Origin of the sequence: Thiopseudomonas acetoxidans (assembly GCF_030362935.1) — a bacterium.
In the GTDB taxonomy this organism is placed as follows: Bacteria; Pseudomonadota; Gammaproteobacteria; order Pseudomonadales; family Pseudomonadaceae; genus Thiopseudomonas; species Thiopseudomonas acetoxidans.
On record NZ_JAUCDY010000001.1, the window covers coordinates 1 to 57,394 of the forward strand.

General features: G+C 48.7%; 54 protein-coding genes (1 of these 54 cut by a window edge). 21 read left to right on the forward strand and 33 right to left on the reverse strand.

What is annotated here, in order from left to right; all coding sequences use genetic code 11:
* Positions 1 to 198 (reverse strand): IS110 family transposase (locus QEZ41_RS00005; RefSeq protein ID WP_289409219.1); only part of this gene is annotated, 198 nt, incomplete at its 3' end.
* Between the two features lie 412 nt (positions 199 to 610).
* Between QEZ41_RS00005 and prlC the strand changes: the two genes are divergently transcribed.
* Genes prlC through QEZ41_RS00020 form a run of 3 tightly spaced genes read left to right on the forward strand, consistent with a single transcriptional unit; the run spans position 611 to position 3,344 of the window.
* Positions 611 to 2,653, forward strand: a complete 2,043-nt coding sequence (gene prlC / locus QEZ41_RS00010) for an oligopeptidase A (protein ID WP_289409698.1) — start codon at positions 611 to 613, stop codon at positions 2,651 to 2,653.
* A 17-nt stretch (positions 2,654 to 2,670) separates the two neighbouring features.
* The gene (locus QEZ41_RS00015; protein ID WP_289409220.1) at positions 2,671 to 2,955 is read left to right on the forward strand and encodes a YheV family putative zinc ribbon protein; all 285 of its coding nucleotides are present in this window, start codon (positions 2,671 to 2,673) and stop codon (positions 2,953 to 2,955) included.
* Between the two features lie 29 nt (positions 2,956 to 2,984).
* The gene (locus QEZ41_RS00020; RefSeq protein ID WP_289409699.1) at positions 2,985 to 3,344 is read left to right on the forward strand and encodes a flagellar basal body-associated FliL family protein; all 360 of its coding nucleotides are present in this window, start codon (positions 2,985 to 2,987) and stop codon (positions 3,342 to 3,344) included.
* A 264-nt stretch (positions 3,345 to 3,608) separates the two neighbouring features.
* On the opposite strand, the gene QEZ41_RS00025 is transcribed toward QEZ41_RS00020, so the two are convergent.
* The 15 genes from QEZ41_RS00025 to gshB form a co-directional block, all read right to left on the reverse strand.
* Positions 3,609 to 4,187, reverse strand: a complete 579-nt coding sequence (locus QEZ41_RS00025; RefSeq protein ID WP_289409222.1) for a hypothetical protein — start codon at positions 4,185 to 4,187, stop codon at positions 3,609 to 3,611.
* Positions 4,187 to 5,323, reverse strand: a complete 1,137-nt coding sequence (locus QEZ41_RS00030) for a transglycosylase SLT domain-containing protein (protein ID WP_289409223.1) — start codon at positions 5,321 to 5,323, stop codon at positions 4,187 to 4,189. The genes QEZ41_RS00025 and QEZ41_RS00030 overlap by 1 nt, the downstream gene beginning before the upstream one ends.
* The gene (locus QEZ41_RS00035) at positions 5,286 to 6,002 is read right to left on the reverse strand and encodes a hypothetical protein (protein WP_289409225.1); all 717 of its coding nucleotides are present in this window, start codon (positions 6,000 to 6,002) and stop codon (positions 5,286 to 5,288) included. Before QEZ41_RS00035 ends, QEZ41_RS00030 begins: the two co-directional genes overlap by 38 nt.
* The gene (locus QEZ41_RS00040; protein WP_289409227.1) at positions 6,002 to 7,291 is read right to left on the reverse strand and encodes a hypothetical protein; all 1,290 of its coding nucleotides are present in this window, start codon (positions 7,289 to 7,291) and stop codon (positions 6,002 to 6,004) included. Before QEZ41_RS00040 ends, QEZ41_RS00035 begins: the two co-directional genes overlap by 1 nt.
* A gap of 21 nt (positions 7,292 to 7,312) precedes the next feature.
* A complete protein-coding gene (locus QEZ41_RS00045) occupies positions 7,313 to 8,695 on the reverse strand; it encodes a hypothetical protein (protein WP_289409229.1) in 1,383 nt (460 codons plus the stop codon).
* Positions 8,692 to 9,822, reverse strand: a complete 1,131-nt coding sequence (locus QEZ41_RS00050) for a hypothetical protein (RefSeq protein ID WP_289409231.1) — start codon at positions 9,820 to 9,822, stop codon at positions 8,692 to 8,694. Before QEZ41_RS00050 ends, QEZ41_RS00045 begins: the two co-directional genes overlap by 4 nt.
* Positions 9,823 to 9,831: 9 nt before the next feature.
* Entirely contained in the window at positions 9,832 to 10,824 is a 993-nt protein-coding gene (locus tag QEZ41_RS00055) for an LPP20 family lipoprotein (protein WP_289409232.1), read from the reverse strand.
* Between the two features lie 38 nt (positions 10,825 to 10,862).
* A complete protein-coding gene (locus QEZ41_RS00060) occupies positions 10,863 to 11,579 on the reverse strand; it encodes a hypothetical protein (RefSeq protein WP_289409233.1) in 717 nt (238 codons plus the stop codon).
* Positions 11,580 to 11,913: 334 nt separating this feature from the next.
* Entirely contained in the window at positions 11,914 to 13,188 is a 1,275-nt protein-coding gene (locus tag QEZ41_RS00065) for a dihydroorotase (protein ID WP_289409234.1), read from the reverse strand.
* Positions 13,188 to 14,195 carry an aspartate carbamoyltransferase catalytic subunit gene (locus QEZ41_RS00070; RefSeq protein ID WP_289409235.1) on the reverse strand — a complete coding sequence of 336 codons (1,008 nt, stop codon included), beginning with the start codon at positions 14,193 to 14,195 and terminating at the stop codon, positions 13,188 to 13,190. The genes QEZ41_RS00065 and QEZ41_RS00070 overlap by 1 nt, the downstream gene beginning before the upstream one ends.
* A gap of 25 nt (positions 14,196 to 14,220) precedes the next feature.
* The gene (gene pyrR / locus QEZ41_RS00075) at positions 14,221 to 14,730 is read right to left on the reverse strand and encodes a bifunctional pyr operon transcriptional regulator/uracil phosphoribosyltransferase PyrR (RefSeq protein WP_289409236.1); all 510 of its coding nucleotides are present in this window, start codon (positions 14,728 to 14,730) and stop codon (positions 14,221 to 14,223) included.
* 60 nt (positions 14,731 to 14,790) lie between these two features.
* Complete coding sequence (gene ruvX / locus QEZ41_RS00080; protein ID WP_289409238.1) at positions 14,791 to 15,231, reverse strand: Holliday junction resolvase RuvX; 441 nt, start codon at positions 15,229 to 15,231, stop codon at positions 14,791 to 14,793.
* Entirely contained in the window at positions 15,215 to 15,778 is a 564-nt protein-coding gene (locus tag QEZ41_RS00085) for a YqgE/AlgH family protein (protein ID WP_289409240.1), read from the reverse strand. Before QEZ41_RS00085 ends, ruvX begins: the two co-directional genes overlap by 17 nt.
* A gap of 123 nt (positions 15,779 to 15,901) precedes the next feature.
* Complete coding sequence (locus QEZ41_RS00090) at positions 15,902 to 16,792, reverse strand: energy transducer TonB (RefSeq protein ID WP_289409242.1); 891 nt, start codon at positions 16,790 to 16,792, stop codon at positions 15,902 to 15,904.
* Positions 16,793 to 16,989: 197 nt separating this feature from the next.
* Positions 16,990 to 17,943, reverse strand: a complete 954-nt coding sequence (gshB, locus tag QEZ41_RS00095; protein WP_289409243.1) for a glutathione synthase — start codon at positions 17,941 to 17,943, stop codon at positions 16,990 to 16,992.
* Positions 17,944 to 18,198: 255 nt separating this feature from the next.
* On the opposite strand from gshB, the gene pilG reads away from it, so the two are divergent.
* The 8 genes from pilG to QEZ41_RS00135 all read left to right on the forward strand — a co-directional run bounded on the left by pilG (position 18,199) and on the right by QEZ41_RS00135 (position 31,183).
* Entirely contained in the window at positions 18,199 to 18,600 is a 402-nt protein-coding gene (pilG, locus tag QEZ41_RS00100; RefSeq protein ID WP_289409245.1) for a twitching motility response regulator PilG, read from the forward strand.
* 40 nt (positions 18,601 to 18,640) lie between these two features.
* On the forward strand, positions 18,641 to 19,006 hold the full coding sequence (gene pilH, locus QEZ41_RS00105; RefSeq protein WP_289409246.1) for a twitching motility response regulator PilH: 366 nt from the start codon (positions 18,641 to 18,643) through the stop codon (positions 19,004 to 19,006).
* Between the two features lie 20 nt (positions 19,007 to 19,026).
* Entirely contained in the window at positions 19,027 to 19,563 is a 537-nt protein-coding gene (locus tag QEZ41_RS00110) for a chemotaxis protein CheW (protein ID WP_289409247.1), read from the forward strand.
* 97 nt (positions 19,564 to 19,660) lie between these two features.
* Entirely contained in the window at positions 19,661 to 21,712 is a 2,052-nt protein-coding gene (locus QEZ41_RS00115) for a methyl-accepting chemotaxis protein (protein WP_289409248.1), read from the forward strand.
* A gap of 66 nt (positions 21,713 to 21,778) precedes the next feature.
* Entirely contained in the window at positions 21,779 to 22,642 is an 864-nt protein-coding gene (locus QEZ41_RS00120) for a CheR family methyltransferase (RefSeq protein WP_289409250.1), read from the forward strand.
* Between the two features lie 23 nt (positions 22,643 to 22,665).
* Positions 22,666 to 29,676 (forward strand): Hpt domain-containing protein, encoded by a 7,011-nt coding sequence (locus tag QEZ41_RS00125; protein ID WP_289409252.1) that lies wholly within the window; start codon positions 22,666 to 22,668, stop codon positions 29,674 to 29,676.
* A 17-nt stretch (positions 29,677 to 29,693) separates the two neighbouring features.
* Positions 29,694 to 30,719 carry a chemotaxis protein CheB gene (locus QEZ41_RS00130; RefSeq protein WP_289409254.1) on the forward strand — a complete coding sequence of 342 codons (1,026 nt, stop codon included), beginning with the start codon at positions 29,694 to 29,696 and terminating at the stop codon, positions 30,717 to 30,719.
* Positions 30,719 to 31,183: a chemotaxis protein CheW gene (locus QEZ41_RS00135; protein ID WP_289409255.1), complete on the forward strand. Its 465-nt coding sequence runs from the start codon at positions 30,719 to 30,721 to the stop codon at positions 31,181 to 31,183. The genes QEZ41_RS00130 and QEZ41_RS00135 overlap by 1 nt, the downstream gene beginning before the upstream one ends.
* A gap of 19 nt (positions 31,184 to 31,202) precedes the next feature.
* On the opposite strand, the gene QEZ41_RS00140 is transcribed toward QEZ41_RS00135, so the two are convergent.
* The 7 genes from QEZ41_RS00140 to QEZ41_RS00170 form a co-directional block, all read right to left on the reverse strand.
* Complete coding sequence (locus QEZ41_RS00140) at positions 31,203 to 32,912, reverse strand: GGDEF domain-containing protein (RefSeq protein ID WP_289409257.1); 1,710 nt, start codon at positions 32,910 to 32,912, stop codon at positions 31,203 to 31,205.
* A gap of 22 nt (positions 32,913 to 32,934) precedes the next feature.
* Positions 32,935 to 33,762: an endonuclease/exonuclease/phosphatase family protein gene (locus tag QEZ41_RS00145; protein WP_289409258.1), complete on the reverse strand. Its 828-nt coding sequence runs from the start codon at positions 33,760 to 33,762 to the stop codon at positions 32,935 to 32,937.
* Between the two features lie 20 nt (positions 33,763 to 33,782).
* Positions 33,783 to 34,409, reverse strand: coding sequence for a thiol:disulfide interchange protein DsbA/DsbL (locus QEZ41_RS00150; RefSeq protein ID WP_289409259.1), 627 nt, complete (start codon positions 34,407 to 34,409; stop codon positions 33,783 to 33,785).
* Positions 34,410 to 34,474: 65 nt separating this feature from the next.
* Positions 34,475 to 34,828, reverse strand: a complete 354-nt coding sequence (locus QEZ41_RS00155) for an NADH:ubiquinone oxidoreductase (protein WP_289409261.1) — start codon at positions 34,826 to 34,828, stop codon at positions 34,475 to 34,477.
* Positions 34,829 to 34,899: 71 nt separating this feature from the next.
* Positions 34,900 to 36,285 (reverse strand): aminoacyl-tRNA deacylase and HDOD domain-containing protein, encoded by a 1,386-nt coding sequence (locus tag QEZ41_RS00160; RefSeq protein WP_289409263.1) that lies wholly within the window; start codon positions 36,283 to 36,285, stop codon positions 34,900 to 34,902.
* Between the two features lie 79 nt (positions 36,286 to 36,364).
* On the reverse strand, positions 36,365 to 38,440 hold the full coding sequence (gene recG, locus QEZ41_RS00165; protein WP_289409264.1) for an ATP-dependent DNA helicase RecG: 2,076 nt from the start codon (positions 38,438 to 38,440) through the stop codon (positions 36,365 to 36,367).
* A gap of 4 nt (positions 38,441 to 38,444) precedes the next feature.
* Positions 38,445 to 39,365, reverse strand: coding sequence for a hydrogen peroxide-inducible genes activator (locus QEZ41_RS00170; RefSeq protein WP_289409266.1), 921 nt, complete (start codon positions 39,363 to 39,365; stop codon positions 38,445 to 38,447).
* A 194-nt stretch (positions 39,366 to 39,559) separates the two neighbouring features.
* Between QEZ41_RS00170 and QEZ41_RS00175 the strand changes: the two genes are divergently transcribed.
* Positions 39,560 to 40,342, forward strand: coding sequence for a Rossmann-fold NAD(P)-binding domain-containing protein (locus tag QEZ41_RS00175; RefSeq protein ID WP_289409268.1), 783 nt, complete (start codon positions 39,560 to 39,562; stop codon positions 40,340 to 40,342).
* Here QEZ41_RS00175 and QEZ41_RS00180 read toward each other — a convergent pair.
* From QEZ41_RS00180 to rpoZ, 3 genes are read right to left on the reverse strand one after another with little or no spacing between them, the layout of a single operon-like run.
* On the reverse strand, positions 40,339 to 40,728 hold the full coding sequence (locus tag QEZ41_RS00180) for a RidA family protein (protein ID WP_289409270.1): 390 nt from the start codon (positions 40,726 to 40,728) through the stop codon (positions 40,339 to 40,341). The two genes, QEZ41_RS00175 and QEZ41_RS00180, sit on opposite strands and share 4 nt — an antisense overlap.
* A gap of 16 nt (positions 40,729 to 40,744) precedes the next feature.
* Complete coding sequence (gene spoT, locus QEZ41_RS00185; protein ID WP_289409271.1) at positions 40,745 to 42,853, reverse strand: bifunctional GTP diphosphokinase/guanosine-3',5'-bis pyrophosphate 3'-pyrophosphohydrolase; 2,109 nt, start codon at positions 42,851 to 42,853, stop codon at positions 40,745 to 40,747.
* Between the two features lie 17 nt (positions 42,854 to 42,870).
* On the reverse strand, positions 42,871 to 43,131 hold the full coding sequence (gene rpoZ / locus QEZ41_RS00190) for a DNA-directed RNA polymerase subunit omega (RefSeq protein ID WP_289409272.1): 261 nt from the start codon (positions 43,129 to 43,131) through the stop codon (positions 42,871 to 42,873).
* Positions 43,132 to 43,354: 223 nt separating this feature from the next.
* Here rpoZ and QEZ41_RS00195 point away from each other — a divergent pair, with 223 nt between their 5' ends.
* The 9 genes from QEZ41_RS00195 to QEZ41_RS00235 all read left to right on the forward strand — a co-directional run bounded on the left by QEZ41_RS00195 (position 43,355) and on the right by QEZ41_RS00235 (position 52,888).
* Positions 43,355 to 44,608 (forward strand): D-amino acid dehydrogenase, encoded by a 1,254-nt coding sequence (locus tag QEZ41_RS00195; RefSeq protein ID WP_289409274.1) that lies wholly within the window; start codon positions 43,355 to 43,357, stop codon positions 44,606 to 44,608.
* Positions 44,609 to 44,633: 25 nt separating this feature from the next.
* Positions 44,634 to 45,722, forward strand: coding sequence for an alanine racemase (gene alr / locus QEZ41_RS00200; protein ID WP_289409275.1), 1,089 nt, complete (start codon positions 44,634 to 44,636; stop codon positions 45,720 to 45,722).
* 90 nt (positions 45,723 to 45,812) lie between these two features.
* Positions 45,813 to 46,313 (forward strand): c-type cytochrome, encoded by a 501-nt coding sequence (locus tag QEZ41_RS00205; RefSeq protein ID WP_289409276.1) that lies wholly within the window; start codon positions 45,813 to 45,815, stop codon positions 46,311 to 46,313.
* 208 nt (positions 46,314 to 46,521) lie between these two features.
* Positions 46,522 to 47,103, forward strand: coding sequence for a superoxide dismutase [Fe] (gene sodB, locus QEZ41_RS00210; protein WP_289409277.1), 582 nt, complete (start codon positions 46,522 to 46,524; stop codon positions 47,101 to 47,103).
* 335 nt (positions 47,104 to 47,438) lie between these two features.
* Positions 47,439 to 49,430, forward strand: a complete 1,992-nt coding sequence (locus tag QEZ41_RS00215; protein ID WP_289409278.1) for a putative bifunctional diguanylate cyclase/phosphodiesterase — start codon at positions 47,439 to 47,441, stop codon at positions 49,428 to 49,430.
* An 82-nt stretch (positions 49,431 to 49,512) separates the two neighbouring features.
* Positions 49,513 to 49,713: a sulfur carrier protein ThiS gene (gene thiS, locus QEZ41_RS00220; protein WP_289409279.1), complete on the forward strand. Its 201-nt coding sequence runs from the start codon at positions 49,513 to 49,515 to the stop codon at positions 49,711 to 49,713.
* A gap of 55 nt (positions 49,714 to 49,768) precedes the next feature.
* Positions 49,769 to 50,560 (forward strand): thiazole synthase, encoded by a 792-nt coding sequence (locus tag QEZ41_RS00225; RefSeq protein WP_289409280.1) that lies wholly within the window; start codon positions 49,769 to 49,771, stop codon positions 50,558 to 50,560.
* A gap of 5 nt (positions 50,561 to 50,565) precedes the next feature.
* Entirely contained in the window at positions 50,566 to 51,264 is a 699-nt protein-coding gene (gene trmB, locus QEZ41_RS00230) for a tRNA (guanosine(46)-N7)-methyltransferase TrmB (protein WP_289409281.1), read from the forward strand.
* A gap of 61 nt (positions 51,265 to 51,325) precedes the next feature.
* Positions 51,326 to 52,888, forward strand: a complete 1,563-nt coding sequence (locus tag QEZ41_RS00235; protein WP_289409282.1) for a sensor domain-containing diguanylate cyclase — start codon at positions 51,326 to 51,328, stop codon at positions 52,886 to 52,888.
* Positions 52,889 to 52,892: 4 nt separating this feature from the next.
* Here the strand turns inward: QEZ41_RS00235 and QEZ41_RS00240 are convergent, their stop codons facing one another.
* The 7 genes from QEZ41_RS00240 to QEZ41_RS00270 form a co-directional block, all read right to left on the reverse strand.
* A complete protein-coding gene (locus tag QEZ41_RS00240) occupies positions 52,893 to 53,216 on the reverse strand; it encodes a DUF3392 domain-containing protein (RefSeq protein WP_289409284.1) in 324 nt (107 codons plus the stop codon).
* A 9-nt stretch (positions 53,217 to 53,225) separates the two neighbouring features.
* Positions 53,226 to 54,407 carry a radical SAM family heme chaperone HemW gene (gene hemW, locus QEZ41_RS00245; RefSeq protein ID WP_289409287.1) on the reverse strand — a complete coding sequence of 394 codons (1,182 nt, stop codon included), beginning with the start codon at positions 54,405 to 54,407 and terminating at the stop codon, positions 53,226 to 53,228.
* Positions 54,404 to 54,988, reverse strand: coding sequence for an RdgB/HAM1 family non-canonical purine NTP pyrophosphatase (gene rdgB, locus QEZ41_RS00250; protein ID WP_289409288.1), 585 nt, complete (start codon positions 54,986 to 54,988; stop codon positions 54,404 to 54,406). Before rdgB ends, hemW begins: the two co-directional genes overlap by 4 nt.
* On the reverse strand, positions 54,985 to 55,404 hold the full coding sequence (locus tag QEZ41_RS00255) for a DUF4426 domain-containing protein (protein ID WP_289409290.1): 420 nt from the start codon (positions 55,402 to 55,404) through the stop codon (positions 54,985 to 54,987). Before QEZ41_RS00255 ends, rdgB begins: the two co-directional genes overlap by 4 nt.
* A gap of 14 nt (positions 55,405 to 55,418) precedes the next feature.
* Complete coding sequence (gene metW / locus QEZ41_RS00260; protein WP_289409292.1) at positions 55,419 to 56,027, reverse strand: methionine biosynthesis protein MetW; 609 nt, start codon at positions 56,025 to 56,027, stop codon at positions 55,419 to 55,421.
* 7 nt (positions 56,028 to 56,034) lie between these two features.
* The gene (gene metX, locus QEZ41_RS00265) at positions 56,035 to 57,174 is read right to left on the reverse strand and encodes a homoserine O-succinyltransferase MetX (RefSeq protein ID WP_289409294.1); all 1,140 of its coding nucleotides are present in this window, start codon (positions 57,172 to 57,174) and stop codon (positions 56,035 to 56,037) included.
* An 86-nt stretch (positions 57,175 to 57,260) separates the two neighbouring features.
* Positions 57,261 to 57,394 carry the end of a DUF167 family protein gene (locus tag QEZ41_RS00270; RefSeq protein ID WP_289409295.1) on the reverse strand. It continues 154 nt past the right edge of the window, so the window shows 134 of its 288 coding nt (coding positions 155–288); its start codon lies off the right edge, out of view; the stop codon is at positions 57,261 to 57,263.

A 57,394-nucleotide genomic window follows, 5' to 3' on the forward strand; every position in this document is an offset into this window, starting at 1 on the left:
GTAGATACCGGTTGCCTCCATCAACACGGTAATCTCATCAGGCTCAGCCTTTGTCTGTGCTTTTAGCCATGTATTCAACGCGTTACAGTCTGTGGCACTGTTCTTAAATACTTTGGTTTTGAACTTATTTTTTTCTACATCACGTAGCCAGCAACAATCGAGCTTCGCTTTACTGACATCAATACCGATATAATGCATCTCTCACTCCCCTTGTACATACAGCATCACTGAAAACAGGTGCTTGGATACCATTCAATGTATGAGAATAAAAGAGTCTGGGCGTTCATCTACAGGACAGCATCAAGTGCTAAGGTCGGAATCAACATCACCAGACTCACCGGAACAGAGGTAGCTAACCTCAGCTCCAAGAGAGATACAAGGTCTGCCTTCAGGCTGACATGTCGCCCTGAAGGGCGACCCTTACAGAAGAAGCTGACACAATGCCGGCAACCCTAACATGTCGCCCTAAAGTGGAACCTACAGGAGCATGTCTTGTGGGTTGGCTCAGCTAAGGCTGTAGCGGTTAAGCAATTGCATCAACACAGAACCTTCAATCTGTACTAAAATGGTCAACATTAAAGCCAGTTAAACCATAGGTGTTGCCGTGTCAGTGAGCCAAAACCCGTTGTTGCAAGATTTTGATTTACCACCTTTTTCAGAAATTAAACCCGAGCATGTTGAGCCAGCGATTGACCAGCTGCTGGCAGACAGCCGTGCGCGAATTGCTGAGTTACTGGCGCAGCAAGACAGGCTCAACTGGGACAACTTAATTTTACCCATGGATGAAATATCAGCACGCTTAAGCAAGGCGTGGGGTCCGGTAAGTCATTTAAACTCAGTGTGTAATAGTCCTGAACTTCGCCTCGCTTACGAAGCCTGCTTGCCCAAGCTGTCCGAGTTCTGGACAGAGCTGGGGCAAAATAAACAGCTTTTTACCGCCTATCAAAAAATCGCTAACAACGCTCAAGCACAGCAATTGAGTGATGCCCAGCGTAAAGTGCTAGAAAATGAGTTAAGAGACTTCCGTTTGTCGGGGATTGATTTACCTGTCGATAAACAGCAACGTTACGCCGAGATTCAAAAGCAGCTGTCTGAATTATCCAGTAAGTTTTCCAATAATCTGCTCGACGCTACGCAGGCTTGGACCAAGCACATTACCGATGCGCAGGATCTGGCTGGTGTGCCTGAATCAGCCATGGCGCAATTGGCACAGGCCGCGCAAGAAAAAAATCTACCCGGCTGGCTGGTTAATCTAGAGTTTCCCAGCTATTACGCCATCATGACCTATGCTGATCAGCGCGAGCTGCGCGAAGAGGTCTATACCGCTTACAGCACGCGCGCTTCTGAGCAAGGCCCCAATGCCAGCCAGTTCGACAACACCGAGGTGATGACGCAAACGCTGAACTTGCGTCAGGAATTAGCCCAGCTACTGGGCTACGCCAACTATAGCGAGTTGTCACTGGCCACCAAAATGGCCGAGTCCACCGAGCAGGTGTTGACGTTTTTAGAGGATTTGGCGCAGCGCAGCAAGCCGTTTGCCGAGCGTGATTTAAACGAGTTGCGTGCCTATGCGGCTGAGCAGGGCTGTGCGGACTTGCAGAGCTGGGATCTGGGTTATTACAGCGAAAAATTACGCGAGCAGCGCTACAGCATCAGCGAAGAAGTTATTCGCCAGTATTTCCCGATCAACAAAGTGCTAGGCGGTCTGTTTGAACTGGTAGAGCGCTTATTTGCCATTCAAATTCACGAAGAGCAAGCGTTTGAGCGCTGGCATCCGGATGTACGCCTGTTTACCATCAGCGAGTATGGACAGCCCATTGGGCGCTTTTACTTTGATCTCTATGCCCGTGCCAATAAGCGCGGCGGTGCTTGGATGGACGGTGCTCGGGATCGGTTCCGTAACAGCGAAAATGAGCTGGTATTGCCCGTTGCTTATTTGGTGTGTAATTTCACGCCAGCGGTAGGGGAGCATCCAGCGTTGTTGACCCACGACGAAGTGACCACATTATTCCATGAGTTTGGTCACGGTCTGCATCATATGCTCACGCGTGTTGAACAGTTGGGCGTATCCGGTATCAATGGTGTGCCTTGGGATGCGGTGGAGTTGCCGAGTCAATTTATGGAAAACTGGTGCTGGGAACCTGAGGGTTTGGCATTAATTGCTGAGCATTATCAAACCCAAGAGCCCTTACCACAGGATATGCTGGAGAAAATGCTGGCTGCGCGTAATTTCCAGTCGGGCATGCTGATGGTGCGCCAGCTGGAGTTTTCCCTGTTTGATTTTGAGCTGCATAGCAGTCATGGTGATGGTCGCAGCGTGCTTGAAGTGCTGGACAGCGTGCGTCAGCGCGTAGCGGTGATAACGCCACCGGCGTGGAACCGTTTTGCTAATAGTTTTAGCCATATTTTTGCCGGTGGCTATGCGGCCGGCTATTACAGCTATAAGTGGGCAGAGGTGTTGTCAGCCGATGCCTTTGCGCGCTTTGAGGAAGAAGGCATTTTAAACCCCGAAGTAGGTCAAGCATTTCGTAACAGCGTGTTGGCCAAGGGCGGATCTTATGAGCCGCTGGAGTTGTTTATCGAGTTTAGAGGGCGCGCGCCAGAAACTGATGCGTTATTGCGCCACAGTGGTTTAACCGGACAAGTTGCCTAATCGGCGAGGTGGAACGCATGAGCGAAAAAGTACAGCCTAAAAAACAGTTTATTGCCGGAGCGGTTTGCCCTGCTTGTGAAGCTATGGATACCATTCGGATGTGGCGCATTGATGAAGTGCCATATCGTGACTGTATCAACTGCGGCTTTAGTGACAAGTTAAATGCACAGGGCAATTCGGTGCCGTTAGAGTTACCTACGCGAGTGAATCCACAAGATAAAAAACCAGTGGTAAAGCAGGGAAAGACAGTGCAGTTTTTTCCTAATCCTAAGTTAAAAAAGAAAACAGGAGAGAACGAGTGAGAATCCCTGCACTAATAACCCTTTGTTTTATGCTGGTGTTTGGTTCTGCATGGGCTAACGAACCTGTGACTACTGCCTATGTTAGTCTGCAGCCTGCCGTGATAGGTAACTACAACGCCAGTGGTGGCAAGCTCAAATTTTATAAGGCGGATATAGCGTTACGCGTCAAAAGCAACAATGTAGCGCGCGTTGAATACCATCTACCTTTGATAAGAGATCAGTTGGTGATGCAGTTTGCTCGGCAGACTGATGAAGATTTTGCCAGCGTTGAAGCTAAGGAAGCAGTACGTCGAGCCGCTTTGATGCGTGTCCAGAGTGTGCTGGAGCGCGAAGAAGGCGAAACCTTGGTTGAAGACTTGCTGTTTAACAACCTAGTGGTACAGAAGTAACGAGCAGCTGTGATTGGGTCAGCTTTTGGGGTTGACACAGCTTTTTTAGGCTGGCTTCGAGCTTGTGGGTTGGCCCAGATCTTGTGGGAGCGCAACTTTTGCGCGATTGGTGGTTGTCCATGTAGATCATGCCTTTAGGCTGACATGTCGCCCTAAAAGGGCGACCTATAGGAGCATGTCTTGTGGGATGGCACGGCTCTTTTGATTGACAGAACGGGGTGGTGCCAGCCCGTACTAGTGCCGGTGAAATGCTGTGAGCTGCTTTTATTGCAGCAGCTCGCGTAGTTCATCCATGGCTTTTTGGGCTTTAAATTCTTCATACAGCGCTTCGGTCGACATGGGGTCGAGTTTGCGGTTAGAGCCGTCGACCAGCGTATCAAACACTTCGCGGGTGTTTTCCAGCACTACTAATGCACAGAGATACTTTTTGCTGTCGATGGTGGCAAAGGAAATTTGCTCGGGTTTGCTACCGGCCAGTGTTTCATTAGAGATTTGCTGGCTGACCTGCTCAAAGGTTCCACCCACATGCTCGCTGTCACCACTGGTGGTTTTGCGGCTGTAAAGTTTATCCAACACACTGGCTTTGACCTGAATCTGTTGCGCCAAATCCGCCCGTGCGGCAGCGATAGCTTGGGCGCGATCAGCGGTCATTGAGCCGGACCAGTTAACACAGGCGGATGAGGCCAAACCCTTGTTGGACTTAGGCAGAAATACCCAATCAGGTGCATTATCGTTTGTGCTATGGGCGATAGGTCCGGTGTTGCTTGGCGCGACCGGCGCTTGTTGATTCGAGGCGCAAGCGCTTAATGCTAAAGCGGCTGCAAGAGTGAGTACTTTTTTCATTATTGGCTCTCCATGTACTTGGCGTAAGAGTGTTGGCGTTCGGTGACTTTCTTTAGATAATTTTTGGTTTCTGCATAGGGTAAATGTTGCAACAAGCGTTGATATACCTGCTCCGGTGTCATGCTGTTCGCTTTGCGTGCTGCCGCATCCAGCGAGGTGGTTCCGGTTAAGGCGCGTGATACGTTACCGGGGCCGGTGTTGTACGCAGCAATGCTCATTAACAAGCGGTTATGGTCGTTGGTAACCTTTTTGAAATAACGGCTGTTGAGCAGGTGCAAATACACACTGCCGGCCTTGATGTTGTTTTCCGAGTTATACAGCTGTTGCGGAGTAAGCAGATAAGCGCGTCCGGTTAGATATTCCGTAATATCCTTGCCAGCGGACTGAGGCACAATTTGCATCAGGCCAAAAGCTGGGATGTGTGAGCGTGCCATCGGGTTAAAGCTGGATTCAGTATGGATAACAGCTAACACCAATTCAGTCGGTAAACCATATTCACTGGCATGACGTGCGGCGGGCTCGACAAACTCTTGGGCGCGCTTATGCGTGGCACCGGCTGGCAGCTTAATAGTAATGCTAGTTTTTTTACCGGCGCGCTGAATCTGTGGCTGTGCTTTTTTTGACTCAGCAGCTTCGTTGCGTGACAGTAAGGTTTGCATGGCGTTGAAGGAGTGCTGCTCAAAACTGACACCAGCGTTTATATGAATAGGGTCGTTTTTAGCGGCCTCATACACTGTTTTCTTGCTCAGTTGCTCAATGCGCTGGCGCATTAAATCAATGCCTTGCTGATCGGAAAGCTGGTGATCGAGTAACTCAAGCTCTATTTGGTTGTTTTCATAATCAATAATTAACCGTTGCAGCCTGTCATCTGAGTATTCAATCCAGTGCTGCTGATCGGGCAGCTTGACGTCTGGCCAGTGCTGGCTTATTTCATTTTTAAAGCTTAGCTCGGCATCTTTCCATTGTTTTACAAATTGGGCGAATTCACGTTCATTTTGCTGTTGAAAAGCTTGGAATTCGCTGCGTGAGGCTTGTTTAAACTTCTCGAACTCGGCATCCATGTCTGCGGCATTAGCGTAGGTATTCCAACCAAGCAAGCTACAGGTAACTAGAGAGATCATCTGCTTTTTCAGCATCTTCTTGCTCCTTTTCTTGTTCTGCTTGCTGCAACCAGCGGCGACATTCAACAGAGTTACAGTTTTGCGCTAAATCAATCATGGCCTGCCAGCGCTGCTCTTTAGCCCATATGGCTAAAACAGCTTCTTGTGCTTGGGTTAGGGTTAACGAATTAACGCGTAAATTATTATCCAGATAACGTAGCTGTTGTTCAGGGTTGGCGAGTTTGGCAATCAGCGGGACGGCATCAGCAGAGCTGAACGGATGCTGCATGGCAAACTTAACCAGCGCATTCACACTTTTTTTGTCTTGCTCATAATCCATCATCCAAGCCGCACGCACCGCTAAAGCAGCGAGGTTTTTTTCTTCATCAATGATGCTGACATCGGCCTTGCAGTGCAGCCAAGTGCCTTGGCTCCATGATTTGTAGTTATCGATATGCGCTTCGATAAAGCTGACTTGATCGGGAACCTTGGCTTGTAGTTTAGCCGCAAGCTTTTCTCTAAGCTGCTGCTGTAACGGCAAGGTTAGTGCTTCGCGGCAGGCAATATTCCATGCGCTGGTGGGCAGGTCTTTCTTCGTGGTAACGCGCGCGGAGTCGCCTAGCAGTTCTTTTTCAAACACACTGCTAGGCGTTTGCGCGTAGAGACTAAGCGGCGGTACACAGAGTACCGCAGCAAGTAACGTGCGCTTAAGCATTATAAATCGCCTGAATTAGACACGGCGCCTGAAGCTCCCTTGGGGTTGCTAGACTGTTGATTTTGTCCGCCGAGGGTATTGATGCGCTTGGTGTTGCCTTGACTGGCACCGCTTTGACCACGGCTAGTTTCGCGTGCAGCTTGCTTGGCGGTCGCTTCGAGGCTCGGTGCATATACGGCAATACTGTAGGACCAGTAGCCATCGTCACTATTAAAGGAACGGGTGTTTACGCCTGCTGGTACTTGGCCTTGAGAAACATCATAGTAGGCATCTGAAGCGCTAAACTGGTTCACAAAAGAGGTACGTTCTTCGCCCAGTTTGTTGGCTTGCTGCGGGTCTTCTAAGGCTGGGTCTTCATATTCAAACTGCTGGGTAAATTCAGCCTGCTTTTCGTCAAATGCACCTTTCCAATACACTTCGCTGCCTTGCAGGGTGCTGATCAGTGCCGAGCGGGCTAGAGTTTGTGACTGTTTTTTAGCTTGGTCACCCAGTTTTCGCTGGATGTTGGCATTAGAGTTTTGGCGTTTAATGGCCGAGCCGTAACCTAAAACAATCACTTCACCGGTTTCTGCATGGGTGATTACCTTAGCGCCTACTGGTGGCAGAACACCGCTTTTAACATCGGCTACGACTTGCTTGAATAACGCGTTAGGATCGCTAGTTAATGCGGTTGCGCCGGCATTGCCACGAATCTGTGCGCGGGTTTTAGGGGTGGAAATCAGACTGACACGCACGGTTTTGTCGTCGGTATTGTCAAGTACATCAAAGGTGACATAACCCGCTAGGGAGCCTTGTACGGACTCTAAACAGGCTTGTTTGCTTTCTTCTTTGATATTGGCAAGGCTTTCTGTGCCGCTATCAATACCGCTCAGTGTGCTGTCGGCCAACGTATCGCAGCGCAGCTCTGAGCCTTGCATGTTTTCTACTAGCTGCTTTTTTGACACCAAGAAAGCGCGGTTGTAAGCGGCACGCTTGGAGAGCAGGGTGGCGTTAAGATTGTCGTAGGTTTGGTAAGATGCTGTGCCAATAGACAAAATACCCGTGCCGCTGCCGACTTGGATCATACGCACGCCGTCCTCATCGTCTTCGATCAAGCTGTAGTGAGCGACCTGTACACCATCTTTATCGTTTTCAGCAATGACCAAATTGTCTGTTATTGTTACGTTGGCTTGGGCGGCAGCAATATTGCTGTCAGCACGTGCGGGTACTAAGTCGGTCAGATCAAAGTCTTCTGCATGGGCAGCCTGAGCGGAAAAAGCAATGAGTGCTGCTAGTAGTGTTTTTTTCATGAGTAACATCCTAAATGTTGTTTATTGAAAGACAATTTCATATTCGTTGCGCACCTGCGCTGTGGGCAAATCGGTGCTAAGTATGGGTTGTAAGCTTTGGCTAACGGCGGCAGCTAAATTACTCGTGCTGTCTGGATAACGCAGTGATACGGTGACAGCGCGGCTATTGGCATGGGTAACCACGTTGGATGCACCGCCAATGGTTGCCATCAGCGCCTGAACTTTTTCAGGGCTGGCTAGATAGCGCTGGCTAATGATCACTTTATGAACCAAACCACCCTGAGAGACGATATTGGTAAAGCCTTTTTGCAGACTTTGCTTCAGTGCTTGTGCTTGTTCAGGTACAGCAAGGTGCACATCGACCAAATTACGCTCTGCGTCTGGTCCGTTGGGTAGGGCAATAATGCTGCTGTCATTTTCCCAATACGAATATTGATTGCCGGACAGGTCTTTAACAATGGTGGTGAGCGCTAGGCGGCTGTTGTTGTCCCGAGCCATGAGCTTAGCTTCGGCGTGCAATACTAAATTAGCCTGATTATCAACTTCAATTCCTTGTGAGCTAAGCCAATCCATCAATGTGTTTTTGATACTCTCGGGCGCATCGACTCGTACTCGTGGCGAACCAATGGCCGCCAGAATATCACGGCTGGCGCCAATGACTTGTTGACGCTCAACTACCGCCTGAATGGTTACTTCCACACCATTATTAGCTAGGTCTTTGCTGCTAAGCAGCGTCCATTCTTTGACCATGCCTGAAGAGCGGGTATGTAATTGCTGGGAGATGATTTCTTGTAGGTTTTCTTTGTCTTGACCGTTGAACAAGCCAAATTCAGAGGAATTAAACTGGCTGCGCTGTTGGTTAATCCACACCCCTACTACTTGTGATACCGCACGCTTGAGGGCATCTAACTCAGCAGCATTGCGGGCAGAAAGGTTGTTTTTTCGATCTGGCCAGCCTTCACCGGTTACAACGACCGTCGCGGTTTGTTCGGCTTGCGACCAGTCAACACCATCCGTGTCTGCGCCGGAATCTAGGCTGGCAGAGCGCGCTAAGGTAACTTCCAAGCAGGTGTCGCTGCCTTGCAAACGAGGGCGTGAATAGGTCACGGGCAGTGATTGCGTAAACAGTCCTTCTTGTTGCATAGAGCGCAGGCGCGATAACCAGTTGATGGTGTCTTGGTTACCAGCTAGCTGTTCTTGGCTCATGCTGTCAGCGTAGAGTGTGCTGCCGCGGATAAATTCTAGAATTTCCACGCTGCCTTCTGCCAGAGCCGAGGTGACAGCGGTTTCTCCGCGCCCGTAGACGCACACGTCAGCGACGATGTCACCTTGTTTAGAGATGGAAACATCCGCCAGCGCTGAGCAGGATAAGCTAAGCAGCAGGGCTAGACTTGTTTTTCTCATGTGCGCGTATCCAAGAATTTTTCAGGCGTGCCAACGGATACAGCAAAAATCTTGGTACCGGGTGCTGGACGGTAAATGGCATTTTGGCTTTTCTTGCGCACATCACGTGCAGTACTGCTTTGCTTCCAACGGGTAATTTGTCCAGTGGCGCTATTGCGCGATGGGTTAACATGGGCCACGCCAATGGGCTCAACAAAGCCTGCTTCGTATTGGAAAATAATCATAGTTTCGCCGGGTAATACGCCAGCGTCTTGTCCGCGATCTAAGCTTACTTGTCCGTCACGAATTCCTAGCACCTGTGCTGTGGCCGGCATTTCCGAGAGCATGCGTGTGAGTAAAATATCGATACCGCGTGAGCCCATATCGTTAATTACGCTGTTGACGTGGGCGCTATCAAAGTAGCGAAAGCCAGTCACGTGGCGGTTATTGGCCATGACGTACTTAAGCTCGTTACGGTCGCGCACGTCTTCTGATTTAACACGAATTTTGCCCAAGTTCGGGTGTGACATCAGCTCGCGCGTAAAGGGGTTGAGTGTCGCTGCTGTCAGTTCTAGGGTGTAGTCCATCCAGCCGCTGATACTGCCTTCGTTTTTTACGGTACGTAGGGTATCAATTTTGACGATAAAGTCAGGCTGTAATACACGTTGCTGAACTGCGCGCGTAGCTAAGGCAGTGGCACCTTGTTGTTCAAGGAATGTTTGTTGTTCTTGTGCGATAACATCATCATCGCGCGTAATAATGCGGAAGCGGTTAATGCCAGCAAACTGATTTTCCAGCATTAATAATAATTGTTTGTCGTCATACTTTCGCAGTGCATCAACGCCTAGACCCTCACCGCCAACATCAGTGCCAGAAAAGTACATACGTACAATGGGTTTGCGCAGTGGACAGTTCTCGTTTTCGTTGGCTGGATTAAAGGTGCAGTTATCCAGCCCCTGTGTATTAAAGAAAGCTGGCACCTGAATGTCGTTATCAGTAAATGTATGCGCCCCTTTGGCGACTACAGCGCTAGAGGCGCGATTACTTGGCTGCGAGGTTGAGGTTTGCGAGGCAGGTTGAACTGTTTTACAACCTGCTACGCTTGCGATGACTACTAGCACGGTCGCTAGCATAAATGTATTGCGCATGGTGTTTCCTTAATCAAAAAACCAGACTGATAAGTCTTGGCTAACATAGTCTAGAAGTTTTCTTTGGGCATCTTGGGCGGCAGCATCAGCTGTGTTACCAGCACCAATCACCGTAACTTCTTGGTTTAAGTAGGGGCTAAAGGGTTGTTGAGCATCCAGCAGGCTCAGATTAACCACTAAGCGGTGCAGTAGGTTCTGCGAAGATTTGGCGGTGAAGGAGCGTTGCTCAACCTTGAGCCAGAAGTGCTCGTCTGTGGAGCTGGGAAACTGTTTGGCTAGAGCAGCCGCGAGTGATTGCAGATCGTGTGGGTGAATAATACGAATCCCTGCATTTTGCAGTGCGCGATTAGCGAGTTGGCTTTGTTGCTGCAGCTGTTGGCGTTGTGTGCGGGTGTCGTATTTAAGTCCAGCCAGTGCGCGCTCGTAACGCTGCGCCTGCGCAATTCTGTTTTTGTTTTGCAGCGCCCAAAGGATAGTGCTTTTAGGTTGCGGGTGGGGCGCTGCGAGCTGGGTTTGCTCGGTGATACGATCGAGCAAAGTACGTTCCAAGGCCTGACGGGTAACGCTCAACTGAATTGCAAACTCACCCGCATGCTGGTATTGCTGCACAACCTCCAAACCATTGATATCCAGAGTAAGCGTTTGTACGGCTGTGTGCTCGGTAAAGCTGTGTTGGCTTTGCCCGGCTTGTTTGCTGAGCGTTAAGTCTTGTTTGGTTTGCACCTGGCTGCTGAGCTGAGTCATCAGGGTTGCCAGAGCATTGAGCTGTGCTGCTTCATAAGACTCGCCAGCACCTGCAAACACCACATGGCTGGTGTTGAGCTGGATTGGGGCGAATACCCAGTCAGGCATGTTGGCAGCGAACAGACCTGTATGAGTGAACAGCAGAGCAGCAAGTAAGCTCTGCATACACCAGTGCATGAAGTACTGCGCGCGGTATCTTGGTAGCGCAGCATCACCATCTAGGCTGTTATGTTGAGAATCCAGAGTGCATTTTTTCATCAAGCTGAGGCTAATCCTTATGTCCTAGTGCGTGCTTTTTACTTAGCAGCCAGTTCGCGTTCGAGGTTCTCGATAGCGGCAATGGTCTTTTTGTCCACGTCAATCAGTCGGTTAGCTTTGTTAGCCAGTTGGATTTGTTTTTTGGCTTTTAATAACGCTTGGCCAATGTCTGCAGGCTCTAGGGTTGGCTCTGTTTCCTGATTTGTGTTGTTGCTGTTAGCGTTATTGGAGAGGCTGTTGGCGTTCAGTCCGGAGAGGAAATTGTTATTTTTAGAGAAACTGCTTAGCATGCTTAATCCAGTGGCGGCTGCCACTTCGTTGGAATGTTCTGACAAGATGATTGCGCTCTGAGCCAGCTCGAACAGAATCTCGGTAGTCATTTTAGCGTTGGCTTCACTGATTTTGCTGGTGGCTTGTTTGTATTCTTTAATTTTGGGGCCGATTTTTTCATCCTGATTTTGCGCTCCAGCATCAAACTCATCGATAGCTTGTTGCAGGCGTTGGGGGTCGTTAGCAATGATTCGGTTGGCACTAAGGAAGGCTTGTACGTCGGTGTGGCTATCAGTGACGGTGCGATATTCAGCCATTACTGCAGCTTGGCGTTCGAGCAGTGAGGCGGCCGTATTTAAAAAACCATCTATGCCGGGAATGAGTTCTTGACGATCATAGCCTATGGTGGAGATTTCTTCGGACAACTCACTAATTGCTTTGTCGCGATCAAAGTGGGCTGCTGTGCTGTCGTCAAACTTTTCCATTAGCACGCAGCCTTGCAAAATGAGCGCGCAGCCGAGTAAAAAACACGTGTTCTTCACTATATATTTCCTTTGCTAGCATTTTTATCGGTTTTGATATTACTTTAATATTTAGATGCTGCAAGTGATTTTTTCTGTGAAAAAAAATGCTTTCCCGTTAGGAGTCATTTGCTTAGGTCGGAGGGTGCTGGTGTTGTGAGTTGTGCGTGAGCACTATAAGTGAGGTGTCATGTTGCGGTTAGGCGTAACTTGGCTGCAAAAAACCATTGCCCAGCTTGTCAGATAAAGAGTAATACATCTGACAAGCTGGGTGTGGTGGGCTTATAAAAAGTTAAATTTAGGCTCTTTTGTGGGTGATGCGACCATTGACCAAAGTATAGTGCACAGCGCCCGGGAGGCAGTGGCCTATAAAAGGACAGTTTGCACCCTTGGAGTACCAGTCCTCACCGACGAGAGTTTGCCCCTGCGGGTCAAAAATAACGATGTCCGCATTAGCGCCAACGTTCAGTGTGCCGGCGTTGAGGCGCATGGCAGAGGCGGGGCCGTTGGTGAGTCGCGCCAGGGCTGTTGGCAAATCGAAAACGCCTTCCTCGACCAGACTTAATGCCAGTGGTAGCAGTAACTCAATGCTGCTAATTCCGGGCTCTGTGTCAGCAAAGGGGTTTTGTTTGGCGTCCGCTTCGTGAGGTTGGTGGTGGCTGGCAATGGCACTAATCACGCCAGAGCGTACGGCTTCACGCAGGCCTTCGCGGTCAGCGACTGAACGCAAGGGTGGTTGCACATGATAAAGGCTGGAGAAGTCCATCAAAGCTTCGTCAGTGAGAATCAGCTGGTACATGGCCACGTCTGCGGTAACCGGCACGCCACGGGCCTGTGCTTTAGCAATCAGTCGGGCACCGCGCACGGTAGTGATTTGACTGAAGTGCGCACGTACACCGCTTTGTTCGACGAGCAGCAAATCACGCGCTAAAGCTATGGTTTCAGCGGTTTCTGGTATGCCGGCTAAACCACGGAAGCTGGCCATGGGGCCTTCGTGTGCGATTCCGCCTTCAGCAAGATCGCGATCCTGCGGGTGGAAAATAACGGTTAGGTCAAAGGTGGCAGCGTACTCTAAGGCGTGGCGCAAGGAGCGGTTATTGGTGAAGCTGTTTAGGCCGTTAGTGAAAGCCACACAGCCCGCATCACGCAGGGTAACCAGCTCAGCAAGTTGCTCGCCGGCTAAACCTTGGCTAAATGCACCGAGAGGAAAAACTTTGCACGAACCATGGTCGCGCGTCTGATCTAAAATCAGCTCAGCGACTGCTGGGGTGTCTAAAATAGGCTTGGTGTTGGGAGTGCAGCATAGGCTCGTCACACCGCCAGCCGCCGCCGCGCGAGTTTCGCTTGCGATATTGCCTTTACGTCCATAGCCGGGCTCACGTAGAGCTGCGTTGATATCTACCAAACCTGGAGCAGCAACCCAGCCTTGTGCATTAATAAGGCGCTCGGTTGAGAAGCCGCGCGGCATTTGTCCAATGGCGATGATTTTTCCTTGCTCAATGAATAGGTCACTAACCTGATCCAGACCGCTGCTAGGATCAATGAGGCGTGCACCGCTTATTTGTATACGCATTAGTTAGCCTCCTGTTTTTCAGCATTGAGTTGACGCTGTTCGTTTTGCCCGCTCATGGCCATTGATAAGACGGCCATGCGTATAGCGATGCCGTAGGTAACCTGGTTAAGAATGACCGCTCTAGGGCAATCAGCCACTGATGACTCAATCTCTACGCCACGATTAATGGGGCCCGGGTGCATGATGATGGACTCTGGGTGAGCTAAGCTTAGGCGTTGTTCGGTTAGGCCGAACAAACGATAAAACTCGCTTTCGCTGGGTAGCAAGCCTGAGCGCATACGTTCACGTTGCAGGCGCAACATAATGATGACATCGACGTCTTTTAGACCCTGCTCAATATTGGTGTAGACATTAACGCCATATTGCTCAATACCAATAGGCAGCAGTGTTTTAGGGGCAATAACACGGATATCTGGGCAGCCAAGAGTTTTTAACGCCAGCATATTGGAGCGGGCAACCCGCGAATGCAGGATATCACCGACGATCGCTACTTTTAGCTGGCTAAAGTCACCTTTGTGTCGGCGAATCGTGAGCATGTCCAGCATGCCCTGTGTCGGGTGCGCGTGCCGTCCATCACCACCGTTAATAATGGCTACATTGGGGCTAACGTGTTCGGCGATAAAATGTGTCGCGCCTGAGTCAGCATGGCGAATCACAAACATATCAGCCGCCATGGCTTCGAGCGTGCGCAAGGTATCGGTTAGGGTTTCGCCTTTGCTGGTGGAGGATGTGGAGACATTAAGGGTGATTACGTCGGCTGATAAGCGTTTAGCAGCCAGCTCAAAGGTGGTGCGGGTGCGGGTCGAGTTTTCAAAAAAAACGTTACACACCGTCATCCCACGCATTAAAGGGACTTTCTTCACAGCGCGGGCGCCCACTTCTAAAAACGAATCAGCGGTGTCTAATATTTCAGTGAGCAGTTCGGCGGATAAACTATCAAGAGAAAGGAAGTGGCGCAGGCGACCATGTTCATTGAGTTGCAGCGGGCATTTTGTTGAGGGGGTCATTGGCTGTGTCTCGTGGTTTAGAAGTCTATTCAGTGCTTCCTAGAGTTTTCAGTTCTATGGCTAAGGGCTCGGGGCCGGTTAATTTTACCCGCTGATTTTGCGCAAGGGAAAGAGTTTCTCCAACAATATCTGGACGTATGGGGAGCTCGCGCGCATTTAAATCTAACAGGCACACCAGCGTTACTGAGGCGGGACGGCCATAGTCAAACAGCTCGTTCAGTGCTGCGCGTATGGTGCGACCACTCATCAATACGTCATCAATTAGCACCAGATGTTGGTTTTCGATTTCAAAAGGCAGCTGGGAGGGGCGCACTTGTGGGTGCAGACCGGTACGGCTGAAATCATCACGATAGAATGACACATTAAGCTCGCCCAGTGGGTTGTCTGCGCCTAGCGCTTTTAGCAGTGCTTTGGCTACCCAGACACCGCCGGTATGGATGCCAATAAACTGTGGGTTCTCAATTCCTTTTTCAGCCAGTTGCTGCTGCAGTTGTTGCGCAATAGAGCTGATCAGTAGGTCGGGTTGCGGGAGCATAAGGCAGGACTCCTTAAATGGTTGAAAATACGTCTTTATGCTGCTGGCAACTATAACCTGTTAATTCAGGTTTTGCTCTAGCCAGCCTTGCAAAAGTAATGTAGCGGCTAATGCGTCGACAGGGTTTTCGCGGTAATTGGTTTGCGTGCCATGCGTGCGCATCTGTTCACCTTTGGCCGCATAGGTGGTCAGTCGTTCATCATGAGTGTAAACGGGGAGGTTAAAGCGGCCATTTAAACGCCGAGAAAACTTTTGCGCACGTGTGCACATAGCGTTGGTAGTGCCGTCCATGTTGAGTGGCAGACCAATGACCAAAGCATCGGGCTGCCACTCTTTAATAAGAGCCGCAATTTCTTCCCAGTTCGGGATGCCATCGCGTGCTTTTAAAGTGGTTAAGGGGCGAGCCTGTTGCGTGAGTGCCTGACCTACAGCAACGCCAATTTGCTTGGTGCCGTAATCAAAACCCAGCAGCAATTTAAAGGACTTAAGCGTTTCCGGCATGATGGCTTAACTGGCTCAGTTGAATACCTAGGGTAGCAGCTGCGGCTGCGCGTTTCTCATCGGCAGGTGTATCGAAAATAATGGACGGCTGGGCTGGGCAGGATAACCAGACATTATCCTTGAGCTCGCCTTCAAGTTGACCTGCGCCCCAGCCAGAATAGCCTAGCGCAATCAGGTGTTTTTCTGGGCCTGTACCCTCCGCAATACTGGATAAAATGTCGCGGGAGGTGGTTAGACTGAAGGCGCCTATAGTAGCTGTTTGCTGGTAATTATGTCCATTAGGGTGGAGCACAAAGCCGTGCTCCATTTGTACGGGCCCGCCAGTATAAATAGGGATGTCTCGGGTATGAGCTGCGGCGAGTTGTTCAGGGTGCAGCTGTTCCAAAACCTCGGCAAGACTTAAGCCGCTGACTTGGTTGATAACGATACCCATGGCGCCTTCTGCGCTGTGTTCAAACAAATAAATTAGCGACTCACCAAAAAAGGAGTTGGCTAGGCTGGGCATGGCGATCAAGAAATGATCGGATAAGTAGCTGTGAACTGACATAACAAATACTCAAAAAATAAGTGAAAGACTGCGAGACTGGCTAATGTTGAATTACCTGAAACAGCTTTGGACACGCCGGGCTTAGCTTGCAAACCCTTTGATGGCAAACTAGCGGCAGCTATATTAATGACTGGTGAGGTAGTCGTCGCGACCAAAGCGCCAAGTACGAATAATCTCTATTTGATCAAATTTAGAGGCCATCTCACCAGTAAATGGAGCAAATGGAGCTGAAAGACGTACTATTCTTTGCGCTGCCTCATCAAGAACGGGTTCGCCCGATGATTGCATAACTGCCAACTCAGCGATTGTGCCATCACTGCGAATCACGACAAGTAAACGTAGACTACCATAGATACCTTTACGACGAGCTTCATCGGGGTAGTTTAGATTGCCGATGCGTTCGACTTTTTTGCGCCAAGTATCTCGGTACCAAGCACTGATATCACGCTTAGTAGCAGCAGTGTTTTGCCGGCTGATCCGCGGGCGTTTAGTGCTTTCTTGGCGTACTCGATGGTATTCGGCTTCAAGGCTGGCGATATCCATGGCCAGTTGTTCGCGGTCAAGCAGGGGGGCCGCTCGGGTGGGCTGCATTTTTTCTTGCACCTTGGTTTCTTGGACGACTTTTTCTGGACGTTCGTGCAGGGTGCTGATTACAGGGTCCGCAACAACGACAGGCTCAGGTGGCTCAAGCGTGCTATCAATGCTGACTTCATTAAACTGGTTGTCCTGGATGATGGGTTTGATGTCGGTGGTGGGTGTGGCTTCGTGCTCTAAAGTTCCGCTGCCTTGTTGGCTGACTTGAGCAATGTAGTCTGCTTCCTGGGGAGCCTTTTCATTCGCTATGATTGCCAAGGTTACTTCCAACCCTTTGCTCATGGATGGCAAATCTTCGACGGTAAAGTTCACGCCTAAAATAACGGCCAGATGCAGTAAAGCAGCGATGGCGAGGGTAAAACTAAGCCGCCCAGTGGCTTCAGTTTCAGGGGGATAGTCAATGGTGGAAAGCGTACTCATTGATTTTAGAAACACCTAAGAAGTATGTAATGCTAATACGTTAATCGCTAATGGGTTAAGTTTGCCTAGAAACTGAAAAAATATCTATTTGCTTGCAGTGACAATGCTGCATAGTTCGCATCCAAGCGCAAAGGTGCATGTGCCGCTGCGAGGAAGGACGGCTCTGCACCTTGATGCTTCCTTTAATGTGTAATGCGTTAGCGCTGGCTAAGTTTGTCGGCAATAGATTGCATCAGTTGATCGCCAATATTGGTGTCGTAAGCGGCGTCGATTTCGCGAATACAGGTTGGGCTAGTGACATTCACTTCAGTCAGGTAGTCACCGATCACATCCAGGCCAACAAAAAACAAACCACGTTTGCGTAACTCGGGGCCTACTTGTGCGGCTATCCAGCGATCTTTCTCGGTTAGCGGTCTGGCTTCGCCGCGTCCGCCTGCAGCAAGGTTGCCGCGGGTTTCGCCATGGGCGGGGATGCGCGCCAAGCAATAAGGCACGGGTTCGCCGTCAATCATAAGAATACGCTTGTCGCCATCCTTGATTTCAGGGATATAACGCTGGGCCATAATTTGTTGACTGCCGTGTGCGGTCAATGTTTCTAAGATGACTGATAGGTTGGGGTCACCTTCGCGGTGGCGGAAAATGGAAGAGCCGCCCATGCCATCGAGCGGTTTGAGAATGATGTCACGGTGCTCTTTGGCAAAGTCCTGCAGAATGTCGCTGCGTCGGGCAACCACAGTGGGTGGTGTGCACTGGTTAAATAAGGTAGCAAAGTATTTTTCATTGCAGTCGCGCAAGCTTTGTGGTCGGTTAACAATAAGCGTTCCTGCATGTTCTGCCTGCTCGAGTAAATACGTGCTGTAAACAAATTCGTTATCGAAGGGCGGGTCTTTGCGCATCAAAATGACGTCAAGAAATGCTAAGGGGGTATCAGTTTCGGCTTCTAAATCGAACCAGTGTTCGGGATTATGGTATACACGCATGGGTCGCATACGCGCCTTTGCTTGCCCCATGGATTGATACAGATCTTTTTGTTCCATGTAATAGAGTTCCCAGCCGCGTGCTTGCGCCGCAAGTAACATGGCGAGAGAGCTGTCTTTCTTGAATGAAATACGATCAATGGGATCCATGACAATGCCAAGGCGAATAGTCATAAGTGGTACTCCGATAAATTATAAACGATGTAGTATGATGCGCTGATTTTAAAGGCTTTAACAAGAGCGGACTAAGTGGCGCAGCCAGAGCTAGGCATAGGTCAATAAAAAGCTTTGTTTGTCCAAGGTTGATGGAATGCAGTAAAAATGTGTGTTAAAAAGGAGCTGTTTTGACAAGTATGTCATGGACTGCTTGTGAAATAACAGTGCAGCAATCGTTCACAGTAACGACGCACCAATAATGGTAGGGCGAAGATGGAACAAAACTCAGTGAGCTTAAAGGTTATGGTTATCGACGATTCAAAGACGATTCGTCGCACTGCAGAAACTTTGCTGAAAAAAGTAGGTTGTGATGTGATCACGGCTGTTGATGGCTTTGATGCCTTAGCAAAAATTGCAGATACGCACCCCGATATTATTTTTGTTGATATTATGATGCCGCGCTTGGACGGGTATCAAACATGCGCGCTGATTAAGAACAACGCTGCATTTAGGTCAACACCTGTAATTATGCTTTCATCCAAGGATGGGCTCTTTGACAAAGCTAAGGGACGAATAGTGGGTTCAGACCAATACTTGACCAAGCCCTTTAGCAAGGAAGAGCTCATAGGTGCAATCAAGGTGCATGTGCCGTCATTCATACCTGTAGAAGCATAATTATAACAGTAGTGGTTACTGATACTGAAAAGAGGAAAATATGGCTCGTATATTAATTGTCGATGATTCTCCAACTGAAGTTTATAAACTGGCGGCAATGTTAGAGAAAAATGGCCACCAAGTTTATAAGGCGGAAAATGGTCAAGATGGTGTTGCATTGGCACGTCAAGAAAAGCCTGATGCGGTACTGATGGATATAGTGATGCCGGGTCTAAATGGATTTCAGGCTACAAGACAGTTAAGCCGCGATCCTGAAACAGCTCATATCCCGGTTATTATTGTAACCACTAAAGATCAAGAAACTGACCGCGTTTGGGGTAAACGCCAAGGCGCGCGCGATTATCTAACTAAGCCTGTGGAAGAGGCGGTGTTAGTTAAAACACTCAATGCGGTGCTTGCTGGCTAATGCGTCTTACGGACAAAGATATGACCAAGCAATCATCACCCTACGCAACCCTTGTCGCGATTGAAAACAGCTGCAGAAAAGCGGCAGCGGGCTTGCCTTCTCAGGAAGAAAAAGTTGAAAGCTGGCGCGGCATTGGTTTTCGTATCGGTGAACAGCATTTTGTAGCGCCTATGAGTGAGGTAGCAGAGGTTTTGCATGAGCCTCGTTATACCTTGCTGCCCGGAGTAAAAAGCTGGATCAAGGGCGTGGCTAATGTGCGTGGTCGTTTGTTACCAGTCGTAGATTTGAGTGAATTCTTACAGTCCGAGCCTTCAGCTAATAATAAAGAGCGACGAATCTTAGTTGTTGAGTACCAAGAGGTTTTTGCTGGGCTCATTGTTGATGCGGTTTTAGGGATGCAGCATTTCGCACTTAACAGTTTTAGTGAGCAACTAACCGATGTAAAGAGTAACTTGCAAGCGTATGCGCACGGTGTGTTTCATCGTGAGCAAACTTGGATGGTGTTTAGTCCTTATGCCTTGGCTAAAAGTGGTGGGTTTTTGGACGTGGTTGCTTAAGTATAAGCATAGAGATTTGTTTAATCAGTTTTTAACTGGCTGAGCAAAAGTGTGTAATAACTTCAATGTATAGGTGGGTCCGGATGGGGGCCAAATAATGAAAAAGCTAAGCGCAGACAAATTGATCTCTGATGTGCGCGGTAGTGCGCTCAGAACTGGACTTTTCATAACTCTGGTCTTATCGATCATTGTTATTTTTATCAACATTGTGTATCTGAACACGCAGACGAGCTATGACAAAGAATACATCAGTCATGCCGGTGAGTTGCGCGTGTTATCACAACGGATTGCCAAGAACGCCAGTGAAGCATCGGCCGGTAAAACAGACGCCTATGCGCAGCTCAAAGAAGCGCGCGATGAATTCGAAAGACGCTGGAAGTATTTGGATAATGGCGATTCGGATACCGGCTTGCCACCCGCGCCAGAGGCGGTGGACCAAGAAATGAATGCAGTGTCTAAAGACTGGAACACACTGCGTCAGTACACGGCAGAGATTCTTGGCGGTGAGCCAACCGTGCTTTCACTTTATGCCGTGGCTGCAACTTTAGCCGAGACAATTCCCCAGCTGCAGGTTGAGTATGAAGAAGTTGTTGATATTCTGCTAAGCAGCGGTGCTCCAGCCAACCAGATTGCTGTGGCGCAGCGTCAGTCGCTCTTGGCGGAGCGTATTATTGGTTCGGCCAATAAAGTACTGATTGGTGACCAAGATTCAGTTTTGGCTGCTGATATGTTTGCCCGTGATGCCAACCAATTTGGTCGTGTATTGACTGCGATGAAAGAAGGCAGTGCGGCAATGGAGATTAGCCGCGTAACAAACCGTGAAGCTATAGAGCGTTTGGACGAAATTACCGAACTGTTCGCGTTCGTTGCCGACTCTGTTGATGATATTTTGGAAACCTCGCCCGAGCTGTTTAAAGTGCGTGAGGCCTCTAATGGTATTTTTATTGTATCGCAAACGCTGCTTGATAAAACCTCGGCGCTCGCTGCTGCATTTGAAGAGCGTGCTGGCAGTCGGGTGCTTAATGCGCTGTTAGGCTATTTCCTTGGTGCAGTCGTGATTACCTGTATCATTTTCCTAGGGTTCTTAAGCATGCGTGAAACACGCGCGAACCTTAAAGATACAGCGGAAAAGAACGAACGTAACCAGATGGCAATTTTACGCTTGCTGGATGAAATTGCTGACCTAGCAGACGGTGACCTGACCACAGAAGCCACCGTGAGTGAGGACTTTACCGGTGCTATCGCGGACTCCATTAACTTTACCATTGCTCAGTTACGCGAATTAGTCGGAACCATTAACCAGACTGCATTGCAAGTGGCAGCAGCTGCACAAGAAACCCAAGCCACAGCAATGAATTTGGCGGAAGCTTCTGAGCACCAAGCGCAAGAAATTGCTGGCGCCTCTGCTGCGATTAACGAGATGGCGGTTTCCATTGACCAAGTATCAGGTAATGCTGCTGAATCAGCTGCGGTTGCTGAGCGTGCTGTATCTATCGCCAACAAAGGTAACGAGGTGGTACACAACACCATTACCGGAATGGATAGTATTCGTGAACAGATTCAGGATACCTCTAAGCGTATTAAACGCCTGGGTGAGTCTTCGCAAGAAATTGGTGACATCGTAAGTTTGATTAACGACATTGCTGACCAGACGAACATTCTTGCTTTGAACGCAGCGATTCAGGCTGCTATGGCGGGTGATGCAGGTCGAGGCTTTGCGGTTGTTGCTGACGAAGTACAGCGACTGGCAGAGCGTTCATCGGCAGCCACCAAACAGATTGAAGCCCTGGTAAGAACCATTCAGACGGATACCAACGAAGCGGTTATTTCGATGGAGCAAACCACCACTGAGGTTGTGCGTGGTGCGCGTCTTGCCCAGGATGCGGGTGTTTCTCTTGAGGAAATTGAGAACGTGTCTAAGGCACTGGCTAATCTTATCCAGAACATTTCTAACGCAGCTCGTCAGCAGGCTTCATCTGCGGCTCACGTATCCAACACGATGAACGTTATTCAAGAAATTACTTCGCAAACCTCCTCGGGTACGACAGCAACGGCGCGCAGTATTGGAAACCTGGCCAAGTTGGCGAACGACATGCGTGAATCTGTATCTGGCTTTACATTGCCGGGCCAGCAAGAAGACGAAGCCTAGGGAATATGAGTGGCAGCTTTTAAATAAAGCTGCCAACTTTAATTGGCTAACAATAGAAGAATAAGTATGCAAGCGGGTAGTGCGTGGATTTTAAAACCTGTGGCAGAAATGTCTACCTCTGAGTTTGGTGATTGGTGCCAATTACTGGAGTCGCGCTCGGGTATGGTGCTAACCGAACAAAGACGTTCGTTCCTGCAGGTGAACTTAACCGCACGCATGCGTGAGTTGGGTTTGTCCGATTATGCTGACTATTACCAGCAAGTACTGAATGGCCCGAGCGCTGCTGTTGAATGGACCAATTTGCTCGATAAGTTAACGGTTCAGGAAACCCATTTTTTTAGGCATCAGGCCTCGTATGATTTTGTCGCAGAATTTTTGCGCAAACGCATGGTTGATAAGCATCATAAAAGGCCTCTGTCACTTTGGAGCGTGGGTTGTGCTACAGGTGAAGAGCCCTGGTCCTTAGCTATAACAGTGGCGCAAGTTTTACGTGAGCAAGACAAAACCAAAGGGTTTGCAGTGACGGCTACTGATATTAGCCACAGCGCATTGAAAAAAGCCCGCACAGCCCGTTACTCTGCTCGGCGTTTAGAAACGGTATCAAAAGAAATTGTTGCGCGTTATTTTGTAGAAGAACAGCCCGGTTGCTTTCAAGTTAATAAGGACCTAATGCAGCGGGTATGTTTTGCACGGCTTAATGTACTGGAGCTCGCCAATGCACCTATTTCGAGCATGGATGTCATTTTTTGCCAAAACCTGTTGATTTATTTTCGCCGATGGCAGCGTCGTGAAATTCTTAATCACCTCGCTGCACGATTAGCGCCCGGTGGTGTACTGGTAGTTGGGTTAGGTGAGGTGACAGGTTGGGAACATGCAGATTTACAGCGTGTTGAAAACGAAAAAGTTTTGGCCTTTACCCGTAGAGGGTAGTTGCGAATATGAGTGGAGTAGGTATGGGTGAACGGCACGACTATGTCGCCCTAGAATGGGTTAAAGGCGAAATAGCAGAAACTTTAAAGCAAGCACGTCAAGCTTTGGAAGACTATGTAGAAAATCCAGAGGACAGCTCGCGCCTAAGTTTTTGCTTAACCTATATACACCAAGTGCACGGTACATTGCAGATGGTGGAGTTTTTCGGCGCTGCTTTGTTGGCCGAAGAAATGGAGAAGCTATCGCAAGCGTTATTGGATAATAGCGTACCTAATATCAATGAAGCGTTAGAAGTCATGATGCAGGCAATCCTGCAGCTACCGCTTTATTTAGAACGCATACAGACAGCACGTCGTGATTTACCAATGGTGATTTTGCCATTGCTGAACGACTTACGTGCTGCGCGCGATGAAAAACTACTATCAGAAACCAGTTTGTTTAATCCTGCGCAGCAACCCGACATACAGCCCTTAACCCAAGCGAGTCTACAACGGCTGGATGAGCAGGATTTGCCTGCACTACTGCGCAAGCTAAGGCAGCTTCAACAGGTATCCTTGGTTGGCTTGTTACGCAATCAGGATGTAGAAAGACATCTGGCTAATATGGCTAGGGTTTTTTCAGGTCTAGAAAAACTTAGTCAGGGTGCTCCCTTGCAGCCTCTCTGGCAGGTTGCGCTAGGCTTGGTGGAAGGATTGGCGAATAAAAGCTTAGAATTAAGCGCCTCGGTACGTACATTATTACGCCAGTTAGATGCTGAACTGCGTAAGTTAGTGCGAGAACAAGCCGGTGGACTTAACCATTTGCCGCCGGCAGATTTGCTGAAAAACCTATTATTCTATGTAGCCAAAACCAATCCCAACTCCGCGCATTTGCAAGAGCTACACAAACTATACCGATTAACCGAAGCTTTACCGAGCGAGCTTTTGCTGGATGAAGAGCGCGCGCGCATGGCTGGTCCTGACCGTGGAGCTATGCGCTCAGTAGTGACGGCTTTATGTGAAGAGCTGGTACGCATTAAGGATCAGCTGGATCTCTTTGTCCGTAGTGATCGCTCAAACCTGGATGAGCTGCTCACATTGCAGCAGCCACTCAAGCAGATTGCAGATACCTTAGCGGTTTTAGGTTTTGCACAGCCTAGAAAAGTCATCCTCGATCAAATTGAAATTTTGCAAAGTATCGCTCAAGGCGCACGCACCATTGGTGACGGTACCTTGATGGATATTGCCGGTGCGTTGCTGTACCTAGAGGCCACGCTTACTGGGATGGTGGGCAACCCAGAAGACAATACGGGCGAGCAAGCGTTGGTGCCTACTACGGATGTCAGTCAGATTCACCGCGTAGTGTTCAAGGAGGCGCGCACAGGTTTAGAACAAGCAAAGGATGGTATTATTGCTTTTATCGCCTCACAGTGGAAACACGAACATTTACAGGTTGTGCCCGAGGTATTAAATCAAGTGCGCGGCGGTTTGATTATGATTCCGCTACAGCGTGCCGCTGATTTGGTCGATAGCTGCCGCCGTTACGTGCAAAACGAGCTAATTGAGCGCGAACAAGTGCCTAACTGGCAAGATCTAGACACCTTAGCTGATGCCATCACCAGTGTTGAATACTACCTGGAACGCCTTTACGAAGACCATGAAAGTGAAGGCGAGTCGATCCTTGATGTGGCTGAAGAAAGCTTAGCCAGTCTAGGCTATAAGCCAATAGAGCGCGTGCAAACAATAGAGCTAGCTATTGATGAGCCAGAGACACAAGAGCTTGAGCTAGCCGATCTGGTACAGGCTAATGCTCAGCTGAGTATTGATACGTTAGAGCCTGAGCTAGATGACGACTTTGCGCAAGAATACGCGGCCGTAGAAGCACAGCCCGTCGCCGAGCAGGACGAAACACAAGAATTGGAAATAGAGCTAGCCGCTGAAACCGAGCCAAAGGATATCGCACTAGCTGACTTGATGGACTTGCCGGACGTTGAGCTGCCACAAGCTGCTGCGCCGCAAACTACCACTGCAGAGGAAGAAGCACTTAGCGTTAAACAGATTCTATCCGCCCCGAGTTCGGCGCTGAACCCGCCTTCAACTCAGGAGGTTCCGTTAACGCTCTTGCCCCCGCCGGCTGATGAAGAAGCGCCTGATGAAGAGCTGCGTGAGATTTTTATAGAAGAAGCAGAAGAAGTTCAGGAAGACATTGCTACCTACTTTCCACAATGGTGCGCAGAGTTACAAGACAAGCATGCGCTGGGAGAGTTACGCCGCAGCTTTCATACCCTGAAGGGTAGTGGACGCATGGTCAGGGCCTTGGTTCTGGGTGAGCTGGCTTGGTCGATAGAAAATCTGCTTAACCGAATTATTGAAAATACAGTCGAGCCAACGCCCGCGTCAGTCAAGGTAGTTGCTGAAGTTATAAAAATATTACCTAGTTTGGTTGAAGAGTTTGCCCAGCAGCAACAGCGTCAGCGCGATGATGCTGATCGCTTGGCTAATATTGCACATGCGCTCGCACGCAACTTGCCACATCCAGACTTTTTTGAACAGGATTCTGAGTCTGTTTCACAGCAGCAAGAGGTCATTGGACCTAGCGCGGATGCGGTCGAACAGCGTCAGGCTGAGTTAGACAGTTTCGCAACAGCACAGCACGAGCAGACACAAGATACAGCCCAAGCAGAAACAGATGCAGCTGATGCAGTGGAAACAGAAGAAGTATGTCTGAGTGAGTCAGCGGCGGCTGTATTGGTAGAGGCCGGCTTAGAACCTGCTTTAATTGATATTTTTATCAATGAAGCGCTTAATCATTTAAAAGTCTTAGCGGACTTTAATAAAGACTGTGAAAAACGGGTTCCAAGACCGGTTACCGATGAGTTACAGCGCTCAATGCACACCCTCAAGGGTAGTGCACACATGTCGGGAGTGGGTCCTGTAGCAGTCATAGTTACGCCTTTAGAGAAACTGGTTAAAGAATACCGCGCCCATCTACTAACTATCGACAGCACCGAGGCACAACTGCTGAAAGAAGCAGAGCAGCTAATGCGTGTTGGTGTGCAACAACTTGACAGCACGCCCATGCAGCCCATTGCTGGCACTGATGAGCTGGTGGCTAAATTGCTGGAGCTGTTACAAGAGCGTTTAGATATTGTCAGCGTCAGTCAAGATGAAGCGGCAGGTATTAAAAATGATCCACTGCTAATTACCCAGGTGATGGTAGAGGACTTGGATCTGCTGCTGGCTATGGATGAGCGTATTCATCAATGGCGTACAGAGGCGTTAGCCTTTGAGGTTCCGGTAGAGTTATTTGAAGAGTTAACTGAGTTACAGAACGCGGCACAAATGGCTGAAATCTCAGCCGTAAGTGAGCTGTGTGATGCATTATTACGCCTGTATATTGCTTTAGATAATGGTCAAATCAACACGCATGATGAGCTATATAACTGCCTTGAACAGGCTCATTTGGCTTTAGTGAATATGCTTGATGAAGTGGCTGCAGCAGTACGAGTTACTGCACAGCCTGAGCTTATACAGCAATTAATGCTGCTGCTTGAGCAACCCGCAGAAGTCGTTGATAGCCAGCCTGCTGTAGAGCCAGAAGACCTACCAGATGAGTTGAGTTCGACAGCGGCTGAGTTTGTCTTAGACGCTGAGCAAGAAGCCGAGCAGCCTGAGGCGGATACTACAGTTGAGTACAGTGAATTTGACGAGGAAATGGCGGAAATTTTCCTCGAAGAAGCGATGGACTTGCTAGAAAGTGCCAATAAAGCGCTAGAAAAGTGGCTGCAAGAAACAGACAACAGCATGCTGATGGCCGCCTTAATGCGAGATTTGCACACCCTGAAGGGCGGTGCGCGAATGGCAGAAATTAAACCCATTGGCGACTTGGCCCACGAGCTTGAGTTTATTTATGAGGGTTTGCTCGAAGGGCGCCTAGCAATCAATAACGGCATCGTTAAATTACTGCACCTTGCCCATGACGAGCTAGCTGTGCAGTTGGAAGCACTGCAAGAGCAGCAACCACTGCATATGCCCGTTAAAATTATTGAGCAGTTAAACAACCTGCGTAACGGCATTAGTGTAGAGGCTATTCAGGATACGGCAGAAGCTAGCCATGCCGATGCTGATGTAGAAAAACATGTGGATGAGGAAGCGCGGGATTTAGATGCGCAGCTGGATTTAGAGCCGGATTTAGACTACGACCTGCAGCCGCAAGAACAAACGCACACAGCAACACAAGAGGTTTTAAGTAGCGCAAGACAGGATGCCGTAGACTTTGAGCGCGATCCTGAACTGGTAGAGATTTTCCTCGAGGAAGGGTTTGAGATTATTGAAAGCGTTACTGCATCTATGCAGAAATGGCTTGAAAACCCAGAAAACCTCGTTGAAGTGGAAGCACTACAGCGCGACTTACACACCCTAAAGGGTGGTGCGCGCATGGCAGAAATCAGCGAGATTGGTGATCTAGCCCATGAATTAGAGTTTCTATATGAAGATTTTAGTGAGGGGAGGCTCAAAGCCAATGACAGCATCATAGCGCTGTTGCATAGATGCCATGATCGTCTGGCCAACATGCTAGAGGAAGTGCGTGATAATAAACCGCTTAGCGATGGACAGCTGCTAATTGAGCAAATCTGCTTGCTAAGGGAAAACCCTGATGCAGATCTGCAATCACTGGCTACAGCGAGCGCGGAAAAAACCGTCGCAACCGCGAGCAGCGAGACCGTTGATGCTGATTTATTAGAAGTCTTCGTTGCCGATGCCAAAGAGCATCTACAACAGCTGGCTGGCCGCATCGACAAGGCAACTACCACAGAACCGACACAACGCGCGCAGCTTATTAGCGACTGCTTAGCTGTATTAGCCAACTTGAAAAGTGGTGCACAGCTTGCTCAGCTGCCAGAAGTAGGCCGGCGATGTACACAGCTGGAGCACAGTTTGTCGCGTTTGGACGGAAGTGAAGCCAGTAACACTTCTGTACAGCAAGGTTTAGAACAATTAACTGAAGAGATCAGTCATCTCGATGCTTTGTTAAACCGTTTATCACCGCAAGTAAAGCAGCCTGCTCAGCCTGAAAAGGTTCAGCTTATGCAGCAAAGTCTTGCGGCTGTAACCGCTGAAGACAGGCAATATGCTGATGATATTATTGCCCAGGCTTTACCCTTTGTGCGTAAAGCCCAACAAGAAGCAGAAGAACGGGCAACACAAAGAACGTCACAAGAGCAGGTGCGAGTTCCTGCTGAGTTGCTTGAACAGCTGGTTAACCTTGCTGGTGAAACATCTATTTTCCGCGCACGTGTTGAACAGCAAGTCAGTGATTTTGCTTTCACGCTCACTGATATGGAAGCAACGCTGGACAGAGTGCGGGATCAGCTGCGTCGTCTAGATACTGAAACACAGGCGCAGATTATTAGCCGTCACCAAGATGAAGCAGGGCAGGAAGGTTATGAAGATTTTGATCCACTGGAAATGGATCAGTACTCACACCTGCAACAGCTTTCGCGCTCACTGTTTGAGTCGGCATCTGACTTATTGGATTTAAAAGAAACCCTAGTCTCAAAAACAAGAGACGCAGAAACGCTACTGCTGCAACAATCGCGCGTTAATACTGAACTGCAAGAGGGCTTAATGCGTACCCGCATGGTGCCGTTTGAGCGGATGCTGCCGCGTCTGCGCCGCATTGTGCGTCAGGTAGCGGAAGAACTAGGTAAGCAGGTTGAGTTAAAAGTTGCGAACGCTGAAGGCGAGATGGACCGTTCCGTACTGGAGCGCATGGTCGCCCCTCTGGAACATATGCTAAGAAATGCCATAGGGCATGGAATAGAAACCGCCGCAGCCCGTAAAGCAGCAGGTAAGCCGGTCAAAGGTACTATCCGTCTGGAATTAAGTCGTGAAGGTGCAGATATCCTGCTGGTGATGAGTGACGATGGCGGCGGAATCAATTTGGCGGCCGTACGTAAAAAAGCGATTGAGCGTGGCTTGATGGCAGCTGATTCCAGCTTGACCGATCAAGAAGTCATGCAGTTTATTCTTAAGTCTGGATTCTCCACTGCAGCCACAATCACCCAGGTTTCTGGGCGTGGTGTCGGCATGGATGTGGTTGCCTCAGAAATTAAGCAAATTGGTGGCTCTATCAACATTGAGTCTGCAACCGGTTTAGGTACGCGCTTTGTTATTCGTCTACCTTTTACCGTTTCAGTGAACCGCGCGTTGATGGTGCTCACGGGCGATGATTTATATGCTGTGCCCTTAAACGTTATTGAAGGGATCGTACGGGTATCGCCCTATGAGCTGGAGGCTTTGTACGAACAAGCACGCGTAGAAGGAGTGCCGCCACAGTATGAGTATGCCGGTCAAAACTATGAGCTACGCTATATCGGCGAGTTATTGCTCAATGGTCAGCAGCCCAAACTGGTGGGACAGGCGTTGCCACTTCCTGTGATTTTAGTGCGCTCTGAAGACCATGCCATTGCGGTACAGGTTGATGCCTTGGCAGGCTCACGGGAAATTGTGGTAAAAAGCCTAGGTCCGCAGTTTTCCAGTGTGTATGGTATCTCAGGAGCAACAATTCTAGGTGATGGTCGCGTAGTAGTCATTGTCGACCTGATGGCGACCATTCGTAACCTCTATGCGCGCAACAGTACCACACAATTGTTTGATGAGCGGGGCGCTGAGGAAAAATCACGACAAAAACAGCTGCTCGTGATGATTGTGGATGACTCGGTTACGGTACGCAAAGTAACCTCTAGATTACTGGAGCGCCATGGGATGAGCGTAATGACGGCTAAAGATGGGATGGACGCCATTACCCAGCTACAGGATCGTAAACCCGACATTATGTTGCTGGACATTGAAATGCCGCGTATGGATGGCTTTGAGGTTGCCACCCTGGTTAGACATGACCAGCAGCTGGCGGACTTACCCATTATTATGATTACCTCACGAACGGGTGAAAAACACCGCGAACGAGCCATGGCCATTGGTGTTAATGAGTACTTAGGTAAGCCCTATCAAGAGGCTGAGCTGTTGCAAAAAATTGAAGGACTCACCACCTAAAGGAAAGGGTAAGATAAGTGACAGTGCGTGTAGCCGTGCTTGCAGATACCTCTTTACAGCGACATTTATTGCAGCAAGCTCTAAGTGCGCCAGGCTATAGTATCGAGCTCAATAGCGACCCGCAGCAGGTAAAGGTTGAGGAAATTGCCTCCTATCAGGTTGATGTGTGGCTGGTTAATTTACTGCAGACTGATGATGAGAAATGTCAGGTTTTAGAGCATCTTTACGAAACAGACACTCCGGTTCTGTTTGGTGAGGGGCAAGCGCCGGAGCGTCATTCTGAAGACTATCCACGCTGGGAGCGCAGCCTGCTGAGTAAGATTGACCAGCTACTGCAAACAAAAGCCGGCCCCATCAACGCTCAAGCTAGCCACGCAGATTCAGCCTCGCAAGAACGCTTGTCGCTACCTGAGTCACTTGCGAAGCTCACGAGCAGCACAGGAAAGCCAGCTAGGGAAGTATGGCTGTTAGCAGCCTCGCTGGGTGGTCCTAACGCAGTAAAAGAGTTTTTGGACGTGTTACCTAGCGGCTTGCCCGTCGGCTTTATTTACGCCCAGCATATTGATGCGAGTTTTGAAGAGAAGCTGCCGCAAGCTGTCGGTCGACATAGCGAATGGCGGGTACGTTTAGCGCAGCACTGTGAAGCCGTATACAGCGGTGAAGTGGTAGTAGTACCTGTGCAAAATGAATTAAATTTCACTGAAGCCGGTACCATCAATATTTTAGACAGTCCGTGGACAGGTGCTTACAGCCCTTCTATCGATCAGGTTATGCTTAACCTAACCCAGCGCTTTGCCCAGCGTAGTGGTGTCATCGTTTTCAGCGGTATGGGTGAAGATGGCAGCCGTGCCAGCGCTTACGCAAAAAAGCAAGGTGCTATTATTTGGGTGCAATCTGCAGAAAGCTGTGCCTGTCCAAGTATGCCAGACAGTATTCGTAAAGCCGGACATAGTAGTTATAGCTCTACGCCTAGAGGTTTGGCGATGGCTATGCTAAACCATTTAATACAACGCTATACGGCCAATTCAATGAGGATTAGCTGATGACAGAACAAAACTTACCGCCATTTTTAACCTGTTTGCTGTTAAATGTGGCAGAGCGGAAAATGCTTGTGCCCAATACCGCAGTAGCGGAATTAGTACCCTATCGTAATGTTGAGACCATAGAACATGCGCCTCAATGGTTAATTGGTCAGCTTGAATGGCGAGGTTTGCGTTTACCGGTAATATCCTATGCGGTTTTATCCGAACAACCGGCGCAGGTGGATGAGCAGTCGCGGATTGTGATCGTTAATGCTATGGGCGCGCGACCTGATTTTCGCTTTTATGCGCTAGTGATTCAGGGCATTCCACGCACTCTTAGAGTGGATGCAGGCCTACTTGAAGACACCACATCCGAACTGGGTCAGTACGAGTTGCAAGCAGTTAAACAGCACGGAGAAACCCACTACATTCCAGATCTTCAGGCAATAGAAAACCTGATATTAGGCAGCGGCATAATTGGTTAGTCAGCTTAAAATTAGCAGGTTATTCAACGAAGGGAGCGGAGCGTACAACCATATTGCGCCCTGCTTCTTTTGCTTTGTACAGAGCTTGGTCAATACGGGCAAAGGCGTGTTCTGTAGGCTCATTGGCATGCAGTTGGCCAATACCAGCGGAGAATGTAATTTGAATAGGCTCGCCCTTAAAATGGAACGGTGCCGTAGCAATGGACTCGCGGATTGTATTTAACAGCCGCTCACCCTCATCAAGACGCGTGTCAGTCAGCAATAAAACAAATTCTTCACCGCCATAACGAGCTAAAAAATCAGTTCTGCGGATGGATCTTTCCAGCTTGCTAGCAATGATTTTTAGTACCTTGTCTCCAGCTATATGTCCGTAGCTGTCGTTGACCCTCTTAAATAGATCGATGTCTATGATGGCGAGCAACAAGGGTTCGGCTGTGCGCGTCAAGCGTGTATGTTCAACCATCAAGCGCTCATCCCATGCAGCTCGATTGGCGATTCCGGTTAGCGGGTCAAGACGGGCTTTTTCCTGCTGTTCTTTAAGCTTTGAGCTGAGCTGCTTGGTTTCAGATTCCATTAAAACGAAACGCTCGCTTAAAGAGTTAAACCGGTCTAAAACGCTTTTTTCTACCTGCTTACGCTGTGTTTGATAGTTGCTAAGGGACTCAACAAACTCATTTAGGCGCTCATCCACTCGCAGTTTTAACGCTTCTAGGTCTGTGCTTTTTTGTACATCTTGATTCAGTGTTTTGACCTGAGCCTGCATTTGCGTATCGAACGTGTCGGCCACATTGACCGCCACCTGATAACTGTTCTGTGCTGTCTGCAGGCTTTCATTGACGTAGTTCAAGCGTTGGTTAAGCTGCTGTAAATAGCTACCGATCTCTTGGTGATTACTTGAATAAATAGCAATAACGAGGTTCGCCAATTCATCGAGAAGATCAGCCAGTTGAAAACAGTCGATGGTGCTCTGAAGTTTACTTTTTAGCGCATCAGCCACGCCTTGATTGTGCTGATTAATGGGCAATTCAGAAATAAGCTGTAAAAGGGTTACCTGTATTTGCTCTACCACTTCGGCATGAGCACGATCATCTTCAGTCTGCGTGAACGCACAGTTGCCAGCAGGGTGTTCTACAACAGACTGTGCAATGCTGTCCGGGTGGATATGGCTGGCTGAAACAGGCTGCAGTGGTTTTTTTTGTTTGGTTAAAAAACGTTTTAGTAAGGATGTTTTTTCGGATTCAAGCTTTGGTTCTAATTCGGCGGGCTTGTTGAGTACTTGCCCCTGCAAATCGCTCAATTCCTGCAGTAAGTTGTGCAGGTTGTAGCTGCTAGCGATGGAAACTCGCAGGGCCGCTTGATACTTATGAAGCGCCTGAGTAATTTCATTGCTGGGCTTTTGTTGTAGTAAGTGATCGCAGAGCGTATGCAGAGCTTGTTGGATTTTTTCTAAGTGAAGCTGCTTCTTTTCATCCGCAGACACTAAGCGTAACTCAAACTCATCAATAATCTGCTCAAGGCGTTCTGCATCCAGTTCTCGACGCACAGCGCTGCGCAACTCTTTTAGCGAGCGGTCCAGCTTGGGATCCTGGCCTTCAGCTGCCAATATGCTGCGTACCAAAGCACGCTGCAGCAGAGCGATGTATTGGCTTTTACTGCTTTGTTTGGTTTCGAAATCAGTAAGTAACAGAATGTACTTTTCTTTCCAATTGCGACTGTCAGTGTTTGTCATAAGTGGTATGTATTCAGACCGGTTAGTGCTTCGCGCAAGGTAAGATTATTTCAGTTGCTACAGGCAGATGGTCCGAAATTGGTAAGGGAAGTACAGAAACTTGACCAATTTGCAGTCCTGAGCTAACCAGTATGTGATCCAAGCATTGTTGTGGATTCCAGCTAGGGAATGTAGCAATAGATTGCGGTGCCCGCAAATCTAAAGTGCGTAAAGGAGAACGATATAGCAGATCATCTACATGAGTATTGAGATCGCCCATTAATACGTAATGTCGATAATCCTGCACCAGCTCGCGTACATAACCTAGCTGTTGGTTCCGCACCTTTGTACCCAGTGCCAAATGCATCATCACTACAACTACAGCATCAGGGCCAGAACCTATTTGCAACAAGATAGCACCACGCCCAGCAGGGCCGGGCAGTGGGTGGTCTTCTAAGCTGTGCACGTTGACCCGACTTAAGAGCCCGTTGCTGTGTTGCGCAAAGGGGCCCAAGTCACGATTGAGCTGTTGGTACCAATAGGGGAATTTGCCCAGCTGAGCGAGTTGCTGCACCTGATTGATATAGTTAGAGCGCAAGCTGCCACCATCGGCTTCTTGGATGGCGACCAAGTCAAAATCATTGAGCATAAAGCCGATGCGCTGCAGATTCTTAAAGCGTTCTTGGTGTGGCAGTATGTGTTTCCAGCTGCGGGTAACATAATGCCAATAAGCGCCGGTACTGATGCCAACCTGAATATTAAAGCTTAACAGGCGCAGGGTTTCCTTGCCGTCAATGCAATAAGAGCTGGCTTCAGTGTTGTCAATTAAGCGACCAGTTTTGGCTTGGCGTAATTGCTTTTGGCGTGGCATCAGCATTTTTTTAGTAACCGCTAGTTATTGCGTTCGTGGTTAATTAAATAGTCAGCAACCTCTGTGGTTTCCTTTAAGCCGCCAGCGCTGGCAATGTCAAAGGTGTATTTACCATTAACCACTAGAGCGGGTACGCCGGAAATCTGATAAGCAATAGCCAAGCGCTTGGCTTTTTGTAGCTGACTTTTAACAGCAAAGGAATTCCAAGCTTTTTCAAAGCTGTCTTTATCTATGCCTTGCTTGACCACAAAGTCAGTTATTTCGGCTGCAGTGGCTAAGCGCTGCTTGTTGTTTTGAATGACATCAAAAATAACAGCATGTAACTGTTCGGTAGCACCGATGGCTTCAAGACTGTAATACAGCTGACCGTGTAAATTCCAGATACCGCCAAACATAGCAGGGACGCGGATAAAGTTTACATCTTCGGGCAGTTTTTTCTGCCATGCATCTAAGGTTGGTTCAAGCTGATAGCAGTGTGGGCAGCCATACCAGAATAAGGTGACTACTTCTATTTTGTCCGGCTCTTGTGTTGCGACAGGGCTGCGTAAACTAATGTAGTTTTTTCCTTCTTCAATAGGTTGAGCATGGGCGCTCGTAAATAAGAATAAACCGCACAGGGCAATCCAAGAAAACATAATATTACGCATACATACTCCAGTTTATTGTTAATTTAATGCTGTTAAATCAGGTGAGTGAGTTAAGGTTAAACCTACTACTGAGCCATCCACACGCCTTTGTTTTGTCGCTCGCAAGCGGGCTTTAAAAAACGCGTGTCATCCTCTACGCCATAGTAATAAATATCCTGCTGATAAGGAACGCCAGAGCTTTGTGAGTTACGGCATACACCAAAAGCACCAGTGGGGCAGCGGTCAACAAAGGTGACTTCGGTTTTTTGCCCTGCAAGCTGCGGTTTACAAAATCCGTTACGAAATAGGTGTTCAGGAATAGTGCGGTTTTGCTGGCACACCTTAACTTTAACTTGCGCTGATTGGGTTTCGACAATACAGGCTTGGGCAAAAATCTGCATCGGCAACAGTGCCAGTAAGATAAAAAAGAGTGAACGCATATCAACGACCTTGGCTGAAAAACTGTGAAAATTTAGACCTAGAAAATGATTGCAGGTTGCATTAAGCACGCTTAACTTGATAATTGTGCGGCTAGTAAACGTAACGCCTGCTCAGCTGCTGTGACTTTGTCCAACGCTTGCTGTGCGTCAGTGGGTGTTAAGTGCAAACTTTCATAAAGGCTGGCAGGTATGTCTTGGGTAACGCCTTCTTGCGCGGCTAATAACTGTGTCGCTAGGTAAGTGAGTTGTGAATAAACCGCATATGGGCCCTGATAGTCAGGGTTGTGTTGCTGGCGGATGGCCACAGTGAGTTCCTCTGGCATTTGCCAGTGTTGCATAAGCCAAGCGCCCATTTGTTCGCGGGTAATGCCCAGTAAAAAATGCTCTACATAGCAGGCTTGTAAGTGAGGATTGGCTGCAAGGTACTGGCTGATTAACGAAAAATAGGATGGAAAAATATGCGCGAGCAGTACATAACCAAAGCTGTGTAGCAATCCAGCCAAATACGCTAAGCCTGCCTCTGGGCGATACTGCCTAGGGATGGCTACAACCAAACCTTCAATGAGCGATGCGGTGTAAATGGCTTGCTGCCAATAATCACGGTTCTGGCTGGCGTTTTGACTAGGCAGTTTAAGTGTTTTGCCTAGGGCTAAACCAAGGGCGAGGTTAATGACTAAGTCAAAACCCAAGACCCTTATGATAGCGTCTTCAATAGAGCGTACTTTTCCCGGTGCTGCATAGTAAGGTGATGCTGCCCAACTCATGACCTGTGCAGCCATAGCGGGGTCGGTTTCCACAATAGCGGTCAATTCATCAACATAAGCATTGGGGTCGGTACGCAGCCTAAGTACTTTTTGCGCGGTTACAGACAAGGGTGGAATTTCCAGAGTTTCCTCTAGGCGCTGCTTAATACGCAAGGTGGTTAAAGATTGCACGGCTTGTTTGATGTGCTGAACATCGAGGTTGCTGGGCAGTAAGTTGGGGTTGGTGGCAGGCAGTTCAGCGGTAAACGCGAGTGCTTGGCTGTTTTTCATAAGTTGGCTGAATGAATCAGCTGAGATTTTTAGCAGACTGCCAGCACTGCCTGACTCAAAGAGTACATCGTCCAGCTCGGTTAAATGAGTTGCGTAAACGCAGGGCAGGTTGAGTAAGTCAGGAATGGCCGGTAAATCATGCACCTGTAAACGAACCTTTAGGCTGCTGCTGTGCTTGCTGTCGGCTTTATAATTAGCATTTAGTTGTGTGTTGAGTGCGCGTAAATCCAGTATATGGTTGCGCGCAAAAATAGCGCATAGATACTGTTCAGCATCGCGCAGCACTACGACCTGCAGTTGTTGTTGAGCAGGGGTAAGCTGAGCACTCTGTGTTTCAACGGGTATGTTTTGCTGTTTTAGTAGCCAGGCAACCTGTTCACTAGAGATGCTGGGCTGGCTGGTAGAAAAATCGGACAAACTCATAACAACCCTGTTCTCTCTTCTTTATAAGCTGCACACAGTATAGGGTTTTTTTCACCGGTTGTATAAGCACATCATGCAATCAAACTTGCCCATAATGCTGGCCGTGTTTGAGCCAACGCTCAAGCAGTGGTTCGGCTTGCTGTGGGTGGTGTTCAAGTAACTCTAATGCGGCATCGCGCACGGCAGGCAGCATGGCGGAGTCGCGCATCAAATCAGCGACTTTAAACTGCAGCAAGCCTGTTTGGCGTGTGCCGAGCATTTCACCGGGGCCGCGTAACTCAAGATCTTTCTCGGCAATCACAAAGCCGTCATTGGTTTCGCGCATGATAGCCAAGCGTTCGCGCCCAATCTGTGATAAAGGCGCGTGATACAACAGCACGCAATGACTGGCAATACTGCCACGACCAACACGGCCACGCAATTGATGCAACTGTGCCAGCCCTAAACGTTCGGGGTTTTCAATAATCATCAGACTGGCGTTGGGCACATCCACCCCCACTTCAATTACTGTTGTGGCGATCAGTAAGTGCAATTTATTCTGTTTAAAATCTTCCATTATTTGCGCTTTTTCAGCCGGTTTTAAGCGCCCATGCACCAAGCCTATGTTGAGTTCGGTTAAGGATTGGCTCAGCTCTTCATAGGTGGTTTGTGCGGCTTGGCAGGTGAGTTCGTCTGACTCTTCGATCAGCGTACATACCCAGTAGGCTTGCCGGCCTTCTAAGCAAGCAGCGCGCACCCGTTCAATGACATCGTTACGGCGCACATCACTGAGTACTACAGTGTTAACAGGCGTTCGGCCCGGCGGTAGTTCATCCAAGATCGAGGTATCTAAGTCCGCATAGGCGCTCATGGCGAGCGTACGTGGGATAGGGGTGGCGGTCATAATCAATTGGTGGGGACTCAAACGCCCCTCGACGCCTTTTTCCCGCAAGGCTAAACGCTGTTGCACGCCAAAGCGGTGCTGCTCATCGATAATGGCTAAGGCTAATCGAGCAAACTGCACCTCGTTTTGAAATAAAGCGTGGGTACCGACCACCATGGGCGCGCCCTGAGCGATTTGCTCTAACGCTTGAGCGCGCACTTTACCTTTAAGTTTGCCAGCCAGCCAAGCCACTTCAATATTCAGCGGGTTAAACCATTTTTTAAAATTTAAATAATGCTGTTCCGCAAGAATCTCTGTGGGCGCCATCAGTGCCACCTGATAACCCGCCTCAATAGCCTGCAATGCAGCTAGCGCCGCGACCAGCGTCTTACCGGCGCCAACATCGCCTTGCAGAAGTCGTAGCATGGGCTTGTTTTGCTGTAAATCCCAAGTAATTTCCTCGCCAACACGCTGCTGGGCATGGGTGGGCGTAAAGCCGAGGTTAGCTAAAAACTGTGCTGGCAGTGAGTTGGCAGCAGCCAGCATAGGGGCTTTTTGGGCTTGCAATACATTGCGCATACGCTGCATGGACAGCTGATGTGTGAGCAGTTCTTCGAAGGCAAGACGTTGTTGTGCCCAGTGTGTGCCGTTTAACAGTTGCTCTGTAGCTGCATCGGGCGGTGGTTGGTGTAAATAGCGCACGGCCTGCTCTAAGGGGCCTAGTTGATAGCTGTCTAAAATACTGGTTGGCAACCACTCTGGTAGGCTAAGGGGTGACAAAAATGCGAGTGCTTGTTCAGCTAGACTGCGCAGGCGCTGCTGGGTCAAGCCCTCGGTGGTAGGGTAGATTGCTGTGAGGCTGTCATCCAGTGTAATAGGCTGTTCGGCTGACTGGGCACGATATTCAGGATGATAAATTTCCAAACCGGTTGCCCCGGCGCGCGCTTCACCGTAGCAACGAATGAGAGTGCCTTGTTGCAGAGCGTTTTTTTGCGCCACGCTGAAGTGGAAAAAACGTAGGCTAATAGAGCCTGTAGCATCCTGGATGCGTACCAATAAACTGCGTCTGCGTCCCATCACGATATTGGCGGCCATGACCGTACCTAGAATGACTGCATCCTGACCGGGTTTCAGCGCTGCAATGGGGGTGACTTTCGTGCGGTCTTGATAGCGTGAAGGCAGATGAAATAGCACATCCTGCAGGTTTTCAATGCCGACTTTGGCCAGTTTTTCGGCCATGACAGTACCAACGCCTTTAAGTTGTGTTACTGGTATGTTTACGAGCAACGTCATAGGGCTAGCCGTTATTTTGTTGTGCCAACGGACATTGGCGAATAGCTCCCACTAAAGCGTCAATTGCTTTGGGGCGTGGAAAAGTAGCACGCCAAGCGATGGCGACAGTTCGTTTGGGTGCAGGTGCCGTGAACGGGCGCACCTCAATGACTCCGGCAGTGTAGTGGTGGCTATTCACTGCTGAGAGCGGTAAAACAGATACACCCAAACCAGAAGCAACCATGTGGCGAATGGTTTCCAAAGAACTGGCCTCAACGGTGGTATAGCGATTTTCGCCTTCTTGCGTGCTGCTTTCGGTAGGGCAGGCTTCTAATACCTGATCCCTAAAACAGTGTCCTTCACCCAGTAAGAGTAGGCTTTTGTTATTAAGCAGGCCGCTGTCAATGCTTTTCTTTTTGGTCCAAGGGTGTTGCGCGGGCAGTAAAACGCAAAATGACTCGTCATACACCGCTTTAGTTAAGACGTCGGTGTCTTGATAAGGCAACGCAATAATAATTACATCCAGTTCGCCGCTGCGTAGTTTTTCGCGCAAAATATGGGTGAAGTTTTCCTCAATATAGAGCGGCATTTCAGGTGCGCTTTGGTGCAGGTAGGGGATTAAATGCGGGAACAAATAGGGTCCCACAGTATAGATGGCGCCTACTTTTAAGGGGGCTGTGAGTTGGTTTTTCCCCGCTTGGGCAAGTTCTTTAACCATTTGTGCATGTTCAAGTACGCGTTGTGCTTGGGCAACAATGCTCGCGCCTACAGGGGTGATGCGTACAGCGCTTTTGGTGCGTTCGAAAATAAGCACGCCAAGCTCTTGTTCGAGTTTTTTAACTCCAACCGATAGTGTAGGCTGACTGACATGGCATAAGGCTGCAGCACGACCAAAATGCTGCTCTTGTGCCAGTGTAACTATGTAGCGTAGTTCGGTTAGGGTCATAGTTATTTTCCATCAAAATAGTTTTTTGTATAGTTATTAGCTCTAGCATAACCAGTTATGCGTAAAAAACATAACCTATCTGCGATTGTTGGTAGATAATCAAGCATCGTGATGCGGGCTGGGAGTAAAGAAAATTGAAAAAAAACTGTGTTTTTGTGGGCTGCGGTGCGCTGAGTATAAAGGTGGCGCAAAATTTGATTGGGAATAACTGGCAGACTTTTGGGGTGCGCCGCCATATTGACTCGTTGCCCAGCTGGATTAAACCGATACAGGCCGATGTCACAGTTGCAGACTGCCCTGAGACTTGGCCCGAACAGAAACTGGATTATCTAGTCATTGCCCTAGCACCAAATGAGCGTAGTGAAGCAGCTTATCGTAATCTGTATGTAGATGGGCAGCGTAATCTGTACCAATGGTTGGCGCAGCACCAACAACAACCGAAACGAATATTCTTTGTTTCAAGCACCGCGGTTTATGGTCAGTCTGCTGGCGAGTGGGTCGATGAGTTGTCGATGACTGAGCCTGAGCGTTGGTCAGGGAAGGTAATGTGTGAAGCCGAACAGGTGGCGTTAAACAGCGGTTTTCCGAGTACTATTGTGCGCCTGGCCGGAATTTATGGTGGTAAGCGGCAGGCTTTTTTACAGCGTGTGAAAGAAGGTTACCATGCAGATGGTTGCACGAATCGCTTTACCAACCGCATTCATGAGCAGGATGCAGCCGATTTAATCAGTCATTTAATTGGGCTAGATGCGCAAGGTGTGTTGTTGCAATCGGCTTATCTTGGCGTAGACGACTTGCCCGTTGAGCAGGCGCAAGTGGTGAGCTGGTTACAGCAGCAACTGGGTGTGCACAGTGTGGCAGAGAAAGTGTTGCAGCCGGCTGGCGGCAGCAAGCGTTGCAATAATGCGCGTGCCAAAGCAACCGGCTGGAAGCCTAAGTATGCTGACTATCAGCAAGGCTATCTTGAATTGATTTAGTTCGGTTGGCTAATGTGCATGATGGCGTCCATTTCTACTTCAGCATTACGCGGTAGAGAGGCTACGCCAACAGCAGCGCGTGCAGGGTAGGGTTGGGTAAAGTAGCGCCCCATAATTTCGTTGACGGTGGCAAAGTTGTTGAGGTCAACGAGGAAGATATTCAGTTTGACTATGTCGTTTAGTGTGCCACCGGCGGCTTCGGCGACGGCCTTGAGGTTATCGAAGACTTGTGCAGTTTGTGCGCTAAAGCCTTCGACCAGCTCCATGGTTTCTGGCTGCAATGGAATTTGTCCCGATAAGTAAACCGTTTGCCCCACTTTAATGGCTTGTGAGTAGGTGCCTATTGCTGCTGGGGCTTGGTCGGTACTGATCACGGATTTGCTCATCTTGCTTCCTCTTTTACTATGCTTTGTTGCGGATAATGCGGGTGACGCCGGCGAGGCTGCGTAGTTTGCGCATGACGCGGGCTAAATGTACGCGGTCGCCTAAGCTGATGCTGAGCTGGACGATGCTCATGCGGCCATCACGTTCATCAACGCTGATTTTTTCAATATTAGCGTTAGCCTCACTAATAGTGGCGGCTAACAGTGCAATGAGTCCGCGCTGGTGTACTAGCTCAATACGCAGATCAACACTAAATTCACCGGCAATGTCTTTGGCCCAGCTCAGTGGAATACATTTATCAGGCTGGTTACGAATATCGGCAACGTTCTTACAGTTGTCTCTATGCACCACCATGCCTTTACCAGCGGACAGGTGACCGACAATTGGGTCGCCGGGAATTGGCGTACAGCAGCGTGCATAGTTAAGCACCATGCCCTCAGTGCCATGGATAACCAGAGGTGCTTCGGCGGTTGAGCAGAAATCTGCAGTGTTTTCGGTCAGCAAGCGGCGCGCTACTAAGTGGGCGGTACGACTACCCAAGCCAATGCTTTCGAGCAGATCATCCAGCTCTTCTTGTTGGTATTCATCCAACAAAGCTTGAATGCGTGACTGTTCGATGTCGGCCAGCTTTGTGCCCTGAGCATCCAGCGCTTTTTCCAACAGGCGAGCACCTAGAGTGACTGACTCTTCACGCTGTTGCTGTTTGAGTGCATGACGAATATGGGTGCGCGCTTTACCTGTGACGACAAAATTAAGCCATGAAGGGCTGGGTCGTGCTGTTGGGCTGGTGATAATTTCAACGGTTGCGCCACTTTCCAGCGGTTGCGACAGCGGCGCCATGCGCCGATTGACGCGGCAAGCCATGCAACTGCTGCCTACATCGGTGTGAATCGCATAGGCAAAATCGACCGGAGTCGCGCCTTTAGGTAATTCTAAGATGCGTCCTTTAGGCGAGAACACATACACTTCGTCGGGGAATAAATCGATTTTGACGTTTTCAATAAATTCCAACGAGTTGCCGGCATTTTTTTGCAGTTCCAACAAGCCCTGTACCCACTGGCGTGCTCTGGCATGGTTGTTACGTTTTTCCTCGCCATCGCTTTTATACAGCCAGTGCGCTGCAATGCCCTTGTTAGCTAACTCTTCCATTTCGCGGGTGCGAATCTGAATTTCAATCGGCACCCCGTGCATACCAAATAAGGTGGTATGCAGAGATTGATAACCGTTGGCTTTAGGGATGGCGATGTAGTCTTTAAAGCGACCGGGAATCGGCTTGTACAAACTATGCACCGCACCGAGTACGCGATAACAGGTGTCGGCCTTGTCTACGACAATACGGAAAGCGTAGACATCCATGATTTCATTGAAGGATTTACGCTTATCGCGCATCTTGCGATAAATGCTGTAGAGGTGCTTCTCACGCCCACTGACTTCGCCAAGCATTCCTTCGCGGGTAAGGCAGTTAACAATAGATTCTTCAATCTTATTAACAATTTCCTTGCGGTTACCCCGTGCAGCTTTGACTGCGGACGCAATACGTTCAGCGCGCATGGGGTGCATGGCTTTGAAGCCTAGATCCTCAAACTCAGCATAGATGCTGTTCATGCCTAAGCGGTTGGCAATGGGGGCGTAAATTTCTAAAGTTTCTTTGGCAATTCGACGACGTTTTTCGGCATTGAGTGCACCCAGGGTGCGCATGTTATGCAACCGGTCGGCGAGTTTGACCAAAATCACGCGGATATCGCGCGCCATGGCCATGGCCATTTTTTGGAAGTTTTCCGCTTGTGCTTCAGCCTTGGTGCCGAATTTCATTTGCGTCAGCTTACTAACACCGTCAACGAGGTTGGCGACGCTTTCGCCAAACTGACCCACCAACGCTTCTTTAGGAATGCCGGTGTCTTCAATCACATCGTGCAGCATTGCGGCCATCAGGCTTTGATGATCCATGTGCATATCAGCAAGGATAGTAGCCACAGCCAAAGGGTGGGTAACATAGTGCTCACCACTGCTGCGCAACTGACCATCATGAGCCTGCTCGGCATAGTAATAGGCGCGGCGCACCAGATTAACCTGCGCGGGCTCTAAATAGTCTGCTATCTCTCCTGCTAAGCGCTCAACTGCCGGCATGCATCAAATCCTGGGAATTATTGGTTAACGCTGTCGTCAAAAGCTGCAAACAAAGGTTCGCTCGCTGCAAAAAGCTCTTCTTCGGCAACTGTTTGCTTGTTAACCAGACCTTCTGCAATTTCGCGTAAAGCCAATACGGTGGGCTTGTCATTTTCGACTGCAACTTTAGGCTCTTGGCCTCCGGTAGCAAGTTGACGCGCACGCTTGGTTGCTAGCATGACTAATTCAAAGCGGTTATCGACGTTTTCTAAACAATCTTCAACGGTTACGCGAGCCATATAAAGTTATCCTCAGGTTAAATTATCCAATTAGGGTCGTGCATTTTAGCACAGTTAAGACACTTGTATGAGGTGCTTGGCTGTTAAAATATCGATTTGCTTAGCGAGCGCATAAATCAGCGTGTTACCTACCTAAGTTGGTCGGGTTATGTCGCGCAGTCAGGCAGTAAATGCACTAGTATGAATAAACAGGTAAAACACTAACGTAAGCTAGGAGAGCAGTATGCATGTGTTGGTTCTAGGTGCCGGGGTTATAGGAGTGAATACTGCTTATTATTTGGCGCAGCATGGCTTTAGTGTGACCGTGATTGAACGCCAAGCTAGTGTGGCACAAGAAGCCAGTCTTGCGAATGCTGGGCAGGTTTCATCGGGTTATGCCACGCCATGGGCAGCCCCGGGTGTGCCACTAAAAGCACTTAAGTGGTTATTCCAGCAAGACGCGCCCTTAGCTATCCGTATGATAGCGGACTGGCAGCAGTACCGCTGGATGTGGCACATGTTGCTCAATTGTACGGCGGCTCGTTATGCACAAAACAAAGAACGCATGCTGCGCTTGGCTGAATACAGTCGCCTCTGTTTGGATGAGTTGCGGCGCACGACAGGGATTGAGTATGAAGGGCGGCAATTAGGCTTAATCCAGCTCTTTCGTAGTCAGCGGCAGTTTGATGATGCAGCCAAAGATATTGCGGTGCTGGAAGAAAGCGGTGTGCCGTATCGATTACTTGGCCGTGATGAAATTGCCCAGGTTGAGCCTGCTTTAGCGGCAACTAAAGAACAGCTAAGTGGGGCGTTGCATTTGCCTAACGACCAAACCGGCGACTGCTATTTGTTTACACAGAGGTTGGCTGAGCTGGCTGCGGATGTAGGCGTTGAGTTTCGTCTAAACAGCGAGGTGCAAAGTTTGGTGCGTGAAGGCGATACATTAGCGGGCGTTTATGTTGCTGGTGAGCTGATTCGGGCAGACCATTATGTAGTGGCATTGGGCACTGAATCGCGCCGACTGCTGCAGCCCTTGGGGATCGATGTGCCGGTTTATCCACTCAAGGGCTATTCATTGACCTATGCTATTACCAACGCTGAGGCAGCGCCGCTCTCCACTGTACTGGATGAGACTTACAAAGTGGCTATTACGCGTTTTGACCAGCGCATTCGTGTCGGCGGTATGGCAGAAATAATAGGTTATGATTTGCGCCTTAATCCAAAGCGACGTCACACGCTCGAGAAGGTCGTTAACTCCTTGTATCCAGAGGCGGGTGTTAGTCAACAGGCTGAGTTTTGGGCAGGACTACGACCGGCAACCCCTGATAGCACGCCCATACTAGGCAAAACAGCCTACCGTAATTTATTTTTAAATACCGGTCATGGCACGTTGGGCTGGACAATGGCCTGCGGTTCAGCGCACTATTTGGCCGATTTGATAGCCAATAAACGCCCTGCCATTAGCACAGCAGGGTTAGATATTTCCCGCTATCTGTAATAAATCTGTTTTGTTAAGGACCTCTATGCGACCGGCGTACGCACATATTGATTTGGCTGCCTTGCGGCATAATTACCAGCTCGCTAAGCAGTTTAGCCCTAATAAGGCGCTAGCTGTGGTCAAGGCGGATGCATATGGACATGGTGCTGTACAGTGCGCGCAGGCGCTGACAGATTGCGCCGATGGTTTTGCAGTGGCTTGCTTAGAAGAAGCTATCGAGTTACGCAGCGCAGGAATTAAACAGCCTATTTTACTGCTGGAAGGTTTTTTTCATGCGGACGAGCTGGCGCTTTGTGTCGAGCATGACCTGTGGTTAGTTATTCATGCCCACTGGCAAATAGAGGCGTTAACGAGATCGCCGTTAAAGCAGCCTATCAACTGCTGGCTAAAGATGGACTCAGGTATGCACCGAGTTGGGTTTTTCCTGCATGACTTTGTCGGTGCTTACCAGCGCTTGCGCCAGTGCGCTAATGTGGGGCAGGTTGTAGCCATGACGCATTTGGCACGGGCTGATGATGTGCAGAGTCCTGCTGCCAGCCAGCAGTGCGCTGTGTTTAGTCAGGCGATAAAGCAACTAGGCGTGCCTACCAGCCTGAGTAATTCAGCAGCGGTATTAGCTTGGCCGCAGATAGTCAGCGATTGGACGCGCCCCGGCATTATGCTGTATGGCAGTAATCCATTATTAAAGCCTACTGAGGTTACCCAGCAGCTTAAGCCAGTGATGAGTTTGCAGTCACGCATTATTGCCGTACGTGAATTGCCGGAAGGCGAAGCCATTGGCTATGGCGCGCGCTTTGTAACACAAAAAGCCTCCCGCATCGGCGTGGTGGCTATGGGTTATGCTGATGGTTATCCGCGCCACGCACAGGATGGCACGCCCATGCTGGTTGAGGGGCATCGTGCGGGTCTGGCCGGGCGTGTGTCCATGGATATGCTCACCGTTGACTTAACTGACTTGCCGCAAGCTGGTGTGGGCAGTGCAGTTGAGTTGTGGGGTAAACATATTTCTGTCGACGAGGTGGCGCATTGCGCAGATACGATTTCTTATAGCATGCTTACGAATATTAAGCGCGTGCAGAAAAACTATTTAAATGCTGACTTAAAAGCCGAGTAGATTTACATACAAACGGTGCTGGGTATACTAGCGAGCGTGGAATTTTGATACATTTATTCTGTCTAGAATAACCAATAAAGGGGATAACCTGTGAATCTGATTAAAAAACTATTTCTGATGCCAGCTGCGGCGTTAATTTTAATGACGGGCGTAGCTCAAGCGGATACCGATGAAGCGATTTCAGAGCGTTTAAAGCCAGTAGGAACAGTCTGCATTAAAGGTCAGGATTGTAATGGCGGTGATGTTAAAAAAGCACCGGTACAAGCCGAAACTGAGTCTACAACAGAAGCTGCAGCAACAGACACCGCAGTAGAAGCACCTGCAGAACCAGTTGCCGCTGCCAGCGCAGGGCGTTCGGGTGAGCAAATAGCAACACAATCGTGCAACGTATGTCATGGTACGGGAATACTGGATGCGCCCGTTGTAGGTGATAAAGCCGCTTGGGCTGCACGTGCTGATGCGGCTGGTGGCTTGGATGGACTGCTGAAGATTTCTAAAGAAGGTAAGGGCGCTATGCCACCTATGGGAACGTGCGCAGACTGTACGGATGCTGAATTAATAGCAGCTATCCAAAATATGTCTGGCCTGTAAGGCAGACCAAAAAGCCGTTCGAGCGCTAACCAGAATGGCTTTTGTTAGCGTGTATGGCAAGCAGCTGTTGGATACTTTAGCCGTAGCCTAGGATGCGTGGTCACCGCAAAAGTGTTATCATTCTCATTTATAAGCAGGCGAACGTACCGCTCAAGTGAAGTGTGTTTAGCCTGCATTTTGCCTTGTCTGATGTTATTGGAGAAAAATTATGGCTTTTGAATTACCCGCTTTACCCTATGCACAAAATGCACTGGAACCGCATATTTCTGCAGAAACTCTGGATTACCACCACGGTAAACACCACAACGCTTACGTGGTTAACCTAAATAACCTAATTCCAGGAACAGAGTTTGAGGGCAAAAGCTTAGAAGAGATCATCAAAACCTCATCTGGCGGTGTGTTTAATAACGCTGCACAGGTTTGGAACCACACCTTCTATTGGAACTGCTTATCACCCAACGGTGGTGGCGAGCCAACAGGCGCATTAGCTGAGGCGATTAACAAAGCCTTTGGTTCTTTTGAAAAATTCAAAGAAGAATTTACCAAAACTGCAATTGGCACGTTCGGTTCTGGTTGGGCTTGGTTGGTTAAAAAAGCTGACGGTAGCGTAGCGTTAAGCAGCACTATCGGTGCTGGCTGCCCGCTGACTACAGCAGACAAAGCGTTGCTGACCTGTGATGTGTGGGAACACGCCTACTACATCGACTACCGTAACGCACGCCCTAAGTATGTTGAAGCTTTCTGGAATCTTGTTAACTGGGATTTCGTGGCGGCAAACTTTGAAAACTAAGCGTTAACGCATTGCTTAGCCAAAAGCCCAGTGTTAATACACTGGGCTTTTTTGCTTTATAAGGTATATTCTTTCTGTGAGGCTGGTTTACGCTGTTCCTGACTGTCGTGCCAACATTATTCAGCCTGTCCTTAAGGCGGCATAATCAAGTGCTAGCGTCTTAATACATTTTACTTCGTATGCCTCGCTGCTTGAGCATCACTAGCGATAATTACACTCCCAAGGCTTCCCTAATAAACTGGCAAATTAGCTAGATGAAAATAAAACAACGTAGTCAAAGCTTATCGCTAAATTTATTGTACTGGACTTTTTTTACTGCGTTAGCAGTGGGAATTGTGCTGAGTGTTTTACAGGTGGTTTATGCCGCTGCTCATGCGCGTGAAACTATTGAGCGCGATGGGCAACGCACTTTAACTATGTTTGCAGAGCCCGCGCGGCAAGCGCTTTATAACCTGGACGCGGAAATGGCGGGTCAGGTAGTTAAAGGTTTGCTACAGCATGAGGCGATTCGTAAAGTCACCATTGGTCACCCGCAAGAGATGGCTTTAGCTGAACAAGAACGCCCTTTGCAGCAGGGGGTATATCGATTCATCACCGACCCTATTTTTGCCCCACAACAAATATTTACTCTAGCGCTTGAAGGGCAGCAAGACGATCAGCTGGAGTACTACGGTAGAATAGAGATTGTTATCGATACAGCGCCTTACGGTGGCGTCTTTGTCCAAGAGGCGGTGATAGTATTTATCTCGGGCGTTTTGCGTGCACTGCTACTGGCGTTAGTGTTCCATCTGATTTATCGCGCCCTGCTCACCAAACCCTTAGCCGATATGATGGAAAATATTTCCAATATCAATCCGGATCGACCCAGTCAAAGCAAGCTTAAACCGATCAAGGGCCATGAAAATAATGAGTTGGGTGTTTGGATTCAAAAAACCAACCAGCTCTTTGCCTCGATTGAGCGCAACACATACTTGCGCCACGAAGCTGAAAGTAACCTGATGCGGTTATCACAGATTGATTATTTAACGGGCTTACCAAACAGGCAGGAGTTACAGTTATATCTTGAGAAAGCCCTGCTACATGCGGAGTCAGCCAATAACTCTGTAGCCATTATGTGCGTCGGCTTGGATGGTTTTAAGGGTGTCAACGAGCGCTATACGTACCAAACAGGTGATTGGCTTCTAAATGCTTTTGCTCAGCGCATTGCAACGCACTTTGCTGATGATATAAAGCTTTTTTCCCGGCTGGGTGGCGATCAGTTTGTCGCGCTGCAGGCTGATGTTGAGCATCCTTACCAATCCGCGTCTTTAGCGCAAAAAATTCTTAAAGCCTTAGAACTTCCTTTTGTCATAGCGCCTAGCGCTGAGATCGGAGAGGTGAAAATATGCTTAAGCGCCACCATAGGTATTGCGCTGTATCCGGATGATGCCGAAGATGCGGAAAATCTTATACAAAAAGCTGAGCAAACCATGATGCTCGCTAAGTCTGGCTCACGTAATCGCTATCAGTTTTACATTGCCAGTATTGACCGAGAAATGCGTAAGCGTCGGCAGCTGGAAAACGACTTAAAAGAAGCAATCGGCAAAGGACAGATGAATGTGGTGTACCAGCCACAAATTTGTTACAGCACGGGCAAGTTTTTTGGCGCAGAAGCCCTGTTGCGCTGGCAGCACCCTGAGTTTGGTTGGATTGCACCCGATACTTTTATCCCACTGGCTGAGCAAAGTGGCAGCATTGTTGCTATTGGTGGATGGGTGCTGGAGCAGGTATGCCAGCAGCTGACAACCTGGCTGAAAGAAGAAAACATGCAGGGCTTTAAGGTAGCGGTAAACCTGTCCACCGTGCAGCTTCATCATACGAGTTTGGCAGTGCAGGTGGCGCGCTTGCTTGAGGTGCACCAGTTGCCGGCAGGTAGCTTAGAGGTCGAGGTGACTGAGACGAGCCTGATGCAGGACGTAAATGCAGCCAAGCGCAATCTACAGGCACTAAGAAATATTGCCGTCAGCATTGCCATCGATGACTTTGGTACGGGTTACTCTTCATTAAGCTACTTGAAAAGTATGCCGCTGGATAAAATTAAAATTGACCGCAGTTTTGTGCAGGATGCCTTAACCAGTGAGGATGATGCCACCATAGTGCGTGCTATCATTCAGCTAGGGCATAGTTTAGGGCTAAAAGTATTGGCTGAAGGGATTGAAACCAAAGAAATGGAAGACTTTGTGGTCAGTTTAGGATGCGATGAAGGCCAAGGTTATTATTACAGCAAGCCAGCATCTCCTCTGATTATTGGTCAGCTGTTAAAGGACTATGCACTAGCCCGCAGGTAAAAACTGCTGCATAATCTACCTGTAGCGTTAAGCCCGCGATTACGCAGCAAAGCGCTGAAAACGTATTTTTTGGTTTCTTGCAATGCATATTCAGTTAAACGGTAAAGCATATCCTCTGCCACAACAGCTAACCCTTGCGCAGCTTCTAGAGCAGCTAGAACTGACGGGAAAACGCTTGGCTGTTGAGGTTAATTTGGCAATAGTGCCGCGCAGCCAGCATGAGCAGCATGTGCTCCAAGCGGGTGATAAAGTCGAGATCGTACATGCGATTGGTGGCGGCTAAAGCCAGATAAAACGTCCCTAGCGACATTCCTACCGCCACAAAAGAGAAACAGCTAATGCACAGCACGAATACACAGCAAAATTTTACTATTGCTGGAAGAACCTTCGACTCCCGGTTGCTTGTGGGCACGGGTAAATACAAAGACTTAGAAGAGACGCGCCTAGCTATTGAAGCCTCAGGTGCGCAAATTGTTACCGTAGCTGTACGCCGCACTAACATTGGCCAACATGCTAACGAGCCTAATTTGCTAGATGTAATCAGTCCTGATAAATACTGCATCTTGCCCAATACAGCCGGCTGCTATGACGCTGAGGATGCAGTGCGCACCTGTCGTTTGGCGCGTGAGCTTCTGGATGGCCATAATCTGGTTAAGTTGGAGATTTTGGCTGACGACAAAACACTTTTTCCCAACGTAGTAGAAACGTTAAAAGCGGCACGTGTGCTGGTGGATGAAGGTTTTGATGTCATGGTTTATACCAGTGATGATCCCATCATTGCTCGCGAGCTAGAGGCAGTTGGCTGCATTGCAGTGATGCCTTTGGCTGGTTTGATCGGCAGTGGTTTAGGTATTTGTAATCCTTACAATCTGCGCATCATTTTAGAAGAAGCCACAGTTCCTGTATTAGTCGATGCCGGTGTGGGTACAGCGTCAGACGCCACTATTGCAATGGAAATGGGTTGTGCAGCTGTGTTGATGAATAGCGCTATTGCACTTGCGCAGCAGCCGATATTGATGGCCGAGGCCATGCGCCATGCAGTGATTGCGGGTCGTCAGGCTTACCTGGCTGGTCGTATGCCAAAACGTCTGTATGCCAGCGCGTCATCCCCCTTAACGGATTTAATTTAACACCTATGAACAATCAGGACGTCACGCAAAGACGTGAAATTAAAAGCTATGTGATGCGCGCAGGGCGTATGACCCCTGGACAAGAGCGCGGTCTCGAACAGGGTTTGCCGCGCTATGGCTTACGGCTAGAAGAAGGCGTGTTACAACCGCAAAAGGTTTTTGGTCGTCAAGCACCGCTGACCTTAGAAATAGGTTTTGGCATGGGGCAGTCGCTGCTGCAAATGGCAAAAGAAGCGCCTGAACAAGACTTTATTGGTGTTGAGGTGCATCGTCCGGGTGTGGGTGCCCTGTTAAGTGGCATGCTCACCGATGCAGTAGACAATGTGCGTATTTACAGCTGTGATGCCATTGAGGTATTAAATCAATGTGTTGCCGATGAAAGCCTCGACCGTGTGTTGCTGTTTTTCCCGGATCCATGGCATAAAAGTCGTCATCATAAGCGTCGTATCGTGCAACCTGCTTTCGCTGCTTTAGTGCATAAAAAACTGAAACAGGGCGGGGTTTTGCATATGGCGACGGACTGGGAGCCTTATGCTGAACACATGCTTGAGGTGATGAATGCGGCGCCGGGGTATAAAAACTTATCAGTGGATAATACCTGGGTAGCACGCCCAGCAGAACGTCCGGTGACAAAGTTTGAAAAGCGCGGAACGCGTTTAGGGCACGGAGTTTGGGATTTAAAATTTACTAAAATAACAGGTTAAACATTAAACTAACAGGGATGTAGTCTGAGCAATTAAGTGTTTATTTGCTCAAGGAGTTGGTATGAAATGGCTGGCTAAGAGTAATTTAAGGCTGTTGATTGTCGGATTAGTCTTATTAAGCACACTGCTGGCTGTGATTAATATGTTTATTGCTAGTGCAAAGGTGCAAAAGCAATCATTAATCGATAATACCTTGCAGCACAATGAAGGATACGCCACCAAACTGGCGCAAATGCTTCAGATAACGATTGAAAATGCGCAGCAAGAATTGATACTTAGCGCGCGTTCTATGGCTAAAAGTTGGAGTGATGCTAAACAGGTGCAGCAGGATTTGCTTGGGTTGTCGGAGCAAAGCAGCTTGTTTAACTCCATGCATGTGGCCAGCAGCGAGGGTTTGGTGTTAGCTGCCTCAAATAATATCTCACAATTAACTGGGCGCAAGTTGCTAGGCTTAGGTCATCAGCAAGCCCTAACCATGCGAGTGGCTTGGGTTAGTGAGCCTTTTATTTCTCAGCTGGATAATTTACTGGTGACTTTGACGGCGCCTATATATACGGCGGATGGTCAGTTTGTTGGTTATTTAGCAGGCAACGTCTACCTTAAACATAACAATTTGTTGTCGCGCATTATTGGTGAGCACTATCAAAAAGACGGCTCCTATGTGTACATCATTGATCGGCAAAAACGCCTCCTGTATCACCCAGAAAAAAAGCGTCTTGGTATACCTACCTACACTAATCCGATGTTGGACACGGTACTCAAAGGCATACCGGGACATCAAGTGGTGGTCAATAGTGTAGGCGTGGAAATGCTAGCCGGCTACGCCTATGTGCCTGTTGCTGGCTGGGGCTTGGTTTCACAACGACCAACAAAGGCGGTGCTGGATGCCCATGAAGGACTTATGCAAAAAATAATGCTCACCAGCATGCCGATGAACTTTGCCATGCTGGTGGTGATTTGGATTTTTTCTGGACTTATCTCTAAGCCGCTGAAGGTGCTGGCGCGTAACGTTAAAAAAATGACTTTACGCAGTACGATCGAAAAAGTGGAGAATTTAAACGCTTGGTATTATGAGGCGCAGCAATTAAAACAGGCATTTTTGTTGGGACTGGAAAACATTCACGATAAAGTCGATAAGCTACAGCATGATGCGGATATCGACCCATTAACTGGTTTAAATAATCGCCGCTTACTTGAGCAGGTGCTCGACACTTTCCTGATTACCAACACTTCATTTTGTGCCATCACTTTTGATATTGACCATTTTAAGAAAGTAAACGATAACTATGGTCATGCGGCAGGTGATCAGGTGCTCAGAGAGCTTTCAGCTATAGTTTTGGACAGCTCCCGTGAGAATGATGTATGCATCCGCTTGGGTGGAGAGGAGTTTTTAATTCTCATGACTCACTGCAAGCTTGAGTTGGCTGTCAGAGTTGCTGAGCGTTTGCGTGCTGCCGTGATGGAACATAGCTTCACAGATGTGGGTTCAGTTACTATTTCGCTGGGCGTAGCTGCGTGGCCTGAGCATAATAAGACTCCGCAAGAAATATTAAGAATCGCTGACAAAAGGCTTTATCGAGCCAAGAACCTAGGGCGAAATCAGGTATGTTGCAGCGACAGTTAAATGTTTAATTGCGATCCGCAAACACACCTATCAAGATAAAAATAAGCAATAAAGCCGGGGCAAGGGTGTAATTGTTAAACTGCGCCAAGCCTTTGGCGAGCCAAGGGGTAAGGAAAATCATTGCTAATCCAAACCCAAATGCACAGACCAAAATAAAAATAAGCGTGCGCAAAGCAAAGTTTAAATGACCAATAGTGCGTTTTAACCAGCGGTTGATTGCCGGACCTACTAACACTAAAAAAGCCGCCATTAACGCCAAAGAGATATCGCTTAAATGAGTGCGGCACCACTTAGATAGCAGCAAAACGAAGTCAGTAATCATATCCATATAAAGTCCTTAGTTCGAAGACGTCAAAAAGATCTGTAACAGATCATTTAAAAATAATGCGCCTTGCTCGGTGGCGGCAAGCCGCCGTGGGTTGGAAAGCATTAAGCCCTTGCTTTGTGCTTGTTCCCAGCTCTCGAGCAACAGATTTAAGGGTAGCCCGGTGCGTTGAGTAAATAGTTGACTGGGTACACCTTGGGACAAGCGTAATGCATTCATTAAAAACTCAAAGGGTAGTTCAGAGTTGTTAAGTAGTTGCTCTCCGGCACGGCGTTGATTGTTTAAATAATCGTTAGGCTGGCGCGTTTTCCAATAGCGTAGAATACGCCCATCAAGCGAGCTGATTTTGCCATGGGCACCAGCACCTATGCCGATATAGTCGCCAAACTGCCAGTAATTGAGGTTATGTTGCGCTTGCTTGTTTGGCTTGGCGTATGCAGACACTTCATACTGTATAAAACCCTGTTCTGCTAACAGTGCTTGCCCAGCTTGTTGAATATCCCACAGGCTGTCATCTTCTGGCAGTACTGGCGGTTGATTCCAAAATACGGTGTTGGGTTCGATGGTCAGTTGATACCAAGAAATATGGTTAGGTTGCAGCTCTATGGCGCAGGTTAAATCTGCCAGTGCTTGTGTCAGATCTTGTCCGGGCAAACCATGCATCAGGTCTAAATTAATGTTGGTAAAGCCAGCACGCTGCGCTATTGCCACGGCTTGTTGTGCTTCGTTGGCATTATGCAGACGACCCAGTTGCGTCAGGTGTTGGTCATTAAAGCTTTGGACGCCGATGGATAGGCGATTAATACCCAGTTGGCGATAGGCGGCAAACTTGGCTTGCTCAAAGGTTCCGGGATTGGCTTCTAAGGTGATTTCTATAGCATCTTGCCAAGGCAGCACATCTTGGATGCCAGCTAATAGGCGGGCAAAGGCAGTAGCAGAGAATAGGCTGGGTGTGCCGCCGCCAATAAAAATGGAGCTTAATGGACGGACAACGATATGTTCCAGCTCTAGCTGTAGATCGCTTAGGAGTGAATCGACGTAGGCGTTTTCAGGCAGTCGTGTGGGTGTTGTGTGGGAATTGAAGTCGCAATAAGGGCATTTACGCACGCACCATGGGATATGCACATAAAGAGACAGTGGCGGTAAGTCCGCAAAGGGGAGCCTTGTACTGTCAGTACTGATTAGTTGACTCATAAGCCCAGACGTTGGCGCAACTTGTGCATAGCTTGAGCGCGATGGCTGAGTTTGTTTTTGGTGGACGCATCAAGTTCGGCGCTGCTGCAGTTTTGTTCAGCAACAAAAAAGAGCGGGTCATAGCCAAATCCATGTTCACCCTGTGGGGCATGCAAAATTCTGCCCTGCCAAAAACCCTCACATACAATCGGCAGCGGATCATCAGCATGCTGCACCAACGCCAGCGCGCACACAAACTGTGCGCCACGTTGCTCATCAGGTACGCCAGCTAAAGCGGTTAATAGCTGTTGATTGTTGGCCGCATCGTTATTTTGTCCAGAGTAGCGGGCAGAACGAATGCCGGGAGCGCCCTGTAGGTAATCTACCGCCAGACCAGAATCATCAGCCAAGGCCGGAAAGCCGGATACTTTGGCGGCATGACGGGCCTTGAGAATAGCGTTTTCAATAAAGGATAAGCCGGTTTCTTCAGGTTCTTGCTGACTAAATTCGCTGACGGAGCGCACTTTAAAGTGCGCCCCTAGCATCGCCTGTAGTTCTTTAAGTTTGCCTTGGTTATGACTGGCTAAGACGAGGGTTTTCATAAATCAGGAAAGACTTCTTGGTTGAATTTTATTTGGTGTGGTTTTTGTTGCCCGTCAGTAACCTGAATATCGAATTTCAGCAGCTCACGGCTATCAATGGGGAACTGGGCAATGTAGTAAACGGCAACGCCCTCATCGATTTCTTTAAATTTGAGTGGCTGGATTTGACCTAACAAATTAGTTAGCGTGCCTGTTACTTGGCCTTTTTCACCTTGCCCTGCGCGCACCAAAGAAATATTCAACACGGCGACATTTTTACTGCGCTCAAGATTAGTGGCTTTAGCGACCTCAGGCTGCATAAAGCTTGAATTAAACACAATGTAGTGAATATCAAGATCACCAGAGTTGTATTTTTGCTCAGCGAACAGTGGATTGCTTAAGAGTAAAGCAAAGCACAGAAAGAATAGTTTACGCATGGGGATTTCCTCAGTTAAGCCAGTTTAACGACATTTCGAGCCACTCGATAAATGCCGATTTCACCCAACATATTCGGCCATAAGCGACTACCTAAATTGTTACGGTGTAGTCTATCTACGGCAAGTCGATCAAGCACTTGCATCTGCATTTCATGACAGAGCGCCTCAAAGTCCTTAAAGGTGCAAAAATGTATGTTGGGCGTGTTGTACCAAGTGTATGGCATAAAATCAGACACCGGCATACGCCCTTTGGTTGCAAGATACCAACGACAACGCCAGTGTCCAAAATTAGGGAAAGTAATAATACAGGTGCGACCCACACGTAGCATTTCTTGCAGGATTTTGTCGGGGTAATGTACCACCTGCAGTGCTTGTGTCATGACCACTACATCAAAACTATTATTGGCAAAATTGCTCAAGCCCTTGTCGAGGTCTTGTTCAATAACATTGACGCCTTTTTCAATACAGGTATTGATTTTGTCGGCGTCAATTTCCAGCCCATAACCCGAGACGTTTTTATGCTCTTTTAACCAAGCTAGCAGCTCACCGTCACCACAGCCTAGGTCTAACACATGGCTGTTCTCGGGAATCCATTGTTGAATAATTTCTAAATCTGCTCTCATAGCTTGTTTAAATCTCAATACGGTTCATATAACTGCTAAAGGCTTGTAAATAGCGGGCAATGGGCATTAAAAATGCGTCATGCCCTTGGGGTGCGTCTATTTCTACAGAAACAACATTTTTTTTGGCTGCAATGAGTGCATCGGCAATTTCCTTAGAGCGTGCTGGGGAAAAGCGCCAGTCGGTAGTAAAGGAAATCAGATAAAAACTGGCTTGTGCGTGGGCAAATGTTTTGGCTAAATTCCCATCATGCACAGCTGCCGGGTCAAAATAATCTAAGGCCTTGGTCATGATTAAATAGGTGTTGGCATCGAAACGGCCGGAAAATTCTTCACCTTGATAACGTAAATAACTTTCGACCTGAAACTCAACATTATTCACATCAAAGTTCAGCTGAGAGGTTTTTAATTCGCGACCAAATTTAGTGCCCATGGAATCGTCGGATAGATAGGTAATATGACCGACCATGCGCGCAAGTTTTAAACCGCGTTTAGGGGTGGTGCCATGTTCAATAAAGAAGCCATCTAAAAAATCAGGGTCACTAAGAATGGCTTGGCGCGCCACCTCATTAAAGGCAATGTTTTGCGCGGATAGTTTGGGCGCTGCTGCAATCGCAACGCAATGGCGGATGCGCTCTGGGTAGCTGATACTCCACTGCAGTGCTTGCATACCACCAAGGCTTCCACCCACAACAGCGGCCCACTGTTCAATGCCCAGCCTGTCTGCTAAGCGAGCTTGACTGTGAACCCAGTCTTCTACCGTTACCATAGGAAAATCAGCACCGTAGATTTTTCCGGTTTCCGGGTTACGACTGCCAGGGCCAGTAGAGCCATTACAGCCGCCAAGATTATTTAAACTGACGACGAAGAATTTGTTGGTATCTATGGCTTTGCCCGGGCCGATACAGGTGTCCCACCAGCCCGGTTTACGATCCTCAACGCTGTGGTAACCCGCTGCGTGATGGTGTCCCGATAACGCATGACAAATCAGCACCGCATTGCTGCGCTGCTCATTCAGCTCGCCATAGGTTTCATAAATAATTTCGTATTCATTCAGTTGCCGGCCACAGGCCAAGGCTAACGGCTGATCAAAGCGTGCCACTTTAGGGCTGACCAGCCCTACTGAGTTTTCAGAAAAAACGAGGGCCACCTAGTACTCCATTAGCTTAATTTAGGCTGACTTCTTGGCTGGGGGTGTTCTGCGAATAATGCCGTGGAACTGACGTTGTTTCACAGCTACCCTAGATCAAGTTCAGCGGGATAGTTTACCGGATTAATAATGCGAACGCGTTTTTGCCGACTTAGCTCGCCACTTTCAATGGTGATTGCCTGTTTACTGACGGCAAACAGCTTGCTTAAAAAGCGTACCA

Bases quoted from the DNA above. Each gene is read 5' to 3' on its own strand.
- QEZ41_RS00015 (WP_289409220.1), top strand. From the start codon at position 2,671: ATGAGCGAAAAAGTACAGCCTAAAAAACAGTTTATTGCCGGAGCGGTT.
- QEZ41_RS00020 (WP_289409699.1), top strand. From the start codon at position 2,985: ATGCTGGTGTTTGGTTCTGCATGGGCTAACGAACCTGTGACTACTGCC.
- QEZ41_RS00025 (WP_289409222.1), bottom strand. From the start codon at position 4,187: ATGAAAAAAGTACTCACTCTTGCAGCCGCTTTAGCATTAAGCGCTTGC.
- QEZ41_RS00030 (WP_289409223.1), bottom strand. From the start codon at position 5,323: ATGCTGAAAAAGCAGATGATCTCTCTAGTTACCTGTAGCTTGCTTGGT.
- QEZ41_RS00035 (WP_289409225.1), bottom strand. From the start codon at position 6,002: ATGCTTAAGCGCACGTTACTTGCTGCGGTACTCTGTGTACCGCCGCTT.
- QEZ41_RS00040 (WP_289409227.1), bottom strand. From the start codon at position 7,291: ATGAAAAAAACACTACTAGCAGCACTCATTGCTTTTTCCGCTCAGGCT.
- QEZ41_RS00045 (WP_289409229.1), bottom strand. From the start codon at position 8,695: ATGAGAAAAACAAGTCTAGCCCTGCTGCTTAGCTTATCCTGCTCAGCG.
- QEZ41_RS00050 (WP_289409231.1), bottom strand. From the start codon at position 9,822: ATGCGCAATACATTTATGCTAGCGACCGTGCTAGTAGTCATCGCAAGC.
- QEZ41_RS00055 (WP_289409232.1), bottom strand. From the start codon at position 10,824: ATGAAAAAATGCACTCTGGATTCTCAACATAACAGCCTAGATGGTGAT.
- QEZ41_RS00060 (WP_289409233.1), bottom strand. From the start codon at position 11,579: ATGGAAAAGTTTGACGACAGCACAGCAGCCCACTTTGATCGCGACAAA.
- QEZ41_RS00065 (WP_289409234.1), bottom strand. From the start codon at position 13,188: ATGCGTATACAAATAAGCGGTGCACGCCTCATTGATCCTAGCAGCGGT.
- QEZ41_RS00070 (WP_289409235.1), bottom strand. From the start codon at position 14,195: ATGACCCCCTCAACAAAATGCCCGCTGCAACTCAATGAACATGGTCGC.
- pyrR (WP_289409236.1), bottom strand. From the start codon at position 14,730: ATGCTCCCGCAACCCGACCTACTGATCAGCTCTATTGCGCAACAACTG.
- ruvX (WP_289409238.1), bottom strand. From the start codon at position 15,231: ATGCCGGAAACGCTTAAGTCCTTTAAATTGCTGCTGGGTTTTGATTAC.
- QEZ41_RS00085 (WP_289409240.1), bottom strand. From the start codon at position 15,778: ATGTCAGTTCACAGCTACTTATCCGATCATTTCTTGATCGCCATGCCC.
- QEZ41_RS00090 (WP_289409242.1), bottom strand. From the start codon at position 16,792: ATGAGTACGCTTTCCACCATTGACTATCCCCCTGAAACTGAAGCCACT.
- gshB (WP_289409243.1), bottom strand. From the start codon at position 17,943: ATGACTATTCGCCTTGGCATTGTCATGGATCCCATTGATCGTATTTCA.
- pilG (WP_289409245.1), top strand. From the start codon at position 18,199: ATGGAACAAAACTCAGTGAGCTTAAAGGTTATGGTTATCGACGATTCA.
- pilH (WP_289409246.1), top strand. From the start codon at position 18,641: ATGGCTCGTATATTAATTGTCGATGATTCTCCAACTGAAGTTTATAAA.
- QEZ41_RS00110 (WP_289409247.1), top strand. From the start codon at position 19,027: ATGACCAAGCAATCATCACCCTACGCAACCCTTGTCGCGATTGAAAAC.
- QEZ41_RS00115 (WP_289409248.1), top strand. From the start codon at position 19,661: ATGAAAAAGCTAAGCGCAGACAAATTGATCTCTGATGTGCGCGGTAGT.
- QEZ41_RS00120 (WP_289409250.1), top strand. From the start codon at position 21,779: ATGCAAGCGGGTAGTGCGTGGATTTTAAAACCTGTGGCAGAAATGTCT.
- QEZ41_RS00125 (WP_289409252.1), top strand. From the start codon at position 22,666: ATGGGTGAACGGCACGACTATGTCGCCCTAGAATGGGTTAAAGGCGAA.
- QEZ41_RS00135 (WP_289409255.1), top strand. From the start codon at position 30,719: ATGACAGAACAAAACTTACCGCCATTTTTAACCTGTTTGCTGTTAAAT.
- QEZ41_RS00140 (WP_289409257.1), bottom strand. From the start codon at position 32,912: ATGACAAACACTGACAGTCGCAATTGGAAAGAAAAGTACATTCTGTTA.
- QEZ41_RS00145 (WP_289409258.1), bottom strand. From the start codon at position 33,762: ATGCCACGCCAAAAGCAATTACGCCAAGCCAAAACTGGTCGCTTAATT.
- QEZ41_RS00150 (WP_289409259.1), bottom strand. From the start codon at position 34,409: ATGCGTAATATTATGTTTTCTTGGATTGCCCTGTGCGGTTTATTCTTA.
- QEZ41_RS00155 (WP_289409261.1), bottom strand. From the start codon at position 34,828: ATGCGTTCACTCTTTTTTATCTTACTGGCACTGTTGCCGATGCAGATT.
- QEZ41_RS00160 (WP_289409263.1), bottom strand. From the start codon at position 36,285: ATGAGTTTGTCCGATTTTTCTACCAGCCAGCCCAGCATCTCTAGTGAA.
- recG (WP_289409264.1), bottom strand. From the start codon at position 38,440: ATGACGTTGCTCGTAAACATACCAGTAACACAACTTAAAGGCGTTGGT.
- QEZ41_RS00170 (WP_289409266.1), bottom strand. From the start codon at position 39,365: ATGACCCTAACCGAACTACGCTACATAGTTACACTGGCACAAGAGCAG.
- QEZ41_RS00180 (WP_289409270.1), bottom strand. From the start codon at position 40,728: ATGAGCAAATCCGTGATCAGTACCGACCAAGCCCCAGCAGCAATAGGC.
- spoT (WP_289409271.1), bottom strand. From the start codon at position 42,853: ATGCCGGCAGTTGAGCGCTTAGCAGGAGAGATAGCAGACTATTTAGAG.
- rpoZ (WP_289409272.1), bottom strand. From the start codon at position 43,131: ATGGCTCGCGTAACCGTTGAAGATTGTTTAGAAAACGTCGATAACCGC.
- QEZ41_RS00195 (WP_289409274.1), top strand. From the start codon at position 43,355: ATGCATGTGTTGGTTCTAGGTGCCGGGGTTATAGGAGTGAATACTGCT.
- alr (WP_289409275.1), top strand. From the start codon at position 44,634: ATGCGACCGGCGTACGCACATATTGATTTGGCTGCCTTGCGGCATAAT.
- sodB (WP_289409277.1), top strand. From the start codon at position 46,522: ATGGCTTTTGAATTACCCGCTTTACCCTATGCACAAAATGCACTGGAA.
- thiS (WP_289409279.1), top strand. From the start codon at position 49,513: ATGCATATTCAGTTAAACGGTAAAGCATATCCTCTGCCACAACAGCTA.
- QEZ41_RS00225 (WP_289409280.1), top strand. From the start codon at position 49,769: ATGCACAGCACGAATACACAGCAAAATTTTACTATTGCTGGAAGAACC.
- trmB (WP_289409281.1), top strand. From the start codon at position 50,566: ATGAACAATCAGGACGTCACGCAAAGACGTGAAATTAAAAGCTATGTG.
- QEZ41_RS00235 (WP_289409282.1), top strand. From the start codon at position 51,326: ATGAAATGGCTGGCTAAGAGTAATTTAAGGCTGTTGATTGTCGGATTA.
- QEZ41_RS00240 (WP_289409284.1), bottom strand. From the start codon at position 53,216: ATGGATATGATTACTGACTTCGTTTTGCTGCTATCTAAGTGGTGCCGC.
- hemW (WP_289409287.1), bottom strand. From the start codon at position 54,407: ATGAGTCAACTAATCAGTACTGACAGTACAAGGCTCCCCTTTGCGGAC.
- rdgB (WP_289409288.1), bottom strand. From the start codon at position 54,988: ATGAAAACCCTCGTCTTAGCCAGTCATAACCAAGGCAAACTTAAAGAA.
- QEZ41_RS00255 (WP_289409290.1), bottom strand. From the start codon at position 55,404: ATGCGTAAACTATTCTTTCTGTGCTTTGCTTTACTCTTAAGCAATCCA.
- metW (WP_289409292.1), bottom strand. From the start codon at position 56,027: ATGAGAGCAGATTTAGAAATTATTCAACAATGGATTCCCGAGAACAGC.